This window comes from Clostridium sp. YIM B02500 (assembly GCF_022324665.1).
In the GTDB taxonomy this organism is placed as follows: domain Bacteria; phylum Bacillota; class Clostridia; order Clostridiales; family Clostridiaceae; genus Clostridium; species Clostridium beijerinckii.
Window position 1 is genome coordinate 1 of sequence record NZ_JAKGTE010000039.1, and the last position, 42,641, is coordinate 42,641.

At 31.5% G+C, this 42,641-nt stretch carries 37 protein-coding genes; 33 read left to right on the forward strand and 4 right to left on the reverse strand.

From position 1 onward, the window contains the following. The first annotated feature begins 160 nt into the window (after nucleotides 1-160). Nucleotides 161-574 (forward strand): thioesterase family protein, encoded by a 414-nt coding sequence (locus tag L1S46_RS22635; RefSeq protein WP_012058188.1) that lies wholly within the window; start codon nucleotides 161-163, stop codon nucleotides 572-574. A 74-nt stretch (nucleotides 575-648) separates the two neighbouring features. Here the strand turns inward: L1S46_RS22635 and L1S46_RS22640 are convergent, their stop codons facing one another. Continuing rightward, complete coding sequence (locus L1S46_RS22640) at nucleotides 649-1,155, reverse strand: flavin reductase (protein ID WP_012058189.1); 507 nt, start codon at nucleotides 1,153-1,155, stop codon at nucleotides 649-651. A 106-nt stretch (nucleotides 1,156-1,261) separates the two neighbouring features. After that, entirely contained in the window at nucleotides 1,262-2,143 is an 882-nt protein-coding gene (locus tag L1S46_RS22645) for a LysR family transcriptional regulator (RefSeq protein WP_039773868.1), read from the reverse strand. Nucleotides 2,144-2,275: 132 nt separating this feature from the next. Here L1S46_RS22645 and L1S46_RS22650 point away from each other — a divergent pair, with 132 nt between their 5' ends. From L1S46_RS22650 to L1S46_RS22685, 8 genes are all read left to right on the forward strand, one after another. Continuing rightward, the gene (locus L1S46_RS22650) at nucleotides 2,276-3,199 is read left to right on the forward strand and encodes a 2-dehydropantoate 2-reductase (RefSeq protein WP_012058191.1); all 924 of its coding nucleotides are present in this window, start codon (nucleotides 2,276-2,278) and stop codon (nucleotides 3,197-3,199) included. A 211-nt stretch (nucleotides 3,200-3,410) separates the two neighbouring features. Beyond that, nucleotides 3,411-4,193, forward strand: coding sequence for an SDR family oxidoreductase (locus L1S46_RS22655; protein ID WP_238901047.1), 783 nt, complete (start codon nucleotides 3,411-3,413; stop codon nucleotides 4,191-4,193). A 165-nt stretch (nucleotides 4,194-4,358) separates the two neighbouring features. Further along, a complete protein-coding gene (gene spoIIM / locus L1S46_RS22660; protein WP_012058193.1) occupies nucleotides 4,359-4,991 on the forward strand; it encodes a stage II sporulation protein M in 633 nt (210 codons plus the stop codon). 82 nt (nucleotides 4,992-5,073) lie between these two features. Next, entirely contained in the window at nucleotides 5,074-5,952 is an 879-nt protein-coding gene (locus L1S46_RS22665; protein WP_012058194.1) for a tyrosine-type recombinase/integrase, read from the forward strand. Between the two features lie 272 nt (nucleotides 5,953-6,224). Continuing rightward, nucleotides 6,225-6,458 carry a hypothetical protein gene (locus L1S46_RS22670; RefSeq protein WP_017212907.1) on the forward strand — a complete coding sequence of 78 codons (234 nt, stop codon included), beginning with the start codon at nucleotides 6,225-6,227 and terminating at the stop codon, nucleotides 6,456-6,458. 207 nt (nucleotides 6,459-6,665) lie between these two features. Further along, entirely contained in the window at nucleotides 6,666-6,881 is a 216-nt protein-coding gene (locus tag L1S46_RS22675; protein ID WP_038457435.1) for a hypothetical protein, read from the forward strand. Nucleotides 6,882-6,924: 43 nt separating this feature from the next. After that, the gene (locus tag L1S46_RS22680) at nucleotides 6,925-7,089 is read left to right on the forward strand and encodes a hypothetical protein (RefSeq protein WP_017212905.1); all 165 of its coding nucleotides are present in this window, start codon (nucleotides 6,925-6,927) and stop codon (nucleotides 7,087-7,089) included. A gap of 571 nt (nucleotides 7,090-7,660) precedes the next feature. Continuing rightward, entirely contained in the window at nucleotides 7,661-8,605 is a 945-nt protein-coding gene (locus tag L1S46_RS22685; RefSeq protein ID WP_238901048.1) for a polysaccharide deacetylase family protein, read from the forward strand. A 206-nt stretch (nucleotides 8,606-8,811) separates the two neighbouring features. Here L1S46_RS22685 and L1S46_RS22690 read toward each other — a convergent pair whose 3' ends face one another. Both L1S46_RS22690 and modB read right to left on the reverse strand, forming a co-directional pair. Next, on the reverse strand, nucleotides 8,812-9,861 hold the full coding sequence (locus L1S46_RS22690; RefSeq protein WP_012058196.1) for an ATP-binding cassette domain-containing protein: 1,050 nt from the start codon (nucleotides 9,859-9,861) through the stop codon (nucleotides 8,812-8,814). After that, the gene (modB, locus tag L1S46_RS22695) at nucleotides 9,861-10,544 is read right to left on the reverse strand and encodes a molybdate ABC transporter permease subunit (RefSeq protein WP_085953359.1); all 684 of its coding nucleotides are present in this window, start codon (nucleotides 10,542-10,544) and stop codon (nucleotides 9,861-9,863) included. The genes L1S46_RS22690 and modB overlap by 1 nt, the downstream gene beginning before the upstream one ends. Before the next feature lie 552 nt (nucleotides 10,545-11,096). On the opposite strand from modB, the gene L1S46_RS22700 reads away from it, so the two are divergent. The 24 genes from L1S46_RS22700 (at nucleotide 11,097) to L1S46_RS22815 (ending at nucleotide 42,531) form a co-directional block, all read left to right on the forward strand. Beyond that, nucleotides 11,097-12,407: a YgeY family selenium metabolism-linked hydrolase gene (locus L1S46_RS22700; protein WP_012058198.1), complete on the forward strand. Its 1,311-nt coding sequence runs from the start codon at nucleotides 11,097-11,099 to the stop codon at nucleotides 12,405-12,407. Between the two features lie 36 nt (nucleotides 12,408-12,443). After that, the gene (gene ygeW, locus L1S46_RS22705; RefSeq protein ID WP_238901049.1) at nucleotides 12,444-13,637 is read left to right on the forward strand and encodes a knotted carbamoyltransferase YgeW; all 1,194 of its coding nucleotides are present in this window, start codon (nucleotides 12,444-12,446) and stop codon (nucleotides 13,635-13,637) included. 170 nt (nucleotides 13,638-13,807) lie between these two features. Beyond that, nucleotides 13,808-14,728, forward strand: a complete 921-nt coding sequence (gene arcC / locus L1S46_RS22710) for a carbamate kinase (protein ID WP_077831265.1) — start codon at nucleotides 13,808-13,810, stop codon at nucleotides 14,726-14,728. Nucleotides 14,729-15,227: 499 nt separating this feature from the next. Beyond that, complete coding sequence (gene hydA, locus L1S46_RS22715) at nucleotides 15,228-16,604, forward strand: dihydropyrimidinase (protein ID WP_238901050.1); 1,377 nt, start codon at nucleotides 15,228-15,230, stop codon at nucleotides 16,602-16,604. Between the two features lie 122 nt (nucleotides 16,605-16,726). Continuing rightward, complete coding sequence (locus tag L1S46_RS22720; RefSeq protein ID WP_012058202.1) at nucleotides 16,727-17,368, forward strand: helix-turn-helix transcriptional regulator; 642 nt, start codon at nucleotides 16,727-16,729, stop codon at nucleotides 17,366-17,368. Nucleotides 17,369-17,771: 403 nt separating this feature from the next. Further along, complete coding sequence (gene guaD / locus L1S46_RS22725; protein ID WP_238901051.1) at nucleotides 17,772-19,055, forward strand: guanine deaminase; 1,284 nt, start codon at nucleotides 17,772-17,774, stop codon at nucleotides 19,053-19,055. A gap of 100 nt (nucleotides 19,056-19,155) precedes the next feature. Then, nucleotides 19,156-22,173 (forward strand): putative selenate reductase subunit YgfK, encoded by a 3,018-nt coding sequence (ygfK, locus tag L1S46_RS22730; protein ID WP_238901052.1) that lies wholly within the window; start codon nucleotides 19,156-19,158, stop codon nucleotides 22,171-22,173. Nucleotides 22,174-22,548: 375 nt separating this feature from the next. Then, the gene (locus L1S46_RS22735; RefSeq protein WP_238901053.1) at nucleotides 22,549-23,973 is read left to right on the forward strand and encodes an NCS2 family permease; all 1,425 of its coding nucleotides are present in this window, start codon (nucleotides 22,549-22,551) and stop codon (nucleotides 23,971-23,973) included. 375 nt (nucleotides 23,974-24,348) lie between these two features. Beyond that, entirely contained in the window at nucleotides 24,349-24,972 is a 624-nt protein-coding gene (locus tag L1S46_RS22740) for a TetR/AcrR family transcriptional regulator (RefSeq protein ID WP_238901054.1), read from the forward strand. Between the two features lie 46 nt (nucleotides 24,973-25,018). Beyond that, nucleotides 25,019-26,221, forward strand: a complete 1,203-nt coding sequence (gene dpaL / locus L1S46_RS22745) for a diaminopropionate ammonia-lyase (RefSeq protein WP_238901055.1) — start codon at nucleotides 25,019-25,021, stop codon at nucleotides 26,219-26,221. A gap of 270 nt (nucleotides 26,222-26,491) precedes the next feature. Continuing rightward, a complete protein-coding gene (gene ssnA, locus L1S46_RS22750; RefSeq protein ID WP_238901056.1) occupies nucleotides 26,492-27,820 on the forward strand; it encodes a putative aminohydrolase SsnA in 1,329 nt (442 codons plus the stop codon). 84 nt (nucleotides 27,821-27,904) lie between these two features. Then, nucleotides 27,905-28,282 carry a RidA family protein gene (locus L1S46_RS22755; RefSeq protein WP_039773855.1) on the forward strand — a complete coding sequence of 126 codons (378 nt, stop codon included), beginning with the start codon at nucleotides 27,905-27,907 and terminating at the stop codon, nucleotides 28,280-28,282. An 80-nt stretch (nucleotides 28,283-28,362) separates the two neighbouring features. Continuing rightward, entirely contained in the window at nucleotides 28,363-29,430 is a 1,068-nt protein-coding gene (locus L1S46_RS22760) for an XdhC/CoxI family protein (protein ID WP_238901057.1), read from the forward strand. 55 nt (nucleotides 29,431-29,485) lie between these two features. Continuing rightward, the gene (locus L1S46_RS22765) at nucleotides 29,486-30,832 is read left to right on the forward strand and encodes a nucleobase:cation symporter-2 family protein (protein WP_238901058.1); all 1,347 of its coding nucleotides are present in this window, start codon (nucleotides 29,486-29,488) and stop codon (nucleotides 30,830-30,832) included. Nucleotides 30,833-31,175: 343 nt separating this feature from the next. Next, nucleotides 31,176-33,743: a selenium-dependent xanthine dehydrogenase gene (gene xdh, locus L1S46_RS22770; RefSeq protein ID WP_238901059.1), complete on the forward strand. Its 2,568-nt coding sequence runs from the start codon at nucleotides 31,176-31,178 to the stop codon at nucleotides 33,741-33,743. 52 nt (nucleotides 33,744-33,795) lie between these two features. Beyond that, nucleotides 33,796-34,407 (forward strand): nucleotidyltransferase family protein, encoded by a 612-nt coding sequence (locus L1S46_RS22775; RefSeq protein WP_238901060.1) that lies wholly within the window; start codon nucleotides 33,796-33,798, stop codon nucleotides 34,405-34,407. 129 nt (nucleotides 34,408-34,536) lie between these two features. Continuing rightward, complete coding sequence (locus tag L1S46_RS22780) at nucleotides 34,537-36,651, forward strand: xanthine dehydrogenase family protein molybdopterin-binding subunit (RefSeq protein ID WP_238901061.1); 2,115 nt, start codon at nucleotides 34,537-34,539, stop codon at nucleotides 36,649-36,651. Continuing rightward, nucleotides 36,651-37,118, forward strand: a complete 468-nt coding sequence (locus tag L1S46_RS22785) for a (2Fe-2S)-binding protein (RefSeq protein WP_077830432.1) — start codon at nucleotides 36,651-36,653, stop codon at nucleotides 37,116-37,118. The genes L1S46_RS22780 and L1S46_RS22785 overlap by 1 nt, the downstream gene beginning before the upstream one ends. After that, nucleotides 37,112-37,930 (forward strand): FAD binding domain-containing protein, encoded by an 819-nt coding sequence (locus L1S46_RS22790; RefSeq protein WP_238901062.1) that lies wholly within the window; start codon nucleotides 37,112-37,114, stop codon nucleotides 37,928-37,930. The genes L1S46_RS22785 and L1S46_RS22790 overlap by 7 nt, the downstream gene beginning before the upstream one ends. 420 nt (nucleotides 37,931-38,350) lie before the next feature. After that, complete coding sequence (locus L1S46_RS22795; protein ID WP_171788423.1) at nucleotides 38,351-39,280, forward strand: NTP transferase domain-containing protein; 930 nt, start codon at nucleotides 38,351-38,353, stop codon at nucleotides 39,278-39,280. A gap of 97 nt (nucleotides 39,281-39,377) precedes the next feature. Beyond that, nucleotides 39,378-40,397 (forward strand): molybdopterin-binding protein, encoded by a 1,020-nt coding sequence (locus L1S46_RS22800; RefSeq protein ID WP_238901063.1) that lies wholly within the window; start codon nucleotides 39,378-39,380, stop codon nucleotides 40,395-40,397. 169 nt (nucleotides 40,398-40,566) lie between these two features. Next, nucleotides 40,567-41,541 carry a GTP 3',8-cyclase MoaA gene (gene moaA / locus L1S46_RS22805; protein ID WP_238901064.1) on the forward strand — a complete coding sequence of 325 codons (975 nt, stop codon included), beginning with the start codon at nucleotides 40,567-40,569 and terminating at the stop codon, nucleotides 41,539-41,541. 79 nt (nucleotides 41,542-41,620) lie between these two features. Beyond that, nucleotides 41,621-42,100 (forward strand): cyclic pyranopterin monophosphate synthase MoaC, encoded by a 480-nt coding sequence (gene moaC / locus L1S46_RS22810; RefSeq protein WP_238901065.1) that lies wholly within the window; start codon nucleotides 41,621-41,623, stop codon nucleotides 42,098-42,100. After that, nucleotides 42,100-42,531, forward strand: a complete 432-nt coding sequence (locus tag L1S46_RS22815) for an MOSC domain-containing protein (protein WP_238901066.1) — start codon at nucleotides 42,100-42,102, stop codon at nucleotides 42,529-42,531. The genes moaC and L1S46_RS22815 overlap by 1 nt, the downstream gene beginning before the upstream one ends. Nucleotides 42,532-42,641 lie beyond the last annotated feature (110 nt).

The following is a 42,641-nucleotide window of genomic DNA, read 5'->3' on the forward strand; positions in this document are numbered from 1 at the left end:
GAAAGTTAAGGTCTATAGCGCCGATGGTACTGCATGGGAGACTGTGTGGCAGAGTAGGACGTTGCGAGGTAAGTATTAAAGATAGTCATTATGACTGTCTTTTTTTTATACAGAAATTATGAAATAAATAGTATATTTATCATAAGAAGGAGTGCTTTAATTGTATATAAGTGAAACAAAGATTGTAGTAAGATATGCAGAAACAGATAAAATGGGAATTGTTCATCATTCTAATTACTTTATTTGGTTTGAGGCAGGGAGAACTGATTTCATAAAAGGAAGTAATATAAGTTACAGTGAAATGGAGGAAAATGGCATACTAATACCTTTAGCTGAAAGTAATTGTAAATATATTATAGGAGCAAAATATGAAGATGAATTAATCATAAAAACATGGGTTAAGCAACTAACACCTGTTAAGGTAGAGTTTAATTATTCAGTTATCAGAGAAAATGATCAAAAAGAAATTGCTAAAGGAAGTACATTACATGTTTTTGTTAACAATGACTTTAAGATAATTAACTTAAAGAAGGTAAATAAAGAAATATTCAATAAGTTAGAATCTTTAATATAAAATATATCGTGTGAATCTAGAAGATCATATCTTAAATTAAGAATTTTAGATATGATCTTTGTTTTGTAGCAGGTCTATTCATTAACCAATACTTTTACGATTTCTCCAATATAAATTGTATGATAATCTTTTTCAGGATAAATTTTCTCATCAAAAGAAGGATTATCAAAGTTCTCAGGTTTAATTTCTGTATGATACATCTTTTTGCATACTACCACCATTTTTGCTTCTTTAAAGTAAGTATTATTCTCATCAAAAATTGGAGTTAAATTTGCTTTTTCAACTTTGTTATTATCTCTTCCAGAAAGACTTCCACAAATATTTAAAGCTTTTCTATAATCTTCGCTAAAAAATGATAATGTAAATGTATCATTTGAATCTACAAATTGTTTTGTGTAACGTCCAGGTCTAATGTATACAGTAGCTGAGTTTTTACCCCAGAATACGCCTAGTCCTCCCCAACTTGCGGTCATGGTATTGAATTTATTTTCAGTACCAGCTGTGATTAATAACCATTCGTGTCCGATGAGAGTGAATGGATTTATATTTAGGTTTTTAATTTCAATTTCTTTGAATGACATATGCTTGCCTCCTATAAATTTTTTTATTTAATAATTTATACTTATTTTAAAGCTATTAGAATAAAAGTTCAATTACATAATTTTTAATTTTATATAATTACTTAAATCACTTTTTTAGGAAATCGATAAGTGTTTTAGCGGCTATTGACAGATTATTTGAATTTTTATAGATCACACCTATGTATCTGGGAGGGATCTCATCTTTTAGAGGAATTTCTAAAAGGATTTTATTTTCAAGCTCATCATTTAAAAACTCTTTTATAACAGAAGTAATACCAAGTCCCATTTTTGCGCATTCAATTAAAAAATCCATATTGCTGGCTTCAATATCTGGAATGATATTGATATTATGTTTATTAAAATAGCTTTCTATATGTTCTCGTGTAGCGTTAGGATTTTCAAGAAGCATAAAAGATCCTTCAGCTAATGTATCATCAGCAGAATTCAAGTTTAGTTTTTCTAAATAAGTACCACTTGCTACTAAGATATCTTGAATTTTGCAAAGCCTTATAAAATTAAGATCATCTTGGGTGGAAGTAGTACCGATTATGCCTAAATCTAATTTCTCTTCTTGAACTAACTTTATTGTGTCCAAAGTAGGTTTATTTATTATCTTGGTCTTAAAGTAAGGATATTCTTTTATAAATTCCCGAAATCTAGGTAAAAAATAATTTTTCCCAATGGTTGTGCTTACACCCAAGTTAATTGTACCAGTTTCTTTATTTTTTAGCTTTTCCAAAATATTCTCTCCAAGGTTAAGTTCATCAAAAGCATTTTCTATGTGATTAAATAATATTTTTCCTTCTGGTGTTAGGGTCACACCTTTTGAACTTCTCGAAAATAAGGTTACATTAAAAGAATTTTCTAGTGTTTTTATTGATTTACTTACAGCAGGTTGAGAAACAAAAAGAATTTCAGCTGCACGGGATATATTCTTACATTTGGCCACTGTGAGAAAGACTTTATAAAGATTTAGATCAAAAATCATAGTATAACTCCTAATTATAGTATTCATAACTAATATATATTTTTATTATACATTAAGACAAGCTAAAATAGTAATAAGCTAGAAAAATATTTGAATTTATATTAAAAATATAAAAGAAAGGAAGAATATATTATGAAGATTGGAATAATTGGAATGGGAGCGATAGGTGGGTATATTGCTGCTATGCTTTGTAGAAGTAAAGAAAATGTTAATGTTGTAGCTTATGGAAAAACATTAAATAAAATAAAGACTGATGGAATTTCATTGAAAAGTGAAATAAATGGAAGTTTTACTGTTTTTCCTACACTTGCAACAGATGATTCAGATGAAATTGGTGTTGTTGACATTATCTTTGTTTGCGTAAAAGGATATTCTTTAAAGGCGGCAGCAAAAGCAATTTTACCTATGGTAGGTGATCATACTTTAATTATTCCTATAATTAATGGGGTAGACGGCGGAAATAAGTTATATTCTTACTTAAGAAAAGGAAAAGTAACAGATGCTATTATGTCAATTAGCTCAAAAATTGAAGGTGATGGAGTTATTAAGCATACTAGCCAAAATACTAGAATATTTATATCATCTAATAAAAAACGCCCTATGTATAAGAGAGATTTAGAACGGATCTATAATGTTTTAACTAAATCAAATATTTTATGTGAGGTAAGAAGAGATGCAGAAATTTTTGCATGGAATAACTACGTATTTAATTGTGCTTTTAATGTAACTGATTCATATTACGATGTGAAAGTAAAAGGAATATTAGAAGATAAAATGAAATTTGAAACATTTTGTAATGTAGCAAAGGAATGTGAAGAAGTTGCTAGAAGTAAGGGAATAAATCTTCATCCTAATATTTATGAGAATGCAATAAGTACACTAAAAAGCTTATCTAAAAAAAGTATAAGTTCAATGCATAGAGATGTAGTATCTGGAAAAAAATTTGAGCTTGAATTATTTTGTGGCGATTTATGTAGGATGGGAAAAGATTTGGGAGTTCCTACCCCTTATACTCAAAAAGCTTATGAAAAGCTAAGAGTTTTACAACCTGTGTAAGATATTCTGAAACACATATAATAGGTATGTAAAGCATTTTCTTAAATAATTCATTTATAGTTCACGAATATGATTATTTAGTTTAAAATAAGATTGATCATTAAAAATTCACTAGTGTGTTATAATATTAGCAACTATAATAGTTTATTATTTTGACTTATTTACGGAGGTGAATTTTTAGTGTGATTTAACTCTTGCACTAAGATATATTATGGATTATAAAAATAAAGTATGCATAATTACTGGAGGAGCTTTAGGGATAGGAAGATGTTTAACAAGAGAATTTTCAAATGTCGGTGCTAAAGTTATCTTCATTGATAAAAATAAAGAAGCAGGGAATGAAAATGTAGAATATATAAAAAGAAAAGGTGGAGAAGTTGAATTCTTTTTAGGCGATATTGCAGAAGAGGATACTTTATATAAGTTTGCAGAGTTTATAATAAAAAAATATAAAAATATAGATTACCTCATTAATAATGCTTGTATTAATAAAAAAGGAATTATTTCTAAATGTTCATATGAAGATTTTAATTATGTACTTAAAGTTGGAGTAACCGCGCCATACATATTAACCAAGTTACTTATGAATAATTTTAATAAAAATGGTGCAATTGTAAATATTTCATCTACTAGAGCCTATATGTCACAATCTGATACAGAAAGTTATACAGCTGCTAAAGGCGGAATTTTGGCATTGACTCATGGGCTTTCTGTTAGTCTTTCTAATAAAGTCAGGGTGAATTCGATTAGCCCAGGTTGGATTGATACAGGTGCTTATTATGATGAAGAATATGTACCAAAGTATAGTGAGAGTGATTTATTGCAGCATCCATCAGGCAGAATAGGGAATCCAAAAGATATAGCGAGAGCAGCTATGTTTTTGTGTAATGAAGAAAATAGCTTTATTAATGGAGAAAATATTAATATAGATGGCGGAATGACAAAACTTATGATATATAACGATGATAATGGATGGAGATATGATAATAATTAGTATTTAATACGTTATAAAAATATTTTAAATCTTATGTATATAGAAGTTATTTTCTATATGCATAAGATTTTTTTTTTCGGATTTACATATTTATAATTAGGTGCTGGAATAAACTTCAAATATAAAACATAGTATAAAGTAGAGTAACTAAAGGAGGAATAAGAGATGAATTTTTTACTTACTAAACTAAATGATACTTTTAGGGATAAGAAAGCCTATTTTTTCATTGTACTGATAATGTTTTGTTTAGGAATATCTTTTGGGCTTTACACTGTTAAATATATGGGGGAATCAGATAAAACGGATTTAACAAATTATTTTTTTAGTTTTACTAATTCTATAGGTAGCCATCCTATCAATTATGGAAATTTATTATTCGAGGTTATAAAGAAAAATATACTAATTATTATACCTATATTTATATTAGGTTTAACTTTTTTTGGAGCTCCTGTAATATTAATTTTGGACTTATTAAAAGGTTTTACATTAGGGTATACTTTTTCTTTCATGATAACTACTTTTCAAGGAAAAGGGATTGGACTAGCCTTAATATCTATTGTTCCTCAGAATTTAATATATATTCCATGTTTCATAGCATTAAGTGTTATTAGTTTATCTATGTCTACAGAAAGGTTTAAGGGAAGATTTTTCAAACATGGAAAGATAAAAGATCCTTTTTTAGATGGTGTATTAAATAAATTAATTGTCATCCTAATATTATTTACAATAGGCATATTAATTGAAACTTATATATCACCATCTTTGATAAGATTTGTGGCTAATAAATTCTATTTATAAAACAAAAGATGATTTTAAATAAGGAAAGAAAAATGACGATTTGGTCGAATGCTAATCATAATCAATGGTATAGGAGTTAATAATGATAAATAGTATAAATAATTATAAAAATTATTTGTTTGAGAGTGGTAAAAGTGAGAATACTATATATGCATATGTAACAGATGTTAGTCTCTATTTAAAATTCTTAAATAGAAAAAAGATAGACTTATATGAAAGTGATAAATCAACGGTTATGTCATATATACAAAATCTCACTAATCAAGGAAAATCAGAAAGATCTATAAATAGAATAGTTATAAGTCTAAGGAATTTCTATTCATATTTGAAAAGTGAAACTTTAATTAAGGAAGTTCCTAAAATTGAATATAAGAGTTCAAAAAATAATAGAAAATTGCCACAAATTTTGACCATTGAAGAAGTAGATAAGATAATTAGAATAGTGGAAAAAGACTGCTCAAAAGGAATTCGTGATAATGCATTGTTAGAGTTAATGTACGCTACTGGAATGAAAGTTTCAGAACTTATTGGATTAAATGTAGATGATGTTAATCTTGATTTAAATTTTGTAAAATGTACAGATAACAAGCATTATGAAAGGCTTATTCCTATAGGAAGAAGCGCTTGTAAAGCATTAACAGAATATTTAAGCATAAGATATAAGATTGCACAATGCGGTGTGTCTAATCTTTTTGTAAATCTAAATGGTAATAAGCTCACAAGACAGGGTATCTGGAGAATTGTTAAAGAATACTCTAGAAAAGCTGGTATAGATAAAGACGTTAATTTAAACACTTTCAGACATTCATTTGCTGTTCATCTTCTTCAAAATGGAGCAAATGTTAGGGCTGTTCAGAAGTTACTCGGTAATCAGGTATTAACATATATGGATACGTACTATGAGATAATCAATAATGATAAAATAAACTATATATACATGCATACTCATCCAAGAGCTTGAGAATAGTTATTTGTACAAGAAATTAATTAAAAATATTACGGGAGTTTCCACCCGTTTGCCACCACTTATCAAATTGGTGGCAAGTTTTATTTAAGGATGAATTTTTGTATTTGTAGATTAATATTTATTTATTAAAATTTACAGAAGGAATATTCCAACTTTTGTATAATTAACTTATATGAGAGGAGGCGATATTTATGGTCAAAAAGGAAAGGTGCATATGGATAGCGTAGCCTTTATATACAATTAGTTATATAAGAGGAGGAAGATTAATGTTATTAAGTTCAATACAGAAATGCTCTAAGTGTGATATAAGTTTTGCATGGGAATACACGACTCCAGAAACAGAAAGAGTATTGAATTTTGAAGGAGAGACTTCATCAATAGCTAGTGCTAAACTAGTAAGTGCTAAAGAAGGGAAATATGATATTAAAGTGAAATGTCCCAAATGTAAAGCTTTAAATAAGTTTTATATTATTGTGCCAAGGTGTAATAATGAGAAATGATATAGAGAGTAAACTTAACTAAGAACTCTAGAAATAGGGTTCTTTTTGACGTTATAAAATTTTATTTTAAATTTAAATTTAAATTGATATAGAAAAAGTATAGAAGTAACCTAATAATAATATTTATAGATGATTGTGGTTATAGGTAATTAATGGTATAATCTTAAATGCAATTTTAATTAATAATAGATTGGGGAGGAATTTTTTATGCATCCAACAAGCACTACAATATTAAGTGTCATACTAATTATAGTATATTTAATATTATCAATAGTAATATTTGCTTTATCAATATATGCATTCATATTATTTATAAAGCTAGCTAATAGAGGTATAAGAGCGCTTGACATTTATATAGGAGAAAAAGAAGGACATGCAAAGGGAGATTATTATATAAATAGCAATAAATATGAAAATTATTAATAATTATCAATTTTATTGAGAGCATATATAAGCAGGTGAGATAATGAATGATAAAGAAATTGATGATATGTTTTTTAAAATTTATGATTACGAGTGGCTTGACAATCAATATAAAGAAGTAGCTAGAAAGTCGTCAGCGTATATTGGCTTTAGATTGTATATAAAGCTTAAAACACTTATCACTTCGGTTTTAAATATAAAAATATGATATTTATTATAAATAAGATAAACTGTAATAATGCTTTAGCATTATTATTTAAAACTATAAAAACAAAGAGCAACATACATAGGGGTAATATGAATGTTGCTCTTTGTTTTTTATATTATAGGGTAAATATTTATGAAAAAAAGATTTTATTAACTTTATGTACTTATTTTAGTATATCATTGTGTCAGTATGATGGCAGACTAAAAAAATAAAAGAAAAATTATAAATTTCTTAATAGCGGTTTTGGATTTGAATAAATTATTTATGGTTATTTTAAAGTAATATGGAATTAGAATACTAATTGATAATAGTATTGTACATGCTGAGTTAGTATATACTATTAGTAACATATATTAGAGCTTGTAAATAGCTAAATTAGCATAAATAATGTCGTATATTGTAGTGAAGTGATTTTTATGGAAAAGTATACAATAAAACGACAGAAAATATATAGATTATTACAAAAAATTACATAATTTATATTTAAGTCGAACTTCTGTGCAATAAGTAAAACAAATATGATATACTTATAAAAATGTAAATTAATCTAGCTATAGGAGGAAATAAATATATGAGAAAAAATTATAGGTATAATAAAAGTAAAGATAATAACATAAAAAAAGCTAGAATAATTATTTTATTTATGACTATAGTTTTTTTAATAGTCGGAGGTAGCTCTCTCATTGCAGCGAAGTTTTCCAAAAATAGACAAGAAGTACAAGCACTTGATGACACTAAGCAAAGTGGAGATTCAGATTCAAATTCAAATGATAAAAAGGATAACCGAGATTCTCTGAATGTTGAGAGTAATTCAGAAGTAGAAGATTCTTCATTTATTGAAAAGTATTTGAATCAGCAAATGAAGGGGCAAAAGCCAGATGGAGCAGACGGTAAGAAAGTAGTATATTTAACATTTGATGATGGTCCATCGGAAACAGTTACACCTCAAATACTAGATATTTTGAAGTCGGAGAATGTGCATGCAACATTCTTTATTGTGGGAAAATCACTAGATAAAGATGAGAACACTAAAAATATAGTTAAACGAGAATTATCTGAAGGAAATTCTATAGGTAATCATACTTATTCACATAATTATAATTATTTATATCCAAATGGAAAGATAAACTTATCGAATTGTATGTCTGACATTGAAAAAACAAATGAGTCTCTAAAAAAGGTTTTAGGAGAAGATTTTTCAACTAGAGCTATTAGATTTCCAGGTGGGCATATGACTTGGAAGAATAAAGATTCAGTTGGTATGGATACTATGGACAAGGCTTTACATAAAAAAGATTATCATCAAATAGATTGGAATTCATTATCTCAGGATGCGGAAGGTGCACCTAAGAATGCAGAGCAATTAAAGCAGGAAGTTATAAAAACTACAGCAGGAAGGGAAAAGGCAATAATTTTGATGCATGATACTTACGGTAAAGAAGAAACAGCAAAAGCATTACCAGGAATTATAGAATATTTAAAACAACAGGGATATGAATTCAAGGTTATTAAATAGTATTTATTAAGAAAAAGATGAATTTAGAAATTATATTAAAATTCACCTCTTTCTATTTATATAAGAAGATTATTGTAGTCTTGATTTGCAGTTTTATACAAAGGTGATGGAAAAGTTAACTTAAGCTTATCCATCACCTTTTGTATATTCACATAAATTTAAAATGGGACTTTTTAATTATATATATAGTAGTAAATGACTTAAGTCTAAAAATAAAATAGATTGTCATTTGGAAAGTTGAGATATACACTAGTGTTTAGAGAGAAATTCATATTCTTTTTTTCTACCTTAAATTCAATCAATTTTGCATCTTTTTTAGTATTGTTTTTCATATATATAGTAAATTCAAAGGGGTTTTCTATAATAGTATCAATGGTATAAGGAAAAGTATTAATGTTTTCATTATTGTTTGTACATATTTCAATATCATGAGCTCTTATGCAGATATATTGGATATTGTCTGGAATTTCGTCATTAATAACATATTCGTGGCCCCAATTTTCAGCATAAATGGTATTTTTCCCAGTCTTTTTAGCTTTAGATATGTTTTTACATCCTGTTAATGTAGCTTCTGTAAGACTTTTAGGATGTTTAAATAAGTCTTTCTTTTCTCGATTTTCTAAAGAAACTCCATTTTCATAAACAATTATATTGTCGCAAACTCTATAAGCTTCAGCTATATCATGAGTAACAAAGATAACATTACCACTATAATCTTTTACTATAGACATTAATTCTTTTTCTAAATCATTTCTTAAATGTTGATCTAAAGCAGAGAAAGGCTCATCCAAAAGTAAAATATCAGGGGACGTTATAAGTGCCCTAGCTAAAGCTACTCTTTGCTGCTGCCCGCCAGATAACTGCCAAGGATAGCGTTTTTCGAGTCCACCAAGATGTAATCTTTCTATATATTCTTTGATTAAGGATTCCTTTTGATCTTTTTCCATCTTAGAAATGCCTATTTCAATATTATCAATTATATTCATATTAGGAAACAAAGCATAATTTTGAAATAGATAACCGATTTTTCTTTTCTGTGGAGTTAAATTAATTTTATTCTCTGAATCAAAAAAAATCTTATCATTTACAATTATTTTTCCTCTAGAAGGAGTAACTAATCCAGATATACATTTTAAACTCATACTTTTTCCGGATCCTGATGAACCTAAGAAACCTAGAACACCGCTTTTATGTTCAAAATTCACATTTAAATTAAATGAGGAAAGATGTTTTTCTATATTTACATATAATGACATTATCTAGCACCCCTTCCCATAAGCTTTAACTGAACTTCTGACCAATAGTTTAATATTAGAATTAGAAATAATGATAAAGTAACAATTATGATAACCCAAAGAATTGCTTTTTGCATATCTCCACCTTCGGCTGCAAAGAATATTGCAAGTGGCATAGTTTGAGTTTTTCCAGGAATATTACCTGCTAGCATAAGTGTTGCGCCAAATTCACCCATAGCTCTTGCAAAAGATAAAACTAGTCCACCTATAATACCTGGCATGGCTAATGGAATAGCGATTTTATAAAATATTTTAAATTCACTAAGGCCAAGAGTTCTGGCAGCAGAAAGAATATTAATATCTATTTGCTCAAAAGCAGAACGTGTGGTTCTATACATCATAGGAAATGAAACCACTATAGCAGCAATAACCGTAGCACTCCAGCTGAAAATTAAAGAAGTATTAAAGAGATCTAGTAGCTTTCCTATAGGACCATTTTTACCACAGATAAGCAATAAAAAGAAGCCTACAACAGTTGGAGGAAGAATTAAAGGTAAAGTAAATAACCCATCTATTATTCCTTTAGATTTTCCTTTGAAATTTGACATCCAATAAGAAACTATAATTCCTAAAAAGAATGTTATTACTGTTGATAATGTAGCAGTTTTTATAGAAATCCATAAAGGTGAAAAATCCATATTAATTCCTCCTTAAAAGTTAGACAAACTAAAAAATTGTCAAAAAATATAACATAATTCTGTAGCAGTCAATCTAAAAAATTTTAATTATAGTAGATTACAATTGTTAAAAATCAATGCAAAATAGAATAAATATATAATAAAATATTTAAATATGTTTTATATAGTCATGTTTGATAATGTTTAGTTCGGTTTTATTATGATTTTTATAATATTAGCATTAATTCTATAAAAATACAATAGTGTATTACATATGATTAATTTTGTTTTCTTATAGTAAAAAAATAATAGAAATATTATTAAAAAAGATAACTTGAAAATATTTACAATTTAATTGAAAAGATGTATGATATTACCATAAAAATAAATTTGGTATAAAAAATTTTTTTTAGGTAAGGAAATGATTTGTAGAATATATAGGAGATTAATTTAATAATAATATTTCAGAAGTGGATTTTATAGGCTACTGAATATCATTACAAACAAAGTAGACAAGCATTTATTTCCGTTATAAATATGATTCCAAATAAAATATTAATTAAGATAGGGGAAGAGAATATGAATTTTGATCAAATTAAATCAAAGTCTGAAAACTATAAGGAGGATATGACCCAATTTCTTCGTGATTTAGTTGCAATACCTGGTGAAAGTGCAGAAGAAGAAGGTGTTATAAAAAGAATAGAACAAGAAATGAAAAGCGTTGGATTTGATAAAGTAGAAATAGATCCAATGGGTAATATTTTAGGATATATGGGTACAGGGGAAACTTTAATAGGCTTTGATGCTCATATTGACACAGTTGGTGTAGGAAACAGAGATAACTGGGACTTTGATCCATACGAAGGATATGAAACAGAAACTGAAATAGGTGGACGTGGTACTTCTGATCAATTAGGCGGAATCGTTTCATCTGTTTATGGTGCAAAAATAATGAAAGATTTAGGCCTTTTAAATGAAAAATACACAGCATTAGTTGTTGGTTCAGTTCAAGAAGAAGATTGTGATGGACTTTGCTGGGAATATATAATCAAAGAAAGCAAAATCAGACCTGAATTTGTAGTTTCTACAGAGCCAACAGATGGTGGTATCTACAGAGGACAAAGAGGCCGTATGGAAATCCGTGTTGATGTTCAAGGAATTTCATGCCACGGTTCAGCTCCAGAAAGAGGAGACAACGCAATTTACAAAATGGCTGAAATATTAATGAACATTCGTGACCTTAACGAAAATGATGTAGCTGATAATAAAGAAATCAAGGGCTTAGTAAAAATGTTAGATGAAAAATACAACCCAGAATTTAAAGAGGCTAACTTTTTAGGAAGAGGTACTGTTACAACTTCTCAAGTATTCTATACTTCCCCAAGCCGTTGCGCCGTTGCTGACTCATGTTCAATTTCATTAGACCGTCGTATGACAGCAGGTGAAACTTGGGAAAGCTGTTTAGAAGAAATTCGTCAACTTCCAGCTGTTAAAAAATACAATGCAACAGTAAGTATGTATAACTACGATAGACCAAGTTACACTGGTTTAGTATACCCAATTGAATGCTACTTCCCAACTTGGGTAATTCCAGAAGATCATATTGTAACAAAAGCATTAGAAGAGGCATATAAAGGCCTTTACGGCACAACAAGAGTCGGTGCTGGTGAAAATGAAGCAATGAGAAAAGCTCGTCCGCTTACTGACAAATGGACATTCTCTACAAACGGTGTTTCAATTATGGGACGTAATGGAATTCCTGTAATAGGATTTGGACCTGGTGCAGAAGCTCAAGCACATGCTCCTAATGAAAAGACATGGAAAAAAGATTTAGTAAAATGTGCTGCAGTTTATGCTGCTGTTCCAACTATATATACTTCAAATAAATAAATATTGTTAGCGAAAATTAAGGGGGATATTAAAATTATGAGTATTGTAGATAAATATGTTAATGCATTAAAAAGCTTAGAAATTGATCAAATGTATAAAAATGACTTTTTTCTTACATGGGAAAAAACTACAGATGAGTTAAAGGCAGTTTATGAAGTTGCAGATGCATTAAGAGAATTACGTAGAAATAACAAATCAACAAGATTATTTGATAGTGGACTTGGAATTTCATTATTCCGTGATAATTCAACACGTACTCGTTTTTCATATGCTAGTGCATGTAATCTTTTAGGTCTTGAAGTACAAGACTTAGATGAAGGTAAAAGTCAAGTTGCTCATGGTGAAACTGTAAGGGAAACAGCTAACATGATTTCATTTATGGCTGATGTCATCGGAATTCGTGATGATATGTATATTGGAAAAGGAAATAAATATATGCATACAGTTGCTGATGCAGTAAAGGAAGGATATGAAGATGGAGTTCTTGAACAAAAACCAACATTAGTAAATCTACAATGTGATATTGACCATCCAACTCAAGTTATGGCAGATATGCTACATATCATACATGAGTTTGGTGGCATTGAAAATTTAAAGGGTAAAAAAATAGCTATGTCTTGGGCTTATTCACCATCTTACGGTAAACCATTATCTGTACCACAAGGGGTTATAGGATTAATGACACGTTTCGGTATGGACGTTTGCTTATCACATCCAGAAGGCTATGAAGTAATGGAAGAAGTTGAAAATATAGCTCGTAATAATGCTAAGGAATCAGGTGGAACATTCACAAAAACTAATAATATGGCAGAAGCATTTAAAGATGCAGATATAGTATATCCAAAGAGCTGGGCTCCTTTTGCAGCAATGAAAGAACGTACTGATCTTTATTCAGAAGGCGATTCTGAAGGTATTAAAGAATTAGAGAAAAAACTTCTTGCTCAAAATGCAGAACATAAAGATTGGGAATGCACAGAGGAATTAATGAAAACAACTAAAGATGGAAAGGCACTTTATTTACATTGCTTACCAGCTGATATTAGTAATTTGTCATGTGAGAAAGGTGAAGTTGAAGATTCTGTATTTGACCGTTACAGAGTTCCACTTTATAAAGAAGCAAGCTATAAGCCATATATTATAGCAGCAATGATTCTTCTAGCAAAGGTAAAGAATCCTGCAGAAGTTTTAGAAAAAATGGCTCAAAGTGAGGATATAAGATTCAAGGGTTAGGAACTAATAAAAAAATATACACATTTAAAAAGAGCAGCTATGCTGCATATAAGAACATTTTATTTAAAAAGAGCAGCTATGCCGCATATAAGAATATTTCATGGCATATAATTTGAATTTTTATTTTCTTTCTAGTGCCTAAATATTTAAAAAGAGAATTGGAGGGATATATGGTGAGTAAGATTGTAATAGCGTTAGGAGGAAATGCACTGGGAGATACACTAGATGAACAAATGAAATCAGTAAAATTAACTGCTGAAAGTATTGTAGATTTAATCGAAGGTGGAAACCAGGTGGTTATTACTCATGGAAATGGACCGCAAGTGGGAATGATAAACTCAGCAATGGAGTTTGTTAAAAAATCTCAAATACCATTAACAATGTGCGTTGCAATGAGTCAAGGGTATATTGGATATGATTTGCAAAATGCGATTAGGGAAGAACTTTTATCACGTAATTTAAATAACCCTGTCACAACTCTCATTACTCAAACTCTTGTGGATCCTAATGATAACGCATTTTTAACACCTACAAAGCCAATTGGAGGTTTTTATTCAAAAGAGGATGCTGAAAAATTAGAGAAGACTGGAATAGTGATGAAAGAAGATTCAGGTAGGGGATATAGGCAAGTTGTTTGTTCTCCAAAACCTATTGATATAATTGAAAAGGAAACGATTTTAGAGCTAGTATCGGCTGGAGAAATAGTTATTGCATGTGGTGGTGGTGGAATTCCAGTTATTCAAACAGAAAACAATCATTTAAAAGGTGTACCAGCAGTAATTGATAAAGATTTTGTAGCAGCATTGTTAGCTAAAGAGATAGATGCAGATAGTTTGATTATTCTAACAGCAGTAGAAAAAGTTGCTGTAAACTTTGGTAAACCAAATATTAAATGGCTGGATTCACTTACAGTGGAAGAAGCTAAAAAGTATATTAAAGAAGGCCAATTTGCACCAGGATCTATGCTTCCAAAAGTACAAGCAGCTTTAGAATTTGTTTCTTCAGGAAAAGGAAGGAATGCAATTATTACGCTTCTAAGCAAAGTACAGGATGGAATTCTAGGTAAAACAGGTACTCACTTTAAAATGTAAAGTTAAATTTATGCATTATGCTATAGATAACCCAACTAAGACCTGAACTTATGCATATAACTCGCCGAAATGAATAACATACTTTTGTTCCAGTTTCTAGGTAATTCTGATGGGATTCTAAGGCTATAAAGTTGCACCCAAAGTGCTAGCCTCAAAGGACAAGCTTTGAACTAGCACATTTGGAACAACTTATAGCCAAAGAATCACATCCATCAAAATTACCAATGAAACATTCCACAAAAATATATTACCCATTTCTAGTGGGGATATATTTCATAGTATAAATCTAACTTATAATTGGCTTATCTATATAGATATCCAAAACAAAACTTAGACTTATGAAATAACTCACTGAAATCATAAATATTTTGCTCCACAGCTAGCTGTTGGACATTGTACTCGTTGAGGATATAAGTTTAACTAGAGATTTAGGAGGAGAGGAATACAACTACATATAAGGAATAATCACAAAAACATAAAATGAAAGAAGTGCTTATGAATGATTATTATTAAAAATGGAATTATTGTGACTGAATCAGAAAGTTATTGTTCAGATATTATGATAGAAAATAATAAAATATCTTGTATTGGAACAAATTTATCCAATGATAATGCAGAAATTATTGATGCTTTGGGAATGTATATAATTCCTGGAGCAGTGGATGTTCATACTCATATGGATTTGCAATCTGGAAATAGTCGATCAATAGACGACTTTTATACTGGAACTGTTGCAGCTGTTTGTGGTGGAACTACAAGTATTGTTGATCATGTAGCCTTTGGTCCTAAAAATTGTGCTCTTCGCCACCAAATTGACGAATATCATAAATTGGCTAATGGAAAAGCAGTAATTGATTATGGATTCCATGGAGTAGTACAGCATGTAAATGATGAGGTTTTATCTGAAATGGAGTCTTTGGCTAAAGAAGGAATTTCTAGCTTTAAGATTTATATGACATATGATTTTAAACTGGATGACGTCTCAATTTTAAAAGTATTAAAAAAAGCAAAAGAATTGGGAGTAATTATTGCTGTACACGCTGAAAACAATGATGTTATAAATTACCTTAGAGAAAATTATGTTTCAAATGGCTGTTTAGAAACAATATATCATGCAAAATCACGACCAGACCATTGTGAAGCCGAGGCAATTAGCAGAGTGCTACATCTTGCAGCATTGGCAGGAGATGCCCCAATTTATATTGTTCATATATCTACTGAAAAGGGATTGGATGAGATAAGAAAAGCAAGAGCGCAGGGGCAAAAGAATATTTTTTCTGAAACTTGCACTCAGTACCTAACAATGACAGAGAAAAAATATCTTGAGCCAGACAATAATGGACTAAAATATGTAATGTCTCCACCTTTGCGTCAAAGTAATGATATTGCTGCTCTATGGAAAGGTGTACAAGATGGTGTAATTAATATAATTGCTACTGATCATTGTTCATTCAATCTAAAGGGTGACAAACAAAAGGGTATTAACGATTTTACAAAATGCCCTAATGGAGCTCCTGGCGTTGCTGAACGAGTAAGGGTAATTTTCTCTGAAGGCGTTATGAAAAAGAAAATTTCAATTAATCGTTTTGTAGAACTTTTATGTACAAATCCTGCAAAGATTTATGGACTTTATCCTAAAAAGGGTTCTTTGATTCCAGGTGGGGATGCTGATATTACTATAATTAACCCAAATTCTGAGTATACTCTTACAAGAAGTATGCTTCATGGAGCTGTAGATTACACATGCTTTGAAGGCATGACATTAAAGGGAGATATTGATATTGTAATACAGAGTGGTAAAGTAGCTTATAAAAATAATAAGTTTTTAGGGAAAAAAGGTGATGGAAAATTTATTAAGAGAAAAGTAATTGAATAATAGTATATTGTTTATTTAATATATTAAGCACAGTGGCCACAATAGTTGGTTGTATGCTTTGAATTATAACAAAACATATTTATATTGTAATGTAAATATAAGATGATAGAGGAGATTTAAGCATGAATGTATATGATGATTTGGATTTTTTTAAAAGGCTTATTAAAGGGATTGCGGAAGAGTTTGGTCCAAACTGTGAAGTTGCGATTCATGATCTAAAAGCAGGATATGAACATAGCATTATAGCGATTGAAAATGGTCATGTTACAGGACGTAAAGTTGGGGATGTTGCATCGCGAATTGCAATGGAAACAATTCACTCAAATCTTCAGCATAAAGACCATTATAGTTATAGTACCCGTACAAATGACGGACGTATTTTGAAATCTACTACTATATGTATTCCAGATGAAAATGGTAAAGCGAAAGCACTTCTTTGTATTAATTATGATATCACTCAGCTAATGGTATCTAATAAGATTATAGAAGATTTTGTTTCAATAAAGGAAGTAGAACGCAGTGATGAAGGTGATGTTACAATTCCAACCGATGTTAATCAACTCCTCAAAGATTTAATTGAGGAATCGTATCAATTAATTGGAAAACCTGTTGCGGTTATGACTAAAGAAGATAAAATGAAAGCCATTAAATATTTAGAGAGTAAAGGTGCGCTTTTAATTAAAAGATCGGGAGATAAAATTTCAAAGTTCTATGATATTTCAAAATATTCACTTTACAGTTATTTAAATAACAATGAGGATTAAATATATTACTGTAAAATATTTGAAAGGATTAATAAAAAATTTAACAATTAGTCTTTCATTCTGTAGATTATTAATTTAATAAGTAATAATTCTGTGTAAATCAGATATATATAATAATGGAACTCATATGTAAAATAAATAAGCTTAGAAAAATGTATTACTGACATATATAAATTGATTGAAAAATACCAAAATATGGAATATAATTAAAATTGATCAACTAGTCAGTTAGTAATAATAAAAACAAGAAAGGACTAGTTCGTCAAATTGACAATATAGTAAACGTTTCCTTATTAATTTATATTTAATGCATAAAAGTGAACCTTTGATCATTAGTAATGTATATTTTGGGTACATGAAAGAAAATTACATTTTTGAATGTGCCTTATTAGGAGGTCTTGTGATGCAAGATGAGTATATTGTTAAAGGCAATATTATTTTTACTAAAGAATTAGGTAAATATGAAATATTTGAAAGTGGATATATTGTTATTGATGGTAAATTTGTTAAAGGTGTTTATAAAGAGCTGCCTGAAAAATTCAGTAAACTGAAGATTTTAGATTATGGACCTGCACTTATAATACCAGGATTTATTGACATTCATTCACATGCACCGCAGTTTCCTAATTTAGGATTAGGATTAGATAAGGAACTTATGCCATGGTTAGATTCATATACCTTCCCAGAAGAAAAAAAATATTCAGATATAGACTATGCAAAAAAAGTGTATTCTGCTTTTGTAAGAAGTTTATGGAGATATGGTACTACTAGATCTTGCGTTTTTGCTACTATTCATAAGAATTCAACAAAGTTATTAATGGATTTGTTTGAAGAAGCAGGATTAGGTGCATATGTAGGAAAGGTTAATATGAATAGAAATGCACCAGAATATTTATTAGAAAGTACGGAGGAGTCCATTCATAATACTAAAGAACTATTAGATGAATATGGGCAAAAATATGAATTAGTGAAACCTATTATTACACCAAGGTTTGTTCCAACATGCAGCTTTGAGCTCTTAAAAAGTCTTGGGGAATTATCAAAAAAATATAATGTTCCAGTGCAATCTCATTTGAGTGAAAATTTGAGCGAAATCAGTTTTGTGAAAAAACTACATCCCAAATTAAAAAACTATGCAAGTGTCTATAATGAAGCGGGATTGCTTGGAGATCTTCCTACTATAATGGCCCATTGTATTTGGTTAGAAGAAGATGAAATTGAACTAATGGTGAGAAAAGAAGCTTTCGTTGCCCACTGCCCTAATTCAAATAGCAATTTATCAAGTGGTATTGCGCCTATTCGAAAATTGATGAAAAAAGGTTTAAATATAGGACTTGGAACAGATATATCAGGTGGTCACAGTGTATCGATGACTAATGTAATTGCTAGTTGTGCTCAGGTGTCAAAGTTAAAATGGCTAGAAAGTAATAAAGCAGACAAGCCTTTAATTACAGCAGAATTATTATATTTGGCAACAAAGGGCGGAGGAAAAATTTTTGGTAAAGTGGGAAGTTTTGAAGAAGGATATGAATTTGATGCCTTGATTATTGACGATAGCAGTCTATCCATCTTTAAGCCATTGTCAGTAGAAGAAAGACTAGAAAAATTTATTTACACTGGTGATGACAGAAATATTAAGGAAAGATATGTAGCAGGTAAAAAGATAGAAGAACCGAAACAATATTGAATTTTTTTATATAAAAATTTGATTAACTAGTCAATAAGTACTAGCTTGTATTTATCTATATAATTTAAACAGAAAAAAATAGAAAATAGGGGGATTATTTATGAGTGATAAAATGCAACGCATTCATTTTGAAAAAATGTTAACTTGGATTACTAGAGAGTTAAAAGAAAAAGAATCTATTTTTGGCGTGCATAAAGATAAATTTTATTATAATGAAACTGGAAAATCAATTACTTTATTTAATGAGAAACTTTCATCACCACTTGGACCGGCAGCAGGCCCAAATTCCCAATTAGCACAAAATATTGTTTGTGCATATCTAACTGGAAGTCGTTTTATTGAATTAAAAACAGTACAAGTTATCGATGGAGAAGATATTACAGTGTCTAAACCTTGCATCAATGCACAAGATGAGGGTTACAACGTAGAGTGGTCTACAGAATTAAAAGTGTCAGAAGCCTTTGATGAATATGTAAAAGCCTGGTTTTTACTTCATGTCCTAATGAAAGAGCTCAAATTTGCAAAGGAAAGAGATTTTATGTTCAATATGAGCGTAGGATATGACTTGAAAGGCATAAAATCTTCTAAAATTGATACTTATATTAAAGGGATGCAAGACGCATCGTCTACAAAAATTTGGACAGAATGTCAAGAAACACTTCTTTCTCATATAGATATGTTTTCTGAATTTGCAAAGGAAGATTTGGAAAAAATTTCACCAACTATTTGTTCATCTATTACGATCTCAACACTTCATGGTTGTCCTGCTAATGAAATTGAAAGCATTGCTAGCTATTTTCTTGAAGAAAAGAAATTAAATACTTATATTAAAATGAATCCTACATTACTAGGTGAAAAGTTTGTTAAAGAAACTTTAACAGCCATGGGATATGACTATATAGTTCTTAATGGACATCATTTTACAAATGATTTGCAGTACTCAGATGGAGTTGCAATGCTAAAACGTTTGAAGGCGGTCGCAAATAACTTGAATTTAGAAATAGGAGTTAAACTAACTAATACACTACCAGCTAAAATTACTAATAATGAATTACCAGGAGAAGAAATGTATATGTCTGGACGTGCATTATTTCCACTATCCATATCTTTAGCAAGTAAATTAGCTAAAGAATTTAATGGTGATTTACAAATTTCTTATTCAGGTGGGGCTGACTTCTTTAATATTGATAAAATATTATCTACAGGAATTAGTCCAATAACATTTGCAACATCTATCTTAAAGCCAGGTGGTTACGAAAGAATAACTCAAATGGCTAAAAAAGTTGAGAAACAGCTTAATGGTAAAATTTCTGGAATTAATGTAGAAATTCTGGAGGACATAGTCAAGGAAACTATTAATGATAAACATTATCGAAAAGAACTACGACTTGTTAATAGCAGAAAACTTAATTCTAACCTTCAGTTTTATGATTGTGCAGTTGCACCTTGCTCTGTAGGATGTCCAATTAATCAGCAAATCCCACAATATACAGCTTTAGTAGGACAAAAAAAATATGATGAGGCTTTTTCAATAATTGCCATAGATAACGCATTACCGGCTATTACATCAACTATTTGTAATCATAAATGCCAGACTAAATGTACTAGAATTGATTATGATGAATCTGTTTCAATCAGAGATTTAAAACAAATTGCAGTTTTAAATGCACAGGATAAATTTATTGAGTCTATTGAACCAACAGATATTAGAACTGGGAAAAAAGTTGTTATTATTGGAGCTGGTCCTGCAGGTCTTTCATTAGCTCTTTTCTTAAGAAGAAATGGTGTAGATGTTACTGTAAGGGATAAAAAGGAGAGTGCATTGGGTGTTGTAGAACATGTTATACCTGAGTTTAGAATTTCTTCTGAAATGATTAAAAAAGATTTGGAAATGGTTAAAAAGCAAGGAGTAAAATTTCAATTTTGTATAGATGAAAATATTAATTTGAAGGAATTAAAAAAGGAATATGATTATGTAGTGTTGGCCATAGGAGCATGGAAACCTGGAAAAATTTCATTAAGCGATTGCGATAATAAAGCAATTAATGCTATTTCATTTTTAGAAAAATATAAGAAAAAAGAAGGAAAGATTGCTTTAGGTAAAAAAGTTTGTGTTATTGGGGGAGGAGATGTTGCCATGGATGCAGCACGCTCAGCTAAAAGAGTGAGTGGTGTTGAAGAGGTTTCTATTATATATAGAAGAACCAAAAAATATATGCCAGCGGATAATGAAGAAATAGAACTTGCTATTTCTGAAGGTATTTTACTTAAAGAACTCCTTACGCCAATTTCTATTAATGATGGAAAACTTACTTGTGAAAGAATGATTTTAGGTGATAGAGATGCATCCTTAAGAAGAAGTTCTGTAGGTACTGGAGAAATAACAACATTAGATGCAGATACAGTTATTATAGCAACAGGTGAAAAAATTGATAGTAATTTATTAAGACAAAATGAAATAAATTTGGATTCTAATGAATTTCCTATTGTTAACGAAAAATTAGAAACAAATATTGCAAATGTATATATCATTGGTGATTTAAAAAAAGGTCCATCTACAATTGTTAATGCAATAGCAGATGCAAAAATAGTTACAAAAGATATTCTAACAAAAGAAGGTTTGAGTTCTGATTTTAAGCAAAAAGGTTATTGTACTGATGAAAAGATATTATATGGAAGGAAGGGAATATTAGGAGATTCAAAGTCTTGTGAAGAAGAAGCTGATAGATGTTTAGGGTGCAAGAACATTTGTGAATTATGCGTTGATGTTTGTCCTAATAGAGCAAACGTAATGATTAATGTAAACAGTGATTTTGTTTCTAATCATCAGATTATACATTTAGATGGTATGTGCAATGAGTGCGGTAACTGTGGTATTTTCTGTCCTCATAAAGGAAATCCATATAAAGATAAAATAACAGTTTTTTGGAGTAAAGAAGATTTTGAAAATAGTGATAACAAAGGATTCTTTATTGAAAATTTAGAAAAAGGCATTTGTCTAGTAAGAACTGAAGAAAGCGATATTATAAGTTATACTGCTTCGCAGCAATCAGAAGTTTCAAAAGAAATGGCTAGTCTAATTCAAACGTGTATAGATAAGTATGATTATATGCTTTAGGCATGTGAAAATAAATAACAAGTCCAAAGTTGCCATGGATATTTTTCATCAGGCAAGGAGGCAAATTGCCCTCATAGTGGGCCTATTATAAGTGAGAGTCCAAATCTTGTATTTGTTTTCTCGAACTTAGTTAAATTGCGCATGCGATTTAACCTCCTTTAATGATGGAAAATAGGCTAGTAAATGGACTTGTCATTTTTTGAATGTGCCTTAGTATTAAAAATTAAATAGATAGCAAGCGAAGAGGTTATGTACCACTGCAAGAGGGGGAGTGTATGGCAAGGATTTAGAAAATTGAAACAACAATAAGGCACATGAATTTGTTATTTATTTGAATGTGCCTAACACTAGCTATAATTTTAAGGAGGACATTTCATGAAAAAAGATGTAACCAAACAAAAACCATCATTTTTGGAGAGTTATTTTCACTTGGAAGAAAATAACTCAAATGTAAAGACAGAAATACTTGCTGGAATTACTACTTTTGTTACAATGGCATACATTATATTTGTTAATCCTAATATATTAAAAATAGCTGGTATGAATTCTGCAAATGCAGTAGGAGATGCAGCAGCACAGTTTAGTGTAGGCTCTGATCCAATAGTATCATCAGTTTTCGTAGCTACTTGTCTCGCAGCTGCCATTGGCACATTAATAATGGGGCTGTATGCAAATCTTCCTTTTGCTCAGGCTCCTGGTATGGGTCTTAATGCATTTTTTACGTATACTGTATGTTTAACCTTAGGTTTTACATGGCATCAGGCTTTATCATGCGTATTCATGTCAGGTGTATTATTTATACTTATTACAGTAACATCCATACGAGAAAAGATAGTTGATGCAATACCTCAAAATCTAAAATATGCAATTTCCGGAGGTATTGGACTCTATATAGCTCTTATTGGATTGAAATCTGGTGGTGTAGTAGTGTCAAATCCAGCAACATTAGTTGGATTCGGAAACTTTGCAAATCCAGGAACACTGCTTACTATAATAGGAATCATAATAACTGCTGTTCTAATGGCTAGGGGTATTAAGGGTTCAATTTTAATTGGAATAATTTCAACTACAATAATAGGAATTCCATTCAAAATCACATCACTTGAAAATTTACATGTTTTCAGTGCACCACCATCACTTGCTCCTACGTTTGCAGCATTTGATTTTTCAGGACTTTTTTCAAAAGGCGGAACATCAATAGGAGGCGCATTTCTTAGCGTTATAATGGTTGTTATAACTATTTGTTTAGTCGATCTTTTTGATACTATCGGAACTCTTGTAGGTACAGCTACAAAAGCAGGAATGGTTGATGAAAATGGTAAGGTTTTAAGAATGAAAAAAGCATTGATTTGTGATGCAGTAGCAACAACTGCTGGTTCAGTTTTAGGTACAAGTACCATTTCAACATATATTGAGTCTACAGCTGGTGTTTCAGAAGGAGGAAGAACTGGACTTACTTCAACAGTAGTGGGAATATTATTTATTTTATCATTATTCTTCTCAGGCCTTGTTGGTATAGTTCCAGGACAAGCAACAGCTCCAGCCCTTGTAATAGTAGGTGTTTTAATGATGTCAGCAATTGTTAATATAGATTTCAGCGATTTTACAGAAGCAGTTCCAGCTTTTTTTGCTATATCATTAATGGCTTTTTCTTATAGTATAGCTAATGGAATTGCAGCCGCTATGATTTTTTATCCAATAACAAAAATAGCTACAGGCAGACAAAAAGAAATCCATCCAATAGTATATATACTTGCAGTATTATTCATTCTTAGGTATATTTTACTTCCATTTGAATAAAATCATGGAATAGTAACTTATATACCAGTTAATGATATTAGGAAATATATTATGAGTTAAAACGTTAGTAATCACAAAACTTGCGAGATAAGTTAAAATGTCTATGCCAAATAAGGTGACTAGGTGTTTAGATTTAATAAGTCACATTCAAAAAAATAATCATAGCAACTTTGGATTTGTTATTTATTTTTATGTGCCTAAAACAAACTATATCACCTAGTTCAGCCAATATGACATTTTCTATTAAAGATAGAACAAGTATCTGTAAGTTTGAAATATTCACTATTGGGAAAGTTTACAGATGGTAGTTATCGGATAAGAGGAAAATCAATTGGATAAACATAAATTTCTACATAATAAAATGTTACAAGAAAGATGGGATTAATTATGTCTGGTGACGTTAAAGAAAAAATACTAAAGGCTACAATGAAAGTGGTTTCAAAAGAGAAAATTAGTGGTACTCGTATGCATATGATTGCCAATGAAGCGCATATGAGTCAAGCGAATTTACATTATCATTTCTCATCTAAAAATGATATATTGATTTCTCTTTTAGATAAGATACAAGAAGAATTTTCTAATGATCGAAAGAATTATATTAATATAGAAAATAAAAGTGTAGTTGAAAATATCAGAGGTTTTTTTGATCAAAAAAAGAATGATATTCTCAACAAAAAGGAATTTGATTATACGCAAATTGATTATTGGGTGCAAGGAACAGTAAATGAAGAAATAAAACTAAAATTTAAAAATACATTTGAAATTTGGCGTGACAATATTCGTGAAGTTTTATATAAAGGTGATCAAATCGAAGATAAAGATATGATGAATTTGGACATGTTACCGTACTTAGCAGTGTCTTTAATGCTAGGTGCTTCACTGCAATATTTAATTGATGAGGGGAAATTTGATCTAGATCAATATTTTGATCTGGCAGAGAGAATGATATTTGGGCAAATTCAAAAAAATAACAAGCCCACGTGCCTTAGCATAAAGTAACTAAATTTTTAGTAAGATAAGAATTAATTTAATTGGAGGAATTATAATGGAAAAAATATTATGGAAAGAAAATACCTTACCTAAAACTGATAAAGAAGAAAGTGTAAAATTTCTTAAAAAAGAAGAAGTATCAAAGGCAAAGAAATTTCATGAAAGTTTTTTAGAATATGATGAAACACCATTAATAGATTTAAAAGAGTTAGCTAAAAAGATTGGATTGGGAGGAATATATTTAAAGGATGAATCCTATAGATTTGAATTAAATGCATTTAAAGTATTAGGTGGCTCATTTGCCATGGGGAAATATTTGGCAGAAAAGTTAGGTGAAGATATAGAAGATTTACCATATGAAAAAATGACTTGCAAGGAAGTTAAAGATAAACTTGGAGATATAACTTTTGTAACAGCAACAGATGGTAATCATGGAAGAGGAGTTGCATGGACAGCTAATAGGTTGAAACAAAAATCAGTAGTTTTCATGCCAAAGGGCTCTTCAATTAAAAGATTAAATAACATAAAGGCTGAAGGCGCAGAAGCTAGTATTACAGAACTAAACTATGATGATGCTGTAAGACTCGCAAATAAATATGCAGAAGAACATAATGGCGTAATTATTCAAGATACTGCATGGAGAGGCTATGAAAAAATACCTGCATGGATAATGCAAGGATATGGAACAATGGCTTTAGAGGCAAGTGAACAATTAAAAGCACTTAATGTTTTAAAGCCTACTCACATTTTCGTGCAAGCTGGTGTTGGATCACTCGCAGGAGCTGTTCAAGGTTTCTTTGCTTCGCAATATGGAGACGACTGCCCAAAAACTGTAGTAGTAGAATCAAATCTTGCCGATTGTTACTATAAATCAGCAATAGCAAATGATGGGGAAGCAAGATCAGTTGGTGGAGATATGCAAACTATTATGGCTGGACTTGCTTGTGGAGAAGTTAACACAATTGGTTTTACCATATTAAAGAATTATTCAAAGGCATTTATTTCATGCCCTGATTGGGTAGCAGCTAAGGGAATGAGGATTCTTGGAAATCCATTAAAGGGAGATACAGGCGTAATTTCAGGTGAATCAGGAGCAGTAACGACTGGTGCTTTATATGAAATTATGACTAATGATGAATATAAAGATTTAAAAGAAGCTTTAGAGTTAGATGAAAATTCTAAAGTGCTTTTATTTAGTACAGAAGGAGATACAGATCCAGAGAAATATAGAGAAATAGTTTGGGATGGTAGATATTAATAATTAGATCACAATGAATGTTTTATCAAGTGAAACTTGATTCAAGTGGGGTTTGATCCCAATCTGAATCTTAGTTGAACTTATCTAGGGTCGTGCCGCTGTTATCGCCCACTTATAGAAAAGCAGATATTCCAAATTTGCAATTTGGCATAGTCGCTTTCACAAAGTGCGTGGGAGTGTTACAGCGGCTAGACATCAGATAAATAATCAAGTAGCTGTTCAAAATTTAAAAAGGCGAAAGCTGGTATAAAAAGGTATGGAGGAGTTTTTATGAAAATTGTAGGTAATGGAAGACTAATAACTCAAAACAAGGAAAATCCATTTTTTGAAAATGGTGCATTAGTTATAAATGATGGTAAGATAATTGATTATGGAAACACTGGTGATATCTTAGATAAATATAATGAGGCAGAATATATAGATGCAAAAGGAAAAGTTATTATGCCAGGTCTTATAAATACTCACGGACATATATATAGCGCCTTTGCAAGAGGTATGAATTTAGATGGTCCAACATCTAAAAACTTCTTAGATATATTAAATAATTTATGGTGGAGATTAGATAAAACTTTATCTCTAGAAGATATAAAGTATAGTGCTTACACAACATTAATGGATAGTTTAAAGTTTGGAGTAACAACATTTTTTGATCATCATGCAAGTCCAAATGCTGTTAAAGACAGCCTTTTTACAATTGGAAATGTAGCAGAAGAACTTGGGATAAGAACTTCGCTTTGTTACGAAGTATCTGATAGAGATGGAGAAGAAATTTTAGAAAAGGGAATTAAAGAAAATGTAGATTATATAAATTATTGCAATGAAAAGCATGATAATATGAAGTCTGCAATGTTTGGAATGCACGCAAGCTTTACCTTATCTGATGAATCCTTAAAAAAATGTGTAAAGGAAGCTGAAAAGTTAAATTGTGGATATCATATTCATGTAGCTGAAGGATTGGCAGATGAAGAACAATGTGTGGAAAAGCATGGCAAGAGAATAGTAGAGAGACTAAATGATTTTAATATATTAGGAGAAAAAACAATTGCAGTTCATTGTGTACATGCAAATGAAAATGAGCAAGAATTGCTTTTAAATACAAATACGTCTGTAGTGCATAATCCTGAATCAAATATGGGCAATGCAGTAGGTGTATCACCGGCACTTGACCTTATAAAGAAAGGTGTAACTGTGGGACTTGGAACAGATGGTTATACTCAAGATATGTTTGAATCCATGAAGGTTGCAAATATAATTCATAAGCATAATCTAAAGGATCCATCAGTAGCTTGGGGTGAAGTACCTTTAATGCTATTTGAAAATAATAGAAGTATTGCAGAAAGGCATTTTGCAGGAAAATTTGGGATTATTGAAAGAGGAGCTAATGGAGATGTGATAATAGTAGATTACAATCCATTAACGCCAATGAATGAAAGTAATTACAATTCACATATCTTATTTGGAATGATGGGAAAATCTGTGGATACAACTATAGTAAATGGAAATGTTTTAGTCAGAGATGGTAAGCTTCTTAATGTTAATGAAGATGAAATATTAAATGAAGCTAGAAAAGTAAGTCGGAAGCTATGGGATAGAATTTAATCAAAAAATATTTTGGAAATGAACATCTTTGTTAAAAGTAAGTGTAATAAAAAATAAAATATAACAAGATTAGGAGAATTAAAAATGAAAAAAATAATTAATACTCAAAAGGCACCAGCAGCAATAGGACCATACTCTCAAGGAGTGGTAGTTCAAGGATTAGTATATACTTCAGGTCAACTACCATTAAATCCGGAAACAAAAGTTTTAGAAACTGAAATAAAAACAGCGACTAAACAAAGTTTAGAAAATTGTAAAGCCATATTAGAAGAAGCAGGAACAAGTATGGAGAAAGTATTTAAAACAACTGTATTTGTAAAAGATTTAAATGATTTTGCAGCAGTAAATGAAGTTTATGGAACATATTTTAAAGAAAATCCACCAGCAAGAAGTTGCGTTCAAATTGCTAAATTACCAATGGACGCAGTTATTGAAATAGAAGTCATTGCAACAATGGAATAATATTACGATAGATTTATAAAAAGTGATAAGAGAATGGTGAGAATATTATTAAGAGAATATTTACGGTGGAAGGTGAAAAAATGTTTGAAGACATATACAAGCAAATATTAATTGAAGTTAACAACCGTAATCAGTGCGTAATGTTAACTTATCTTGATTTGCATAGTGCAAGACAAGGTTCCATTGTCAGAAAAGTTATCTTAACAAAGGAAGATATAGAAAAAAAGTCTCTTTCACTTAATGACTATATTTACGAAAAAATATGTAGTTGTTTAGAAAGTGGGAAACTTGAATCTTTTAATATAGAAGAAAATGAGACTATTTTAATTGAACCATTCATCCCCAAACCACGTTTAATTGTTTTTGGTGGCGGTCATATAGCAAAACCTTTATCAGAATTTGCATCAAGAGCAGGTTTCTCTATTACTGTTATAGATGATAGACCTTCCTTTGCTAATACAGTGCGATTTCATGAAGCAGAAAAAGTTATTTGTGAAAGTTTCGAGAAATCCTTTGATTTAATTAACTTAAAGAAGTCCGATTATGTAGTTATTATAACAAGAGGGCATAGATATGATGGAGTTGTTTTGCGTCAAGTCTTAAATCATGACCTTAGTTATGTTGGAATGATAGGCTCAAGGCGCAGGGTAAATGCTATGAGAAGCGAGCTATTAGAGGAGGGCTTTTCTAAAGAAAAGCTTGAATTGGTTAATGCTCCAATAGGTATAGAGATATATGCTATCACTCCAGATGAAATAGCTATTTCTATAGTAGCACAGCTTATAAGCTTTAAAAATAAGGGCTCTATGAGCAAGTTTGGTAAAAATTTCGCAATTCCAGAGTTTGATGCAGAAATATTAGAAAATATATCTAAAGAATCATCAGAACCTAAAGCACTTATAACTATACTGTCTTCTAAAGGATCAGTTCCGAGAAAAGCAGGAGCTAAAATGTTGACTTATCCTGATGGCAGAAATATCGGAAGTATAGGCGGAGGATGCAGTGAATCTGGTGTATTGCAAAAGGCAAGAGAAATTATGCGAGAAAAAGGTTTTTATATACAGCAAGTTGACATGACCGGTGATGTGGCTGAATCTGAAGGTATGGCATGTGGTGGAACTATGGAAGTGCTAATTGAAATAATTTAGGGAAAGTTAATTTTTTAACATTAATTAATACTAAATTTTATTGAGGAGGTTGATTATGTCACAAAATAATATTAAAAAAGATGACAAAGTAAATGAAATGCTACCAGTAAGTCAGCTTGCTATTTTAGGATTACAACATGTACTAGCAATGTATGCAGGTGCAGTTGCAGTACCATTAATAATTGGCGGTGCTGTAGGTCTAACACCCGAGCAATTAGCATTTTTGGTGGCTGCAGATTTATTTACTTGCGGTATTGCAACTTTAATACAGGCAATTGGGATAGGTCCGTATGTTGGTATTAAGCTGCCAGCAATTTTAGGTTGTACATTTGCTGCAGTTGGTCCACTAATTATTATTGGTAAAAGTTTAGGAATGCAAACAGCGTATGGTTCTATAATAGTAGCTGCAATTATTGTTGTATTAGTGGCTCCATTGTATGGAAAGATATTAAAGTTTTTCCCTACTGTTGTAACAGGAACAGTAGTTACAATGATAGGTCTTTCTTTAGTAAATGTAGGGGTTACTAGTATTGGTGGCGGTTCAGGAGCTAAAGATTTTGGAAGTGTAGACAACCTTATACTAGGATCATTTGTAATGATCATTGTTTTAATATCTAATAAATTTCTAAGGGGATTTTTTCAAGCAATTTCTGTTTTAAATGGTATTATTTTAGGAACAATAGTTGCTGCATTTATGGGAAAAGTAGATTTTTTAGTAGTAACAAATGCAAAATGGATAAGTATTGTTCATCCTTTTAATTTTGGATTACCTCAATTTGATATTGGTTCAATAATTATGATGACATTCGTTATGTTAACAGTAATGATTGAATCAACAGGTACATTTCTTGGAATTGGCAAAGTCTGTGAAAAGGTTATCACCGAAAAAGATATTGTACGTGGACTAAGAGCAGAAGCAATTTCAACATTTTTAGGAGGTATCTTTAATTCATTCCCATATACAACATTCAATCAGAACCTAGGACTTTTAGCTTTAAGTAAAGTAAAAAGCCGCTTTGTTGTTATAGCATCTGGTATTATTCTTATTTCACTAGGATTAATTCCTAAATTTGCAGCATTAGCTACTATTATTCCTCAGCCTGTTATAGGCGGAGCTACAACAATAATGTTTGCAATGGTTGCAGTCGCAGGTTTTCAAATGCTTCAAAGTGTAGATTTTAATAATAATGCAAATATGATGATTGTTGCTTGCTCTATTGGTATAGGACTTGGAATTACTGCTGTACCTACGTTACTTGACCAAACACCAACATTTTTCAAGTCTATTTTTAGTAGTGGTATAGTTTCGGCATCAGTAACTGCCGTAATTCTTAATGCATTTCTGAATCATGGTAATAGGAATATTGAAAGCAATATAAAGCAAAATTCGGTTTCAGAATGAATTTTACAGATATCTAGCATGCAACTTAGAGTTATTTGATAACTTACCAAAATCAAATACATTTTTGTTTCTTAGGACTATGAAAATTTAAATGGAAGCTTACACCAACATTAGCTTGCTCCCAATTTCATTGTGAAAAGCTAATGTAGACAAGCTTCCATTAAGTACTTTTTAGCAGCTTATTTTCAAATGCCTGCTCCACAAAAATGTAGTTGATTTCTAGTAAAGATATGAACTTAAAGTTTTAGCAAGTTCTTTTGAGAAATAATTTGCTAGAAATTATTTACAGATTTATACTATTTATAGTAAATACTGTTAAAGGATATGAGATGGGAGGTTATTTATGTTTAAATTAAATATAAATGGTAAAGATGAAGTATCTGAAATTGATAAATCTTTAATTTCTTTTTTAAGAGATGATTTGAGAATTACTTCTGTAAAAGATGGTTGTAGCGAAGGGGCATGTGGAGCATGTACTGTTTTGGTAGATGGGAAAAAAGTAAAGGCTTGCCTCCAAAAGATATCAAAATTCGAAGGAAAAAAGATTTTAACTGTTGAAGGATTAAGCTCTAGAGAAAAGGAAGTTTATGAACATTGTTTTGCAGAAGCAGGCGCAGTTCAATGTGGTTTTTGTATTCCTGGAATGGTAATCTCCGCAAAATCATTATTAGATATTAATCTTAAACCAACAAGAATAGATGTGAAAAAAGCAATTAATGGAAACCTTTGTAGATGTACAGGCTATAAGAAAATTGAAGAAGCTATTTTAATGGCGGCAGAATATTTTAGGGACAATCTTAAAATTCCAACTGCTCCTACTGAATTAAAAATGGCACAGAAATTTAAACGTGTTGATGCAGCTGAAAAAATAAATGGGACAGGTATTTTCGTAGATGATATCGAAATACCTGGAATGTTATATGTAAAAGCAGTACGTACAAAATATCCAAGAGCTATTATAAATAAAATTGATATAAAGAAAGCAGAAGCGCATCCAGACTGCGCAAAAGTCTTACTTGCAAAAGATGTTCCAAACAATAAAATTGGGCATATAAAGCAGGACTGGGATGTAATGATTGCTGAAGGAGATACAACTAGATATGTAGGAGATGCATTGGCATTAGTAGCAACTTACCATAAAGACAAACTTGATGAAGTATGTCAATTAGTTGAAATTGACTATACTGAATTGGAACCCATTACTTGTCCGACAGATGCTTTAAAGGCAGATGCACCTCTAATCCATTCTGATGGAAATATTATGAGCCGTGATATTCTAAAACGGGGTAATGCTAATGAAGCAATTAAAAATTCTAAATATGTTGTAACAAGAAAATATAAGACACCATTTCAGGAACATGGATTTATGGAGCCAGAATGTGCAATCGCAATGCCTGAAGGAGAAGATGGCATATTGTTGTATTCAGGTTCTCAATCTGTTTATGATGAGCAACGTGAGATTTCAAATATGCTTAAAATTCCAATAGAAAAGGTACATTGTCATGCACAACTTGTTGGAGGCGGATTTGGTGGTAAAGAAGATATGAGCGTTCAGCATCATGCAGCATTAATGGCATGGTATACGAAAAAACCATGTAAAGTAAAATTCTCGAGACAGGAAAGTCTGGATTATCATACTAAACGTCATCCAATGGAAATGGAGTTTACAACAGCTTGTGATGAAAATGGTTACTTGACAGCTATGAAAGGTGTTATTATTGCCGATACAGGTGCGTATGCATCTCTTGGTGGGCCTGTATTACAAAGAGCATGTACTCACGCACCTGGACCATATAATTATCAGAATATTGATATCTTAGGAATGTCAGTTTACACAAACAATGTTGTATCTGGCGCATTTAGAGGCTTTGGTGTAATACAAAGTTGCTTTGCTACTGAAAATAACATTAATCTACTTGCTGAGATGGTTGGAATTTCACCATGGGAAATTCGTTATCGTAATGCAATTCGTCCAGGGGAGGTTTTGCCAAATGGTCAGATAGCAGATGAAAGTGTTGCTATGGCAGAGTGTTTGGAAGCCGTTAAGGATGTATATGAATCAAATCCATATGCGGGTATTGCCATTGGATTCAAAAATAGCGGAACCGGTGTAGGTAATAAAGACATTGGGCGTTGTATCTTATCAATTGAAGATGGAAAAGTTCATATTCGAACTTCTGCAGCATGTATGGGGCAAGGGATTGCAACAATGTGCACTACTGTATTATGTGAGACAACTGGGTTAGATCCGGTTCTTATCATACACGAAAGACCAGATACTATTCGTACACCTAACTCAGGAACTAGTACAGCTTCTAGACAAACTGTAGTAACTGGAGAAGCTGTAAGACGAGCATCTGAAAAATTGAAAGCAGAATTAGATAAAGGCTTAGGGCTTGATGATTTAGAAGGCAGAGAATTTTATGGCGAGTATTCTGCAAAGACAGACCCAATGGGATCTATAAAAGAAAATCCAATTAGTCATGTAAGCTATAGCTATGGAGCTCAAGTTGTTATTTTAAATGAAGAAGGAAAAGTTGAAAAAGTAGTTGCAGCATATGATGTTGGAACACCTGTTAATATTCAGTCTGTTGAAGGGCAGATTGAAGGTGGTATGGTTATGGGATTAGGTTATGCTTTGACAGAAGAATTTAAAATTGAAGGAAGTTATCCTAAGACAAAACTAGGCACGCTAGGACTTATGAGAGCGACTGAGGCCCCTGAGCTTGAAGTTATTCTTGTGCAGAGCAAAAATAAAATTCCAGAGACTTATGGTGCCAAAGGTTGTGGAGAACTATGCTTGATTCCAACAGCTCCAGCTTGTTCTCTTGCTTATTACAGATTAGACGGAAAATTCCGCGCTCAGTTGCCACTAAAAGATACATTTTATAAAAAACAAAAGAATAAATAATATATAAAAGCAAGTATTTATTCTTTTGCTGTTAAGAAAGGAAGATTCTTAGATGAAAACTAATGGCATTATAGTGGCTGCTGGTTTATCTAGCCGTATGAAGGCATTTAAACCCCTCCTGAAATTGAAAGAAAGAACTATAATTGAATACAGTATTGATAGTATGCTTAATGCTGGAGTGAATCAAATCGTTGTAGTTTTGGGATTTAATGCTGAAGAGGTTGAGAATTTACTACGTAATAAATATGATTGTTCACAATTAACATTTATATACAATGAAAAATATGCTGAAACGGATATGCTTGCATCTGTTAAGCTTGGAGTATTAGCATTGGATAACTGTGATGCCTTTTATCTTCTTCCGGGAGATATGCCAGCAATTAAAACAAAAACTTTCCTTATGGTAAAAGATTCAATAAGCAGAACAGGTGCTATGGTGGCTTTTCCTACTATTAATGGACAACGAAAACATCCACCTTTGATTTCTTGGAAATGCATAGATTTTATTATTAATTTTCATGGAGATGGTGGTCTTAGAGAATTATGGAATCAGCTTGAAGACCAAATAGTAACAGTTCCTGTTGAGGATTTTGGGTGTACGATAGATGCAGATACAAAGGAAGATTACAATAGGTTGGTACATTATATGGATGAAAAGAATTGAGATTTTAATATATTAAAATTGGATTTTAAGTAAGGAAATACATTGCAAATATTTTTGTAAGATAACATAAAGTTAAAGAATTTGAAATTTTGCAAAAAATAATTAGTAGATATATGGGAGGCGCTATGGATGGAAAAAATAAGTGAATCTGTAAAGAAAAAGGATCATGAATCTAAAATAAGGGGTAGTGCTCTTTTCGTGGATGATCGTGTGATGGATGGTATGCTTTATGGTAAACTACTGCATTCAGCAAAGGCAAAAGCACGAATCACCAATATTTCGATTCCTAAATTACCGGAAGGTTATTTTGTTGTTGATAAGAACGATGTAACAGGTGTAAACCGTGTCCATATTGTTGAGGATGATACTCCGGTTTATGCTGAAGATACTGTAGAGTATGTTGGGGAACCGATTTTAATGGTTGTTGGACCTGAGTTTAAAGAAGTTGAAAGAATTTTAAATGAGATTATTGTAGCATACGAAGAAGAAGTTCCTATTTTGGATATGCGTAAGTCTGATACAGTTTTTTTCCATTACAACTATGCAAAAGGGGATATAGATAAGACGTTAAAAGAAGCTGATCGTGTTTTCATAGAAACATTTCAGACTGGATATCAAGAACAAGCTTACCTTGAAACTCAGGGGATGATTGCTTATCCCCATGATGGAAGAATGACTGTACGAGGTTCTATGCAATGCCCATATTATGTCTATGGAGCAGTTTCAAAAGCATTGGGTTATGAAGCAAGGGATATACAAATAATTCAAGATGTTACTGGTGGAGGATTTGGAGGAAAAGAGGCATTTCCTTCAATACTTGCCTGCCAGGTTGCAGTTGCTGCTAAAAAGGCCAATAGACCTGTTAAGGTTATATTTGATAGAAGAGAAGACATGGAGTTTACTTCAAAACGTCATCCATCTATATCTACCTATAAGGTAGCTATTAAGAATGGCAAGATTACTGGCATGGACATTGATGTTTTATTTAATAGTGGTGCATACACTACACTTTCTCCAGTTGTTTTACAGCGTGGCTTAATTTGTGCAAACGGCGTATACCGTGTAGATAATCTCCGCGTTGTGGGACGTGCTGTTAAGACCAATACTGTACCTTGTGGCGCATACCGTGGATTTGGTGCACCACAGACGTTCTTTGCAGTAGAAATGATTATGGATCATATTGCAAAAGAAATGGGTGTTGATTCCCTTAAGCTTAAGGAAGAATATATTGCTAAACAAGGTGATTCTACGTCTACTAGTGGCAAATATCATTTCCATGTACCTCTACCTGAAATGATTGAACAGATTGATAAACTTTGCAATTACCGTGTAAAACGAGACCAGTATAAGATTCAGAATGGCAGATATCGTAAAGGTATTGGAATGTCTTTATTTTTCCATGGATGCGGTTTTACTGGAAGTGGAGAACGTGATTTCATTAAAGCCATTGCAAAAATAAGGAAAAATTCAGATGATACTGTAGATATTCTTGCAAGTAATTCAGATATAGGTCAAGGCCTTAAAACTACTTTCTCTAAAATTGTTGCGGATACCCTTGGCATTTCCTATGAACAAGTATTTATTAATAATCCAGACACAGATCTTGTTCCTGATTCAGGCCCAACTGTTGCAAGTCGTTCGCTTATGACAGTTGGAGAATTATTAAGGCGTGCAGCAGAGAGACTTAAAAAAGAATGGAAATCAGGAGAAGTTCAAGTTATAGAAGAACATTTCGTTGAACCTGATTTTGTAATTCCATTTAGTCTTGATGAATTTAAGGGAGATGCATATCCAACCTATTCTTGGGGATTAAATGCTATTGAAGTTGAAGTAGATACACTTACTGCCACTACAAAGATATTGGGCGCATGGGGTAGCTTTGATGTTGGTGTTCCTATTGACATGAATATTATACAAGGACAGATGCAGGGCGGATTCCTTCAAGGGATTGGATATGCATCTATGGAACAAATGGATTACAACGATAAAGGTGTGATTAGAAATAATAGTTTTAGTGATTACATTATTCCTACAGCAGTAGATGTACCAAATCTAGTTACTGAAATAATCAATAATCCATATACACATGGTCCATATGGAGCAAAGGGTGCAGGTGAGCTACCTCTAGTAGGTGCAGCTCCAGCTTATGTTGAAGCTATGGAAAATGCCATTGGTGGAAATTTAAATAAGGTTCCATTCACAACAGAAGATACAATGATGGTTTTACAGGAGGTGCATAAATAATGATAAAATTTATTCTTAATGGTAAAGAGGTCGCATCAAATTCCAAAGCAAATGAGCGTTTACTAGATGTACTTAGAAATGAATTTCGTATTACTGGCGTAAAGTGCGGTTGTAAAGAAGGTGAATGTGGAGCGTGTTCTATAATTCTTGATGGCAGGTTAGTTAATTCTTGTATGGTGGCTATGGGCAGTATTGAAGGCAGTACTGTTGTCACTATTGAAGGCTATAGAGAAACTGAACGTTTTGCAGTTATTGATAAGGCATATGCATCAGTCAGTGCTGTACAGTGTGGTTTTTGTATTCCAGGCATGATTCTTGCAACTGAGTGCATCCTTAACAAGAATCCAAATCCTACAGAAGCAGAGATTCGCGAAGGCATTTCTGGAAATCTTTGTAGATGTACTGGTTATAATGCCATAGTTAAGGCTATTGGTATTGCAGCAAAGGAGGGGAAAGGATTATGGTAGAGTGTTATAAACCAACATTTTTAAAAGAAGCATTGGACATCCTAGCAAAGGAAAGTGTTACGCCTTATGCTGGAGGTACTGATTTGATGATTAAACCAGATGAAAATGCCACATATTTATTCCTTGATAAAGTAGCAGAAATGAAAAATATTGTAGAAGATAAAGAATATATTCGTATTGGTGCAGCATGTACTTATACTGATATTATTGAAAATAAATTTATTCCAGCAGTACTGAAAGAAGCAGTTTCACAGATTGCAGCACCAGCAATTCGAAATATTGGTACTGTTGGTGGAAATATATGTAATGGTTCTCCAAAGGCTGATAGTGCACTGATCTTTTTTGCCACTGACTCTAAACTGCGTCTTGCAAACAACAGAGGCGAACGAGTAATTCCTATTTCTGACTTTTACCTTGGAAGAAAGAATACTGCGATTGAGAAAGATGAACTCCTCGTTGAGATTCTAATGAATAAAAATAATTTAAATAATTACTATTACAAGAAGGTTGGTGAAAGAAATGCTTTGGCAATTTCAAGGGTTTCTTTCGTTGGCATCATTAATATAGTTGATGATAAGGTTTTTAATTGTAGGACAGCATTTGGTGCAGTAAGTGATGTTGTTATAAGTCGTCCAGATATTGATGCAATGCTTATAGGAAAGACTGTTGAAGAAGCTAAGGCTCTCAAGGATAAGTATCTAGCAGCATACGAAAAGGAAATTGTTCCAATAAGGGGTAGAGTATCTGCAAAATACAGAAAAACTGTGTGTATGAATTTACTACGTGATTTTCTTGAAAGTAATGGAATTTAACTCATATAAAATTCGGGCATCAAATGAAATTTTATTTAGTCATGATTTGATTCCCGTCTGAATCTTAGTGGCTAGAGATAAGGTAAAGTTAAATAGAATATAAGCATTTAATCTCAACAGGATTGAATGCTTTTTATTATTATTATTAAAATTGTTGATAAATGGGGATATATTTTAAACTGATATAATAATAATCCATAATATGTATTTTTAGGGTTTAATTATTTTATAAAAACGTGTAGAATAATATTGTATTAAAAGTAAAATATAACCAATTGGTTTAAAGGATCAAATTGGAATCTAATAACCAAAATATAAGATACTAATCAATTTGTTAAAGTTTGAATGATATGTACAAGCCTATTTGAGTTTTGTGGAAGAATAAGATAATACTACTTAAGTAGAGCAAGAGGTATAGATATGAAGAGTAAAGAGAAGAGAACAACAGGCGGTATAATTGTTGCCGCAGGAAAAACATCAGAAAGAAATGGATTAAATCCATTATTGAAAATTGGTTCCATTACTGTCGTAAAAAGAATTGTTTTAACGTTTCAAAAAGCTGGAATTTCACCAATTGTAGTGATTACTGGATATAAAGCTGAAGAAATAGAACATCATTTAGCTGATTATGGAGTTGTATTTTTGAGAAATGATCAATATGAAAACTCGCGAAAGTTCGATTCTGCAAAGATAGGACTAAATTTTTTACAGAATAAATGCGACCAAGTATTATTCACTCCAGTTAATATTCCTATGTTTACACCAGAGACGCTTCAAATGATGATAGAATATGATGAAAAATTACTTTCACCAGCATATCGTGGAAAATCTGGGCATCCCCTTTTGATATCGTCTGAATTGATTCCTAAAATTCTAAAATATAATGGGAATATGGGATTACGAGGAGCCATTGAAAATATTGGAGTTAAAAGACAATGGATAGATGTAGAAGATGAAGGTATTCTATATGATACTGATTATATTGACCGATTAGATCAACTTTTAATAAAACATAATAAACATATACTTCATCCCTTTGTTAAAATAAGCATTGAAAAAGAATCCTTGTTTTTTGATTCAAGAACAAAATTGCTTCTAATTCTGATTCAGGATACCCATTCTGTACGAAGTGCATGCAAACATATGGCATTATCTTATAGTAAAGCATGGAGCATGTTAAATCAGTTGGAACAAGAACTAGATTATGCAGTAGTTGAAAGAAAGCATGGTGGTAGCAATGGTGGGAAAACTTATCTTACAAAAGAAGGTACTGAATTTTTGGAAAAATATCAGCAATTTGAACAGAATGTACACCAGTATGCAAAGAATGAATTTGAAAGGTTATTTTAGAAGTTTCACTTGATATTTAACAAAATTTTTGAAAAAAATTTTACTTATAATTCGTTATACTTATACAAAATTACCAAATAATGATGGAGGAACAAAGATGAAAAAGATTAAAACTACAGAAGCTGTAGGTAATGTAATTTGTCATGATATTACACAAATTATCAAAGGAGAAAAAAAAGATGTTGCGTTTAAAAAAGGGCACATTGTTACTGAAGAAGATATTCCAGTTTTATTATCAATAGGTAAAGATAATCTTTATGTATGGGAAAAAAAGGAGGGAATACTTCATGAAAATGAAGCAGCGGAAATTCTCTGTAAAATATGTAAAAGTGACTATATGAGTGCAACTAAGGTGAAGGAAGGCAAAATTGAATTAATTGCGGCAGAAGATGGTTTGTTTAAAATTGATATCGAAAAGCTTCGTAAAATAAATTCTCTTGGCGAAATGATGATTGCAACCCGCCACAGTAATTTTCCTGTAAAAAAAGGTGATAAATTAGCAGGCACACGTATTATTCCTCTTGTAATTGAACAAAAGAAAATGGACGAGGCAGTTAAATTGGCGGGTGACAAACCATTAATGGAGATTCTTCCATTTATCCACAAAAAAGCAGGGATTGTAACTACGGGTAATGAGGTTTTCTATGGAAGAATTAAAGATACATTTGGGCCTGTTATTAGAGAAAAGCTTGCAGAATATAATGTTGAAGTTTTAGGGCAGAAGATTCTAAGTGATGATCCTAAATTAATTACAGAAGCTATAAAGGATTTTATTAAAGAAGGTGCAGAATTAATAATATGTACAGGTGGAATGAGTGTAGACCCTGATGATACAACACCGACTGCAATTCAAAATACAGGCGCAAAGATTGTTTCCTATGGGGCACCTGTGCTTCCAGGTGCAATGTTTTTACTAGCATATTATAATGATACACTTCCAGTTATTGGACTTCCAGGCTGCGTAATGTATGCCAAGCGTACTATTTTTGATTTGGTTCTTCCAAGAGTTATGGTAGATGACAAAATAACTTTAGAGGATATTTCAAACCTTGGGCATGGTGGATTGTGTCTTTCATGCGATATTTGTACATTCCCTAATTGTGGTTTTGGGAAATAAGACTAACAAAGCTTAATCAAGTGAAACTTGATTAAGGTGGGGCTTGATCCCCATATGAATATTAGATAAATATTACAAGGTCAGCCTGAAAGTGTTCCTATGGCTCAATATCTTGGATAAGTATTTAAAAATTATCTGTGATAAACTTGGTTGATATGAGGTGAATAAAATGGTAGATAATAGTGGTAGAAATATTGAATACCTTAGAATTTCTGTTACAGATAGATGTAATCTTAGATGTGTATATTGTATGCCGGAATGTGGAATTGAAAACTTAGAACATGACGAAATACTTACTTTTAAGGAGATTATGCTAATAGTTAAAACTGTTTCACAGCTTGGTATTCACAAGATCAAAATTACAGGAGGAGAACCCTTAGTACGAAAGGGGATTGTAAATTTAGTTAGAAGAATCAAAGATATTGATGGCATTGAAGAGATAACAATGACCACAAATGGCGTACTTTTTGGTGACATGGCAGATAGTTTAGCTGAAGCTGGTCTTGATAGTGTAAATATCAGTCTTGATACATTAAATAATATAAACTTTAATAAAATTACTCGTAGGGACTGCTTAGATAAAGTGAAGTTTGGATTGAAAAAAGCAGTGGAGCTTGGGTTGAAAACAAAAATAAATTGTGTCCCAATATCTCAATTAAATGGTGATGATTTAATAGATATATTGAAAATTGCTAAAGAAAATCCAATCGATGTGCGTTTTATAGAACTTATGCCTATTGGTTTTGGAAAAAGTTATTCACCTGTTTGTAATGAACAAATATTTGAGCAGATAGAACAGAATTTTGGAATTCTTCAACGCTCAAAAATTAAACATGGTAATGGACCAGCTGTGTATTATAATTTATCAGATTTTAAAGGAAGCATTGGCTTTATAAGTGCAATTTCAAATGAATTTTGCGGTACTTGTAATCGTATTCGTTTAACTGCTGATGGAAATTTGAAATTATGTCTTCATTATAATAATGGAGTTGCATTAAAGCCTCTTCTACGTAGTGGAGTAAGTAAAGAACAATTAAAAAGAGTTATTGAAAATGCAATATATAATAAACCAAGTCACCATGGCTTTAATAACAGCAGTACGGAAAATATAGAATTAAAAAACATGGTTCAAATAGGAGGATAAATACTGTTGGAAAAGTTATAGCAGTATGCATCAATAGAATGTAAAAACTTAGGAAGTATAAGATAGGAGAATAAGAAAAATGGAACTAACTCATATAAATGAAGAAGGAAGAGCAAGAATGGTTGATGTATCTGAAAAACTTGATACTGTACGAGAAGCAGTAGCAATTGGAACAGTTTCCATGAAAAGAGAAACCATTGAAAGAATAAAAAAAGGTACCATTTCAAAAGGCGATGTATTATCAGTAGCACAAGTAGGAGGCATAATGGGTGCTAAAAATACGCCGCAAATAATACCAATGTGCCATCCTATAATGATATCGGGCTGTGATATAAGTTTTCGAATTGACGTTGAAAACAATAAAATTGAAATAACTGCAACTACTAAGACTGTAGGGAAGACAGGCATTGAGATGGAGGCCCTTACTGCAGTATCCACTGCAGCATTAACTATTTATGATATGTGTAAGGCTATTGATAGAGAAATGGTTATAAACAATATTATGCTTGTTAAAAAAAGTGGAGGGAAATCAGGCGTATTTGAAAGGAAGGGATTATGATGAGTAAGGTTATTGCAGTGAATATAAGTGAGAAAAAAGGTGTTATAAAACATCCTATAGAAAAAGGTTTTTTTAGAGTTAATCATGGTCTCGATGGGGATGCTCATGCAGGAGAGTGGCATAGGCAGGTGAGTTTGCTTGGAACTGAAAGTATTGATAAAATGAAATCATCAGGAGTCGAAGGACTTACTCCAGGAAAGTTTGCTGAAAACATCACTACTGAGGGAATAGTTTTATATGAACTTCCTATAGGAACAAAGCTTAAAATTGGGGATGTTACGCTAGAAGTTACGCAGATAGGAAAGGAATGTCATTTGGGCTGCGAAATTAGAAAATTGGTAGGAGATTGTGTAATGCCCAGGGAAGGAATATTTACTAAAGTACTAGAAGAGGGGTATATTAAAGCTGGAGATAATATTATAATAGTTTAAAATAAGAAAAATAACAATTCAAGTGATATTTTTGAATGAGAGTGTAAAATAGTCTGTGTAAACTTCATTAGAATGATATAATAAATTATCAAATGAAGGGAGCACAGGCT

Bases quoted from the DNA above. Each gene is read 5' to 3' on its own strand.
- L1S46_RS22665 (WP_012058194.1), top strand. From the start codon at position 5,074: ATGATAAATAGTATAAATAATTATAAAAATTATTTGTTTGAGAGTGGT.
- L1S46_RS22675 (WP_038457435.1), top strand. From the start codon at position 6,666: ATGCATCCAACAAGCACTACAATATTAAGTGTCATACTAATTATAGTA.
- L1S46_RS22650 (WP_012058191.1), top strand. From the start codon at position 2,276: ATGAAGATTGGAATAATTGGAATGGGAGCGATAGGTGGGTATATTGCT.
- L1S46_RS22735 (WP_238901053.1), top strand. From the start codon at position 22,549: ATGAAAAAAGATGTAACCAAACAAAAACCATCATTTTTGGAGAGTTAT.
- L1S46_RS22760 (WP_238901057.1), top strand. From the start codon at position 28,363: ATGTTTGAAGACATATACAAGCAAATATTAATTGAAGTTAACAACCGT.
- ygfK (WP_238901052.1), top strand. From the start codon at position 19,156: ATGAGTGATAAAATGCAACGCATTCATTTTGAAAAAATGTTAACTTGG.
- L1S46_RS22775 (WP_238901060.1), top strand. From the start codon at position 33,796: ATGAAAACTAATGGCATTATAGTGGCTGCTGGTTTATCTAGCCGTATG.
- spoIIM (WP_012058193.1), top strand. From the start codon at position 4,359: ATGAATTTTTTACTTACTAAACTAAATGATACTTTTAGGGATAAGAAA.
- L1S46_RS22670 (WP_017212907.1), top strand. From the start codon at position 6,225: ATGTTATTAAGTTCAATACAGAAATGCTCTAAGTGTGATATAAGTTTT.
- L1S46_RS22680 (WP_017212905.1), top strand. From the start codon at position 6,925: ATGAATGATAAAGAAATTGATGATATGTTTTTTAAAATTTATGATTAC.
- L1S46_RS22700 (WP_012058198.1), top strand. From the start codon at position 11,097: ATGAATTTTGATCAAATTAAATCAAAGTCTGAAAACTATAAGGAGGAT.
- xdh (WP_238901059.1), top strand. From the start codon at position 31,176: ATGTTTAAATTAAATATAAATGGTAAAGATGAAGTATCTGAAATTGAT.
- arcC (WP_077831265.1), top strand. From the start codon at position 13,808: ATGGTGAGTAAGATTGTAATAGCGTTAGGAGGAAATGCACTGGGAGAT.
- ssnA (WP_238901056.1), top strand. From the start codon at position 26,492: ATGAAAATTGTAGGTAATGGAAGACTAATAACTCAAAACAAGGAAAAT.
- L1S46_RS22790 (WP_238901062.1), top strand. From the start codon at position 37,112: ATGGTAGAGTGTTATAAACCAACATTTTTAAAAGAAGCATTGGACATC.
- L1S46_RS22685 (WP_238901048.1), top strand. From the start codon at position 7,661: ATGAGAAAAAATTATAGGTATAATAAAAGTAAAGATAATAACATAAAA.
- dpaL (WP_238901055.1), top strand. From the start codon at position 25,019: ATGGAAAAAATATTATGGAAAGAAAATACCTTACCTAAAACTGATAAA.
- L1S46_RS22765 (WP_238901058.1), top strand. From the start codon at position 29,486: ATGTCACAAAATAATATTAAAAAAGATGACAAAGTAAATGAAATGCTA.
- L1S46_RS22740 (WP_238901054.1), top strand. From the start codon at position 24,349: ATGGGATTAATTATGTCTGGTGACGTTAAAGAAAAAATACTAAAGGCT.
- moaC (WP_238901065.1), top strand. From the start codon at position 41,621: ATGGAACTAACTCATATAAATGAAGAAGGAAGAGCAAGAATGGTTGAT.
- L1S46_RS22655 (WP_238901047.1), top strand. From the start codon at position 3,411: ATGGATTATAAAAATAAAGTATGCATAATTACTGGAGGAGCTTTAGGG.
- L1S46_RS22690 (WP_012058196.1), bottom strand. From the start codon at position 9,861: ATGTCATTATATGTAAATATAGAAAAACATCTTTCCTCATTTAATTTA.
- hydA (WP_238901050.1), top strand. From the start codon at position 15,228: ATGATTATTATTAAAAATGGAATTATTGTGACTGAATCAGAAAGTTAT.
- L1S46_RS22640 (WP_012058189.1), bottom strand. From the start codon at position 1,155: ATGTCATTCAAAGAAATTGAAATTAAAAACCTAAATATAAATCCATTC.
- ygeW (WP_238901049.1), top strand. From the start codon at position 12,444: ATGAGTATTGTAGATAAATATGTTAATGCATTAAAAAGCTTAGAAATT.
- L1S46_RS22780 (WP_238901061.1), top strand. From the start codon at position 34,537: ATGGAAAAAATAAGTGAATCTGTAAAGAAAAAGGATCATGAATCTAAA.
- L1S46_RS22815 (WP_238901066.1), top strand. From the start codon at position 42,100: ATGAGTAAGGTTATTGCAGTGAATATAAGTGAGAAAAAAGGTGTTATA.
- L1S46_RS22720 (WP_012058202.1), top strand. From the start codon at position 16,727: ATGAATGTATATGATGATTTGGATTTTTTTAAAAGGCTTATTAAAGGG.
- L1S46_RS22785 (WP_077830432.1), top strand. From the start codon at position 36,651: ATGATAAAATTTATTCTTAATGGTAAAGAGGTCGCATCAAATTCCAAA.
- L1S46_RS22755 (WP_039773855.1), top strand. From the start codon at position 27,905: ATGAAAAAAATAATTAATACTCAAAAGGCACCAGCAGCAATAGGACCA.
- L1S46_RS22645 (WP_039773868.1), bottom strand. From the start codon at position 2,143: ATGATTTTTGATCTAAATCTTTATAAAGTCTTTCTCACAGTGGCCAAA.
- guaD (WP_238901051.1), top strand. From the start codon at position 17,772: ATGCAAGATGAGTATATTGTTAAAGGCAATATTATTTTTACTAAAGAA.
- L1S46_RS22800 (WP_238901063.1), top strand. From the start codon at position 39,378: ATGAAAAAGATTAAAACTACAGAAGCTGTAGGTAATGTAATTTGTCAT.
- L1S46_RS22795 (WP_171788423.1), top strand. From the start codon at position 38,351: ATGAAGAGTAAAGAGAAGAGAACAACAGGCGGTATAATTGTTGCCGCA.
- moaA (WP_238901064.1), top strand. From the start codon at position 40,567: ATGGTAGATAATAGTGGTAGAAATATTGAATACCTTAGAATTTCTGTT.